Annotated in this window: 61 protein-coding genes and 2 pseudogenes (2 of these 63 cut by a window edge); 37 read left to right on the forward strand and 26 right to left on the reverse strand. The window is 72.3% G+C overall.

Annotated features, from left to right (window positions below):
• The 8 genes from lepB to ACFPFQ_RS18090 all read left to right on the forward strand — a co-directional run.
• On the forward strand, positions 1–256 hold the 3' end of the coding sequence (gene lepB / locus ACFPFQ_RS18055) for a signal peptidase I (RefSeq protein WP_379620731.1). The gene continues 734 nt to the left of window position 1, outside the view; only the last 256 of its 990 coding nucleotides appear in the window; its start codon lies off the left edge, out of view; it ends in the stop codon at positions 254–256.
• Between the two features lie 76 nt (positions 257–332).
• Complete coding sequence (locus ACFPFQ_RS18060; protein ID WP_379620733.1) at positions 333–1,067, forward strand: ribonuclease HII; 735 nt, start codon at positions 333–335, stop codon at positions 1,065–1,067.
• Positions 1,064–1,387 (forward strand): DUF2469 domain-containing protein, encoded by a 324-nt coding sequence (locus tag ACFPFQ_RS18065; protein ID WP_379620231.1) that lies wholly within the window; start codon positions 1,064–1,066, stop codon positions 1,385–1,387. Before ACFPFQ_RS18060 ends, ACFPFQ_RS18065 begins: the two co-directional genes overlap by 4 nt.
• Positions 1,388–1,526: 139 nt before the next feature.
• Entirely contained in the window at positions 1,527–1,883 is a 357-nt protein-coding gene (locus ACFPFQ_RS18070; protein WP_379620233.1) for a YraN family protein, read from the forward strand.
• The gene (locus ACFPFQ_RS18075) at positions 1,883–3,391 is read left to right on the forward strand and encodes a YifB family Mg chelatase-like AAA ATPase (RefSeq protein WP_379620235.1); all 1,509 of its coding nucleotides are present in this window, start codon (positions 1,883–1,885) and stop codon (positions 3,389–3,391) included. The genes ACFPFQ_RS18070 and ACFPFQ_RS18075 overlap by 1 nt, the downstream gene beginning before the upstream one ends.
• A complete protein-coding gene (dprA, locus tag ACFPFQ_RS18080) occupies positions 3,391–4,551 on the forward strand; it encodes a DNA-processing protein DprA (protein ID WP_379620237.1) in 1,161 nt (386 codons plus the stop codon). The genes ACFPFQ_RS18075 and dprA overlap by 1 nt, the downstream gene beginning before the upstream one ends.
• Before the next feature lie 254 nt (positions 4,552–4,805).
• Positions 4,806–5,756 carry a tyrosine recombinase XerC gene (locus ACFPFQ_RS18085; RefSeq protein WP_379620239.1) on the forward strand — a complete coding sequence of 317 codons (951 nt, stop codon included), beginning with the start codon at positions 4,806–4,808 and terminating at the stop codon, positions 5,754–5,756.
• Entirely contained in the window at positions 5,731–6,579 is an 849-nt protein-coding gene (locus ACFPFQ_RS18090) for a FliA/WhiG family RNA polymerase sigma factor (protein ID WP_379620241.1), read from the forward strand. Before ACFPFQ_RS18085 ends, ACFPFQ_RS18090 begins: the two co-directional genes overlap by 26 nt.
• 22 nt (positions 6,580–6,601) lie before the next feature.
• Here the strand turns inward: ACFPFQ_RS18090 and ACFPFQ_RS18095 are convergent, their stop codons facing one another.
• Complete coding sequence (locus ACFPFQ_RS18095) at positions 6,602–7,132, reverse strand: CGNR zinc finger domain-containing protein (protein ID WP_379620243.1); 531 nt, start codon at positions 7,130–7,132, stop codon at positions 6,602–6,604.
• A gap of 62 nt (positions 7,133–7,194) precedes the next feature.
• Between ACFPFQ_RS18095 and ACFPFQ_RS18100 the strand changes: the two genes are divergently transcribed.
• Positions 7,195–8,142 (forward strand): EamA family transporter, encoded by a 948-nt coding sequence (locus ACFPFQ_RS18100; protein ID WP_379620245.1) that lies wholly within the window; start codon positions 7,195–7,197, stop codon positions 8,140–8,142.
• Between the two features lie 19 nt (positions 8,143–8,161).
• Here ACFPFQ_RS18100 and ACFPFQ_RS18105 read toward each other — a convergent pair whose 3' ends face one another.
• Entirely contained in the window at positions 8,162–8,740 is a 579-nt protein-coding gene (locus ACFPFQ_RS18105) for a murein hydrolase activator EnvC family protein (protein WP_417715032.1), read from the reverse strand.
• 329 nt (positions 8,741–9,069) lie between these two features.
• Here ACFPFQ_RS18105 and rpsB point away from each other — a divergent pair, with 329 nt between their 5' ends.
• The 6 genes from rpsB to ACFPFQ_RS18135 all read left to right on the forward strand — a co-directional run bounded on the left by rpsB (position 9,070) and on the right by ACFPFQ_RS18135 (position 13,913).
• The gene (gene rpsB, locus ACFPFQ_RS18110; protein ID WP_379620737.1) at positions 9,070–10,002 is read left to right on the forward strand and encodes a 30S ribosomal protein S2; all 933 of its coding nucleotides are present in this window, start codon (positions 9,070–9,072) and stop codon (positions 10,000–10,002) included.
• A gap of 100 nt (positions 10,003–10,102) precedes the next feature.
• On the forward strand, positions 10,103–10,918 hold the full coding sequence (gene tsf, locus ACFPFQ_RS18115) for a translation elongation factor Ts (RefSeq protein WP_379620247.1): 816 nt from the start codon (positions 10,103–10,105) through the stop codon (positions 10,916–10,918).
• Positions 10,919–10,967: 49 nt separating this feature from the next.
• The gene (gene pyrH / locus ACFPFQ_RS18120; RefSeq protein WP_379620249.1) at positions 10,968–11,738 is read left to right on the forward strand and encodes a UMP kinase; all 771 of its coding nucleotides are present in this window, start codon (positions 10,968–10,970) and stop codon (positions 11,736–11,738) included.
• A complete protein-coding gene (frr, locus tag ACFPFQ_RS18125) occupies positions 11,735–12,292 on the forward strand; it encodes a ribosome recycling factor (protein WP_379620251.1) in 558 nt (185 codons plus the stop codon). Before pyrH ends, frr begins: the two co-directional genes overlap by 4 nt.
• Positions 12,293–12,322: 30 nt before the next feature.
• Entirely contained in the window at positions 12,323–13,171 is an 849-nt protein-coding gene (locus ACFPFQ_RS18130; protein ID WP_379620252.1) for a phosphatidate cytidylyltransferase, read from the forward strand.
• A 43-nt stretch (positions 13,172–13,214) separates the two neighbouring features.
• Positions 13,215–13,913: a class I SAM-dependent methyltransferase gene (locus ACFPFQ_RS18135; RefSeq protein WP_379620739.1), complete on the forward strand. Its 699-nt coding sequence runs from the start codon at positions 13,215–13,217 to the stop codon at positions 13,911–13,913.
• On the opposite strand, the gene ACFPFQ_RS18140 is transcribed toward ACFPFQ_RS18135, so the two are convergent.
• Entirely contained in the window at positions 13,906–14,325 is a 420-nt protein-coding gene (locus ACFPFQ_RS18140; protein ID WP_379620253.1) for a ubiquinol-cytochrome c reductase iron-sulfur subunit, read from the reverse strand. The two genes, ACFPFQ_RS18135 and ACFPFQ_RS18140, sit on opposite strands and share 8 nt — an antisense overlap.
• Before the next feature lie 121 nt (positions 14,326–14,446).
• On the opposite strand from ACFPFQ_RS18140, the gene ACFPFQ_RS18145 reads away from it, so the two are divergent.
• The 4 genes from ACFPFQ_RS18145 (at position 14,447) to ACFPFQ_RS18160 (ending at position 17,917) form a co-directional block, all read left to right on the forward strand.
• Complete coding sequence (locus ACFPFQ_RS18145) at positions 14,447–14,980, forward strand: hypothetical protein (protein ID WP_379620254.1); 534 nt, start codon at positions 14,447–14,449, stop codon at positions 14,978–14,980.
• A gap of 87 nt (positions 14,981–15,067) precedes the next feature.
• Complete coding sequence (locus ACFPFQ_RS18150) at positions 15,068–16,189, forward strand: hypothetical protein (protein WP_379620256.1); 1,122 nt, start codon at positions 15,068–15,070, stop codon at positions 16,187–16,189.
• Positions 16,190–16,192: 3 nt separating this feature from the next.
• Positions 16,193–17,299 carry a 23S rRNA (adenine(2503)-C(2))-methyltransferase RlmN gene (gene rlmN / locus ACFPFQ_RS18155; RefSeq protein ID WP_379620258.1) on the forward strand — a complete coding sequence of 369 codons (1,107 nt, stop codon included), beginning with the start codon at positions 16,193–16,195 and terminating at the stop codon, positions 17,297–17,299.
• 102 nt (positions 17,300–17,401) lie between these two features.
• Positions 17,402–17,917: a hypothetical protein gene (locus tag ACFPFQ_RS18160; protein WP_379620260.1), complete on the forward strand. Its 516-nt coding sequence runs from the start codon at positions 17,402–17,404 to the stop codon at positions 17,915–17,917.
• 39 nt (positions 17,918–17,956) lie between these two features.
• On the opposite strand, the gene ACFPFQ_RS18165 is transcribed toward ACFPFQ_RS18160, so the two are convergent.
• Genes ACFPFQ_RS18165 through ACFPFQ_RS18185 form a run of 5 tightly spaced genes read right to left on the reverse strand, consistent with a single transcriptional unit; the run spans position 17,957 to position 22,488 of the window.
• Positions 17,957–19,024: an ATP-dependent DNA ligase gene (locus ACFPFQ_RS18165; protein WP_379620261.1), complete on the reverse strand. Its 1,068-nt coding sequence runs from the start codon at positions 19,022–19,024 to the stop codon at positions 17,957–17,959.
• A gap of 49 nt (positions 19,025–19,073) precedes the next feature.
• Entirely contained in the window at positions 19,074–19,673 is a 600-nt protein-coding gene (locus tag ACFPFQ_RS18170) for a carboxymuconolactone decarboxylase family protein (protein WP_379620262.1), read from the reverse strand.
• A complete protein-coding gene (locus ACFPFQ_RS18175; RefSeq protein WP_379620264.1) occupies positions 19,670–20,461 on the reverse strand; it encodes a methyltransferase domain-containing protein in 792 nt (263 codons plus the stop codon). The genes ACFPFQ_RS18170 and ACFPFQ_RS18175 overlap by 4 nt, the downstream gene beginning before the upstream one ends.
• On the reverse strand, positions 20,458–22,275 hold the full coding sequence (locus ACFPFQ_RS18180) for a BTAD domain-containing putative transcriptional regulator (RefSeq protein ID WP_379620266.1): 1,818 nt from the start codon (positions 22,273–22,275) through the stop codon (positions 20,458–20,460). Before ACFPFQ_RS18180 ends, ACFPFQ_RS18175 begins: the two co-directional genes overlap by 4 nt.
• Positions 22,276–22,326: 51 nt before the next feature.
• On the reverse strand, positions 22,327–22,488 hold the full coding sequence (locus ACFPFQ_RS18185) for a tautomerase family protein (RefSeq protein ID WP_379620267.1): 162 nt from the start codon (positions 22,486–22,488) through the stop codon (positions 22,327–22,329).
• 160 nt (positions 22,489–22,648) lie between these two features.
• Here ACFPFQ_RS18185 and ACFPFQ_RS18190 point away from each other — a divergent pair, with 160 nt between their 5' ends.
• From ACFPFQ_RS18190 to mug, 3 genes are read left to right on the forward strand one after another with little or no spacing between them, the layout of a single operon-like run.
• Positions 22,649–23,032 carry a PPOX class F420-dependent oxidoreductase gene (locus ACFPFQ_RS18190; protein ID WP_379620269.1) on the forward strand — a complete coding sequence of 128 codons (384 nt, stop codon included), beginning with the start codon at positions 22,649–22,651 and terminating at the stop codon, positions 23,030–23,032.
• Between the two features lie 42 nt (positions 23,033–23,074).
• The gene (locus tag ACFPFQ_RS18195; protein ID WP_379620271.1) at positions 23,075–24,283 is read left to right on the forward strand and encodes an MFS transporter; all 1,209 of its coding nucleotides are present in this window, start codon (positions 23,075–23,077) and stop codon (positions 24,281–24,283) included.
• A gap of 53 nt (positions 24,284–24,336) precedes the next feature.
• Positions 24,337–24,903, forward strand: coding sequence for a G/U mismatch-specific DNA glycosylase (gene mug / locus ACFPFQ_RS18200; protein ID WP_379620273.1), 567 nt, complete (start codon positions 24,337–24,339; stop codon positions 24,901–24,903).
• Positions 24,904–24,984: 81 nt separating this feature from the next.
• On the opposite strand, the gene ligD is transcribed toward mug, so the two are convergent.
• Both ligD and ACFPFQ_RS18210 read right to left on the reverse strand, forming a co-directional pair.
• A complete protein-coding gene (ligD, locus tag ACFPFQ_RS18205; RefSeq protein ID WP_379620275.1) occupies positions 24,985–25,968 on the reverse strand; it encodes a non-homologous end-joining DNA ligase in 984 nt (327 codons plus the stop codon).
• A gap of 7 nt (positions 25,969–25,975) precedes the next feature.
• Positions 25,976–26,236: a DUF2631 domain-containing protein gene (locus ACFPFQ_RS18210; protein WP_379620277.1), complete on the reverse strand. Its 261-nt coding sequence runs from the start codon at positions 26,234–26,236 to the stop codon at positions 25,976–25,978.
• 74 nt (positions 26,237–26,310) lie between these two features.
• Here ACFPFQ_RS18210 and dxr point away from each other — a divergent pair, with 74 nt between their 5' ends.
• From dxr to ACFPFQ_RS18235, 5 genes are all read left to right on the forward strand, one after another.
• The gene (gene dxr, locus ACFPFQ_RS18215) at positions 26,311–27,483 is read left to right on the forward strand and encodes a 1-deoxy-D-xylulose-5-phosphate reductoisomerase (protein WP_379620279.1); all 1,173 of its coding nucleotides are present in this window, start codon (positions 26,311–26,313) and stop codon (positions 27,481–27,483) included.
• Between the two features lie 689 nt (positions 27,484–28,172).
• Positions 28,173–29,459, forward strand: a complete 1,287-nt coding sequence (locus ACFPFQ_RS18220) for a M50 family metallopeptidase (RefSeq protein ID WP_379620281.1) — start codon at positions 28,173–28,175, stop codon at positions 29,457–29,459.
• Positions 29,460–29,485: 26 nt separating this feature from the next.
• Complete coding sequence (locus ACFPFQ_RS18225) at positions 29,486–29,983, forward strand: hypothetical protein (protein ID WP_379620283.1); 498 nt, start codon at positions 29,486–29,488, stop codon at positions 29,981–29,983.
• A gap of 155 nt (positions 29,984–30,138) precedes the next feature.
• A complete protein-coding gene (gene ispG / locus ACFPFQ_RS18230) occupies positions 30,139–31,263 on the forward strand; it encodes a flavodoxin-dependent (E)-4-hydroxy-3-methylbut-2-enyl-diphosphate synthase (protein ID WP_379620741.1) in 1,125 nt (374 codons plus the stop codon).
• A 7-nt stretch (positions 31,264–31,270) separates the two neighbouring features.
• Positions 31,271–31,759: a GNAT family N-acetyltransferase gene (locus ACFPFQ_RS18235; RefSeq protein WP_379620285.1), complete on the forward strand. Its 489-nt coding sequence runs from the start codon at positions 31,271–31,273 to the stop codon at positions 31,757–31,759.
• Between the two features lie 3 nt (positions 31,760–31,762).
• Here ACFPFQ_RS18235 and ACFPFQ_RS18240 read toward each other — a convergent pair whose 3' ends face one another.
• The gene (locus tag ACFPFQ_RS18240; RefSeq protein ID WP_379620287.1) at positions 31,763–32,104 is read right to left on the reverse strand and encodes a hypothetical protein; all 342 of its coding nucleotides are present in this window, start codon (positions 32,102–32,104) and stop codon (positions 31,763–31,765) included.
• A 207-nt stretch (positions 32,105–32,311) separates the two neighbouring features.
• Here ACFPFQ_RS18240 and ACFPFQ_RS18245 point away from each other — a divergent pair, with 207 nt between their 5' ends.
• Entirely contained in the window at positions 32,312–33,145 is an 834-nt protein-coding gene (locus ACFPFQ_RS18245) for a GNAT family N-acetyltransferase (protein WP_379620289.1), read from the forward strand.
• A gap of 43 nt (positions 33,146–33,188) precedes the next feature.
• Here the strand turns inward: ACFPFQ_RS18245 and ACFPFQ_RS18250 are convergent, their stop codons facing one another.
• Complete coding sequence (locus ACFPFQ_RS18250) at positions 33,189–33,596, reverse strand: MerR family transcriptional regulator (protein WP_379620291.1); 408 nt, start codon at positions 33,594–33,596, stop codon at positions 33,189–33,191.
• 31 nt (positions 33,597–33,627) lie between these two features.
• On the opposite strand from ACFPFQ_RS18250, the gene ACFPFQ_RS18255 reads away from it, so the two are divergent.
• The 5 genes from ACFPFQ_RS18255 (at position 33,628) to ACFPFQ_RS18275 (ending at position 38,307) form a co-directional block, all read left to right on the forward strand.
• On the forward strand, positions 33,628–34,167 hold the full coding sequence (locus ACFPFQ_RS18255; protein ID WP_379620293.1) for a class I SAM-dependent methyltransferase: 540 nt from the start codon (positions 33,628–33,630) through the stop codon (positions 34,165–34,167).
• Positions 34,146–35,954 carry a penicillin-binding transpeptidase domain-containing protein gene (locus ACFPFQ_RS18260; protein WP_379620295.1) on the forward strand — a complete coding sequence of 603 codons (1,809 nt, stop codon included), beginning with the start codon at positions 34,146–34,148 and terminating at the stop codon, positions 35,952–35,954. Before ACFPFQ_RS18255 ends, ACFPFQ_RS18260 begins: the two co-directional genes overlap by 22 nt.
• A 145-nt stretch (positions 35,955–36,099) precedes the next feature.
• On the forward strand, positions 36,100–36,501 hold the full coding sequence (locus ACFPFQ_RS18265) for a DUF3054 domain-containing protein (protein ID WP_379620297.1): 402 nt from the start codon (positions 36,100–36,102) through the stop codon (positions 36,499–36,501).
• A 34-nt stretch (positions 36,502–36,535) separates the two neighbouring features.
• Complete coding sequence (gene map / locus ACFPFQ_RS18270) at positions 36,536–37,393, forward strand: type I methionyl aminopeptidase (RefSeq protein WP_379620299.1); 858 nt, start codon at positions 36,536–36,538, stop codon at positions 37,391–37,393.
• Positions 37,394–37,395: 2 nt separating this feature from the next.
• Positions 37,396–38,307, forward strand: a complete 912-nt coding sequence (locus ACFPFQ_RS18275; RefSeq protein ID WP_379620301.1) for a S66 peptidase family protein — start codon at positions 37,396–37,398, stop codon at positions 38,305–38,307.
• Between the two features lie 19 nt (positions 38,308–38,326).
• Here ACFPFQ_RS18275 and ACFPFQ_RS18280 read toward each other — a convergent pair.
• From ACFPFQ_RS18280 to ACFPFQ_RS18310, 7 genes and pseudogenes are all read right to left on the reverse strand, one after another.
• Positions 38,327–39,221: pseudogene (locus tag ACFPFQ_RS18280) on the reverse strand (ABC transporter ATP-binding protein); the annotation flags it as partial.
• Positions 39,222–39,528: 307 nt separating this feature from the next.
• Entirely contained in the window at positions 39,529–40,041 is a 513-nt protein-coding gene (locus ACFPFQ_RS18285; protein WP_379620303.1) for an aldehyde dehydrogenase family protein, read from the reverse strand.
• Complete coding sequence (locus tag ACFPFQ_RS18290) at positions 39,984–40,274, reverse strand: aldehyde dehydrogenase family protein (RefSeq protein ID WP_379620305.1); 291 nt, start codon at positions 40,272–40,274, stop codon at positions 39,984–39,986. Before ACFPFQ_RS18290 ends, ACFPFQ_RS18285 begins: the two co-directional genes overlap by 58 nt.
• Entirely contained in the window at positions 40,274–41,158 is an 885-nt protein-coding gene (locus ACFPFQ_RS18295; protein ID WP_379620306.1) for an NAD(P)-dependent oxidoreductase, read from the reverse strand. The genes ACFPFQ_RS18290 and ACFPFQ_RS18295 overlap by 1 nt, the downstream gene beginning before the upstream one ends.
• Positions 41,155–42,501, reverse strand: coding sequence for a M24 family metallopeptidase (locus ACFPFQ_RS18300; protein WP_379620307.1), 1,347 nt, complete (start codon positions 42,499–42,501; stop codon positions 41,155–41,157). Before ACFPFQ_RS18300 ends, ACFPFQ_RS18295 begins: the two co-directional genes overlap by 4 nt.
• A gap of 23 nt (positions 42,502–42,524) precedes the next feature.
• Positions 42,525–43,529, reverse strand: coding sequence for a transketolase family protein (locus ACFPFQ_RS18305; protein ID WP_379620309.1), 1,005 nt, complete (start codon positions 43,527–43,529; stop codon positions 42,525–42,527).
• Positions 43,522–44,367, reverse strand: a complete 846-nt coding sequence (locus ACFPFQ_RS18310) for a 1-deoxy-D-xylulose-5-phosphate synthase N-terminal domain-containing protein (RefSeq protein WP_379620311.1) — start codon at positions 44,365–44,367, stop codon at positions 43,522–43,524. The genes ACFPFQ_RS18305 and ACFPFQ_RS18310 overlap by 8 nt, the downstream gene beginning before the upstream one ends.
• A 97-nt stretch (positions 44,368–44,464) precedes the next feature.
• Between ACFPFQ_RS18310 and ACFPFQ_RS18315 the strand changes: the two genes are divergently transcribed.
• Complete coding sequence (locus ACFPFQ_RS18315) at positions 44,465–45,259, forward strand: FadR/GntR family transcriptional regulator (protein WP_379620313.1); 795 nt, start codon at positions 44,465–44,467, stop codon at positions 45,257–45,259.
• Here ACFPFQ_RS18315 and ACFPFQ_RS18320 read toward each other — a convergent pair.
• The 5 genes from ACFPFQ_RS18320 to ACFPFQ_RS18340 form a co-directional block, all read right to left on the reverse strand.
• The gene (locus ACFPFQ_RS18320) at positions 45,243–45,935 is read right to left on the reverse strand and encodes an enoyl-CoA hydratase/isomerase family protein (RefSeq protein ID WP_379620315.1); all 693 of its coding nucleotides are present in this window, start codon (positions 45,933–45,935) and stop codon (positions 45,243–45,245) included. The genes ACFPFQ_RS18315 and ACFPFQ_RS18320 overlap by 17 nt on opposite strands.
• Entirely contained in the window at positions 45,932–46,237 is a 306-nt protein-coding gene (locus ACFPFQ_RS18325; protein ID WP_379620317.1) for a Dabb family protein, read from the reverse strand. Before ACFPFQ_RS18325 ends, ACFPFQ_RS18320 begins: the two co-directional genes overlap by 4 nt.
• 23 nt (positions 46,238–46,260) lie before the next feature.
• Positions 46,261–46,746, reverse strand: coding sequence for a flavin reductase family protein (locus ACFPFQ_RS18330; protein WP_379620319.1), 486 nt, complete (start codon positions 46,744–46,746; stop codon positions 46,261–46,263).
• The gene (locus ACFPFQ_RS18335) at positions 46,734–48,047 is read right to left on the reverse strand and encodes a PucR family transcriptional regulator (RefSeq protein WP_379620321.1); all 1,314 of its coding nucleotides are present in this window, start codon (positions 48,045–48,047) and stop codon (positions 46,734–46,736) included. Before ACFPFQ_RS18335 ends, ACFPFQ_RS18330 begins: the two co-directional genes overlap by 13 nt.
• Positions 48,048–48,129: 82 nt before the next feature.
• Positions 48,130–49,368: an acyl-CoA dehydrogenase family protein gene (locus ACFPFQ_RS18340; protein ID WP_379620323.1), complete on the reverse strand. Its 1,239-nt coding sequence runs from the start codon at positions 49,366–49,368 to the stop codon at positions 48,130–48,132.
• 264 nt (positions 49,369–49,632) lie between these two features.
• Here ACFPFQ_RS18340 and ACFPFQ_RS18345 point away from each other — a divergent pair, with 264 nt between their 5' ends.
• The 3 genes from ACFPFQ_RS18345 (at position 49,633) to ACFPFQ_RS18355 (ending at position 52,822) form a co-directional block, all read left to right on the forward strand.
• Complete coding sequence (locus ACFPFQ_RS18345; protein WP_379620325.1) at positions 49,633–50,580, forward strand: AraC family transcriptional regulator; 948 nt, start codon at positions 49,633–49,635, stop codon at positions 50,578–50,580.
• Positions 50,581–50,678: 98 nt separating this feature from the next.
• A complete protein-coding gene (locus ACFPFQ_RS18350; protein WP_379620327.1) occupies positions 50,679–51,905 on the forward strand; it encodes a cytochrome P450 in 1,227 nt (408 codons plus the stop codon).
• The gene (locus ACFPFQ_RS18355; RefSeq protein WP_379620329.1) at positions 51,902–52,822 is read left to right on the forward strand and encodes a PDR/VanB family oxidoreductase; all 921 of its coding nucleotides are present in this window, start codon (positions 51,902–51,904) and stop codon (positions 52,820–52,822) included. The genes ACFPFQ_RS18350 and ACFPFQ_RS18355 overlap by 4 nt, the downstream gene beginning before the upstream one ends.
• Before the next feature lie 355 nt (positions 52,823–53,177).
• Here ACFPFQ_RS18355 and ACFPFQ_RS18360 read toward each other — a convergent pair.
• Positions 53,178–53,414, reverse strand: a pseudogene (locus tag ACFPFQ_RS18360) (transposase); the annotation flags it as partial.
• A 42-nt stretch (positions 53,415–53,456) separates the two neighbouring features.
• Positions 53,457–53,582, reverse strand: partial view of a recombinase family protein gene (locus ACFPFQ_RS18365; RefSeq protein WP_379620331.1) — the 3' end only. 468 nt of this gene lie beyond the right edge of the window; 126 of the gene's 594 nt are visible here — the last part of the coding sequence; the start codon falls outside the window, past its right edge; its stop codon occupies positions 53,457–53,459.

The raw sequence follows: 53,582 nt of genomic DNA on the forward strand, positions 1-53,582 counted from the left end.
CGTGATCGGCAAGGCCCGGCTCATCGTGCTGCCGTTCGCCCGGTTCGGCTGGATCTCCGCGGTCGACCCGCACTCCACGGCCGTCGGGATGGCGCCCGCGGGGGCCGGCCTGCCCGGTGGTTCCAGCGCGCCGCTCGCGCTGGGCCTGCTCGGCACGCTGCCGTTCGCGTTCGGCAGGCGGCGGCTGCAGAAGCGCGATGCGGAGCTCTCGGAGTTCCTGCCGCTGCCCACCAGTTCCCTCCGCAAGAACCGCTGACCGCTCGCCGATGCCCTCACGTCCCACACCTGCGCGTCGCCGCCGCAAGCGGCCACGTGTCCTGCTGCCGCCGGAGATGCGCCCGGAGCGGGCCATCGTGCGCCGATCCGGGGGCAACTGGACGCTGCAGGCCACGCTCCTGCGCTACGGCCTGGGCCCGGTGGCCGGCGTGGACGAGGCCGGGCGCGGTGCGTGCGCCGGACCGCTCGTCGTCGCGTCCTGCGTGCTGCGACCGGGTGACGCCAAGCGGCTCGACGGCCTCACCGACTCGAAGCTGCTCTCACCCGCCGCCCGCGAGGAGTTCTACGCGCTGATCATGCGGCGGGCGCTGGATCATGCGGTGATCGTCATCCCGCCGCACGAGGTGGACCGCCGCGGCGTGCACATCGCCAACATCGAAGGCATGCGCCGGGCCGTCGCCCGGCTCGCGGAACCACCCGGCTACGTCCTCACCGACGGGTTCCCGGTGCGCGGCTTCGGCCTGCCGGCGCTCGCGGTGCCCAAGGGTGACATGGTCGCGGCCTGCGTGGCCGCGGCGTCGGTGCTGGCGAAGGTGACCAGGGACCGGATCATGGTCGAGCTCGATGCGGAGTTCCCGCAGTACGGGTTCGCCGAGCACAAGGGCTACTGCACGCCCGTGCACGACGCGGCCATGACGGAGCACGGGCCGAGCCCCGTTCACCGTTACTCTTTCGTGAACGTGCGGGCCGCCGTGCGATCCGCTGTCGAGCTCCCGGCCGGTCTGGTCCACAATGGGTTGCTTCCGGTCGGGTCGGCCGACGCGGAAGTCGGAGGAGGATCGTCACAGTGAGCGCCGAGGATCTCGAGAAGTACGAGACCGAGATGGAGCTCACGCTCTACAAGGAGTACCGGGACATCGTGTCCCAGTTCTCCTACGTCGTGGAGACCGAGCGCCGCTTCTACCTCGCCAACTCCGTGGACGTTGCCGCGCGCAACTCCGACGGGGAGATCTATTTCGAGGTCCGGATGTCCGACGCCTGGGTGTGGGACATGTACCGCCCGGCGCGGTTCGTCAAGAACGTGCGCGTGCTCACGTTCAAGGACGTCAACGTCGAGGAGCTCGACAAGCCCGACCTGCGGCTGCCGGAGGGCAACCAGTTCGGCTCGTAGCTTCCACCCGGGCGAGGCCCTACACCGGCCCGCCGACATCCCGGCCCCGGCAGCGCCGGGTTGTCCCCATCGCGCTCGGCCATCCACAGTTTCGCGATTCGCCCACGGCGACCACCCGCAACACGCGATCGTGGACGGCATGGCAGCGAAGGACGAGCTCGGTCGGCAGGGCGAGGAGCTCGCCGTGCGCTACCTCGAGCAGCGCGGGCTGGTGATCCTGTCGCGCAACTGGCGATGTCGGGAGGGCGAGCTCGACGTCGTCGCCACGGATGCCCACCGGCTGGTGGTCTGTGAGGTCAAGACGCGCTCCAGCACCCGTTACGGGGTGCCGGCCGAGGCCGTCGACGGGCGCAAGGCCGCGCGGATCCGGCGGATCACGCAGGTCTGGCTGGCCACCTACCGGGTGCGCTGGTGCGAGGTCCGGTTCGATGTGCTGGCCGTGGTCGTGCAGCCCGATCGGTCGGTCGCGGTCCGCCACTACGAGGCGGCGTTCTGATGGGGCTGGCGTGCACCTGGTCGGTGGCCCTGCAGGGCGTCAGCGGCCACATGGTCGAGATCGAGGCCGACATCGGTGGCGGCCTTCCCGGGTTCCACCTCGTGGGCCTGCCCGATGCGGCGCTGCACGAGTCCAAGGACCGCGTGCGGGCCGCCGTCGTCAACTCGGGTCGCGTGTGGCCCAACGAGCGCATCGTGCTCGCCCTCTCACCGGCCACCCTGCGCAAGACCGGCAGCGCCTTCGACGTGGCGCTGGCCTGCGCGGTGCTCGGTGCGGGCGATGCGCTGGAGCGGGCGGAGCTGGCCGGCACGGTGCTGCTCGGCGAGCTGGCACTCGACGGCAGGCTGCGGGCGGTCCCGGGCATCCTGCCCAGGCTGCTCGCCGCCCGGGAGGCGGGCATGCGCCGCGCCGTCGTCCCGGAGTCGGCGCTGCCGGAGGCGGCGCTGATCGACGGGCTGGAGGTCCACGGCGCGGCCACCCTCGGTGAGGTGCTCGACTGGATGCGCGGTGAGTGCGTCCTGCGCAGGCCGGGCCCGGTCAGCGAGGCCGTGCCGCTCGAACCGCCCGACATGGCCGATGTCGTGGGTCAGCCCGCGGCCCGGCAGGCCTGCGAGATCGCGGCCGCCGGCGGTCACCACCTGCTGATGGTCGGCCCGCCCGGCACCGGCAAGACGATGCTCGCGCAGCGGTTCGTCGGGCTGCTGCCGCCGTTGCGCAGCGACGATGCGCTCGCGCTGGCCGCGGTGCGGTCGGTGGCCGGCCGGTTGCCGGCCACCGGGGCGCTGTCCACCGTCCCGCCGCTCGTGGCGCCGCACCACTCCAGCTCGATGGCGGCCCTGATCGGTGGGGGCAGTGGCATCGCGCGTCCGGGGGCGGTCTCGCTCGCCCACCGCGGGGTCCTGTTCCTCGACGAGGCGCCGGAGTTCCGCCCGCAGCTGCTCGATTCGTTGCGCACGCCGCTGGAGGAGGGTGAGGTGCGGTTGGCTCGCACCGAGGGCACGGTCTGCTACCCGGCACGGTTCCAGCTGATACTGGCGGCCAACCCGTGCCCGTGCGCACCGGCCCACGATCGCGACTGCAGCTGCTCCTCGGTGGCGCGGCGCCGGTACTTCGGGAGGCTGTCGGGCCCATTGCTCGACCGCGTCGACCTGCGCGCGCAGATGTTCCCCGTCACCGCCCTCGCCATGGCCGCGGGCAACGAGGAGAGCACGGCCACGGTGCGGGCCCGGGTGCAGGCGGCCCGCGCGGCGGCCGCCGAGCGCTGGGCCGGCCAGCCGTGGCGCACCAACGGGGAGGTGCCCGGCCCGGTCCTGCGTTCCCGCTTCGCGCTGCCACCGCAGGCCGTGCGGCCGCTCGACGCGCGCCTGCGCACCGGTGACCTGACCGCGCGCGGTGCCGATCGGGCCCTGCGCGTCGCCTGGACGCTCGCCGATCTCGTCGGGAGGGAGCGCCCGGATCGGGAGCTCGTGGAGGCGGCGCTCGACTTCCGCGACCGGAGGGCGGCCTGATGGCCGACACCGCGGCCACCGTCGCCCACGAGGTACTGCTGGCCAGGGCCTACCTGTCGCGCGTGGCGGAGCCGCCCGCTCCCGCGCTCGCCCGGTTCGTCGAGGCCACGGGTGCGGTCGAGGCGGCCGAGCGGATCCGGGTGGGCGCGGTCAGCGAGGCGGTGTCCCGGGAGACGGCGTCGCGGCGCACCGTCGACCGGGCGGCCGCCGATCTGGCGGCGGGTGCGGCGGCCGGTGCCCGCCTGCTCACTCCCGAGCACCCGGAATGGCCGCACTGGGCACTGCTTGCGTGCACCACGTCCGGGGTTGCGGCGCTCGCGCCGCCGGTGGCGCTGTGGGTCCGGGGGCCCGGCCGGCTGGAGCAGCTCTGCGACCAGGCACTCGGGGTGGTAGGGGCGCGCGCCGCCACCGACTACGGCGCCCACGTCGCGGGCGACATCTCGGCCGGGGTGGCGCAGGCGGGCTTCACGGTGATCTCCGGTGCGGCCATCGGCATCGACGGTGCGGCACACCGCGGGGCGCTGGTCGTCGGCGGCGCCACCGTGGCCGTGCTCGCGTGCGGCGTGGATCGGGCGTACCCGGTCGCCCACGAGGTCCTGCTGGGCCGGATCGCGGCCACCGGGCTCGTCATCAGCGAGTACCCACCCGGCTGCGTTCCCGGTCGCCACCGCTTCCTCGTGCGCAACCGCTTGATCGCTGCACTCTCCGGGGCGGTGCTGGTGGTGGAGGCCGCGCTGCGCAGCGGGGCGCAACGTACCGCGGCCGATGCTCGCGCGCTGGGCCGCCCGGTGCTCGCGGTGCCGGGCCCGGTCACATCCGGGATGTCGGCGGGCTGCCACCGGCTGATCCAGGAGGGCGCGCTGCTGGTCACCCGCACCGAGGAGGTGCTGGAGGCCGGCGGTCGCATCGGGGAGCACCTGGCGCCGGAGCCAGAACTCACGGATGTCCGCCCCACCGACGGCCTCGACGACGTCGCCACGCTCGTCCACGACGCCCTCCCCAGCCGGGCGCCGCGCGAGGTCCGCTGGCTCGCGCTGGAGGCGGGCGTCCCGATCGGCGCCGCCCGCACCGCACTCGTCCAGCTGGAGCGCCGCGGGCTGGTCGAGCACTGCGCGGGGCAATGGCGCCGCCCCGACCCGGACCCCGACACCCCACGATGACGCCACCCGGCTCCACCGCGCCAACGAATTGGCCACCGCGCCGATGTCGGGACGTTGGCGCGGTGGCCAGGAGGTTGGCGCGGTGGGAGGTGAGCGCCCTGCCCGCCAGCCAGGCAGGGCCGACCGCGCCAACCGGTTGGCCACCGCGCCGATGTCGGGGCGTTGGCGCGGTGGCTACTGCGTTGGCGCGGTGGGGCGGGAGGGTAGGCGCTGGGTCGGCCGGCGCTCTGCCGTCCTCGCGGCGGCGTGGCGGGTTGACCCGTCCCGGCCGGGCCCGGACCGTCGACGGCGTGCACCCGCCTGCCGAGATCGCCCCTGCTGTCGCCGCGGCACTCGACGGCTTCGTCCGCCACCTCGAGCTGGAGCGCGGGCGGTCGCCTCACACCGTGCGCGCCTACCGGGGTGACCTGGCCGGCCTGCTGGCCGGCGTGCCCGACCTGGCCACGCTCGACCTTCCCGTCCTGCGCCGCTGGCTTGCCGCGGGACACGCGGCGGGTGTGGGTCGGGCGACGCTCGCCCGCCGCGCCGCTGCCGCCCGCACGTTCACGGCATGGGCCCGGCGCACCGGGCTGCTCGCCACCGATCCCGGTGCCCGCCTCGCGTCACCCCGGCCGCGGCCGGCATTGCCGGCGGTGCTCGCCGTCGACCAGGCCGCTGCCGTGCTCGACGCGGCCGGGTCGGGCGCCGCGCAGGAGGATCCGCAGGCGCTGCGCGATCTGCTGATCCTCGAGATGCTCTACGCCACCGGGGTGCGGGTGGCCGAGCTGTGCGGGCTCGACCTCGACGACATCGACGCGGGCAGGCTGTCGCTGCGGGTCGTCGGCAAGGGGGATCGGGAGCGCACGGTCGTCTTCGGCACGCCTGCGGCCGCCGCGCTGCAGCGCTGGCTCGAGACCGGGCGACCGGCGTTCGTCCGCGCCGGGTCGCCGCCTGCCCTGTTCCTGGGCGCTCGCGGGGGGCGGCTCGACCCCCGCATCGCGCGCACCGTGGTGCACGATGCCGTCGCCGCGGTGCCCGGCGCGCCCGACACGGGACCGCACGGGCTCCGCCACGCCGCAGCAACGCACATGTTGGAGGGCGGCGCAGACCTCCGTTACGTACAGGAGTTGCTCGGTCACGCTAAGCTAGCAACCACTCAGCTCTACACACATGTAACGGTCGAGCGGCTGAAGGTGGTTCATGAGCAGGCGCACCCCAGGGCGTGACTCCGTCCTCGTCGAGGCTGCGCAGCTCAGAGCGTTCACGGGAGCGGTCGTCTCAGCCGCCGTCGCCCTCGCCCCGGCCGCACCGTCGCCCGCCGACGCGCTGTGGGAGAGCTACTTCGAGGAGCGAGGTCGCGCCGCCCGCGACCACCTCGTCATCCACTACACGCCGCTCGTACACGCCGTGGCGGGGCGACTCGCCGCGAGCCTGCCGTCCTACGTCGACCAGTCCGACCTCGCCCAGTCGGGCATCTTCGGGCTGCTCGACGCCGTCGAGCGCTTCGATCCGCTGCGCTGCCCGCGCTTCGAGACCTACGCCGCCCAGCGGATCCGCGGCGCCATCCTCGACGAGCTGCGAGCGCAGGACTGGGTACCCAGGACCGTACGAGGCCGGATGCGCGAGCTGGAACGCGCGCAGGAACGACTCGAGGGCAGCCTGCACCGCGCCGCCACCGACCGCGAGCTGGCCGCCGAGATGGGTCTGCCGATGCGTGACCTGCGCGGACTCGCCCAGCAGGCGCAGCACCCGGTCAGCGTCGAAGCGCTCGACGAGGCCAGCGGCGGGGTGTCGGAACTGCTCGCCGACGGCGGCGCACCCGACCCGATGACCGTGGTCCAGGCCAGGGAGACCATGCGGCAGCTCAACCTGGCCGTGGGTCAGCTGGGAGAGCGCGACCGCACGGTGATCCACCTCTACTACGTGGAGAACCGGACGCTCGCCGAGATCGGCAGGCTGCTCGGTGTCACCGAGTCGCGGGTCTGCCAGCTGCACTCGCGGCTCGTCGGCAGGCTGCGGGGCCGGCTCGAGGAGCTCGCGGCAGGCTGACGGGGCTGTTCGATCTGCACAGTCATCCCTTGCGCGCGCGGTAGGCGGCCGCGGCCACCCGGTTGCCACAGGCCGTGCTGCAGAAGCGCCGGGAGCGGTTGCGCGACAGGTCCACGACGATCCCGTTGCACGTGTCGTCGGCGCAGACCGCGAGGCGGCTCAGCTCGTCGGCGCGGATGACGTCGATCATCGCCATGGCCGTCTCCACCGCGATCCGGTCGGCGAACGGCGTCTCGGGGCCGGTGGCGTGCAGGTGGTAGTCCCACCCGTCGTGGCTCACGAGCTGGGGGAGCGCGTTGCGCTCGGCGAGTGTCCGGTTGACGATGCGGACGGCCTCGTCGCGATCGCTGCGCAACAGCTCGCGCAGCGGCTCGCGCAGTGCCCGGACCGCGTCCAGCTCGGCGGCGTCGTGGCTGCGCGATCCCGTGTACTCGTACTCGACGAAGAACGCGTCCAGCTCGGCGAGCGACGTCAGCGTGTCCGGCTCCGCCGCCGAGTTGACGAGCGCAGCCGCGGCCATCAGTGCGGCGTTGGTGTCATGGGTGAAGACCACGTTGACACCTTACGCGGCGCCGCATAGCGTCATGACCCATGGCCACTGTTGCTCATGACGCAATGACGTCGAGTACAGGGCGATCGGCCGGTGCGAACGGTCGTCTCACGGCGGGGCTCGGCTTCGCGGTGGCGTCGGCGGCGTCGTTCGGCCTCTCCGGTCCGCTCGCCAAGGGGCTGATGGACGCCGGCTGGTCATCGGCGGCCGCCGTGGCGGCCCGGATCCTGCTCGCCGCCGTGGTGCTCGCACCGGTGGCGGTGCTGCAGCTGCGCGGCCGCTGGTCGTTGCTGCGCCGCAATGCGGGGCTGATCACGGTGTACGGCCTCATCGCCGTGGCCGGATGCCAGTTCTCGTACTTCAACGCCGTGGCGCACATGCAGGTGGGCGTGGCGCTGCTGATCGAGTACACGGCGCCGATCGCCGTGGTGCTGTGGCTCTGGCTGCGCCACGGCCAGCGTCCCGGCTGGTTGACGCTGGCCGGCGGGGTGCTCGCTGCGGGAGGCCTCGTGCTCGTGCTCGACCTGCTCTCCGGCGCGGACGTCAGCGTGGTGGGCATCCTCTGGGCGCTGGCGGCGATGGCGGGCGTGGCGTTCTACTTCGTGCTGTCCTCCCGGGAGGACAACGGGCTGCCGGCCACGGTGCTCGCTGCGGGCGGCCTGCTGCTCGGTGGCGTCGCTCTGCTGGTGCTCGGGCTGTTCGGCGTCGTCGCGTTCTCCGTGTCCACGGCCCCGGTGGAGTTCGGGGGTGCCGCCGTGGCGTGGTGGCTGCCGGTGGTCGCGCTCGGTGTGGTGACCGCGGCACTGGCCTACGTGACGGGCATCGCGGCCACCCGCAGGCTCGGCTCCCGGCTGGCGTCGTTCGTGGCGCTGCTGGAGGTGCTCGCTGCGCTGGTCTTCGCCTGGTTGCTGCTGGGGGAGGCCCCGCGGGCCGTGCAGATCGTGGGCGGCCTCCTGATACTGGCGGGTGTTGTGGTGGTGAAGCTCGGGGAGGGCCGGGGCGCCCGGAGTTGATGCGGACGTCCAGCGCAGCTCAGGGATCACCGTCGGGCCACGGGTCGGGCACCGGTAGCAGCCGGATCAGGGGCGGGCGCAGCAGCACCAGCGGATCCAGGTACTCCGTGCGGTCGCGGCGCACGCCCCAGTGCAGGCAGGCGGGCGCGGGACATCCGGGGTGGCCTGCTGCCAGCGTGCCGAGCACCGTGCCGACCTCGACGACGGTCCCGGCCATGACGGCCGCGGTGACCGGTTCGTAGGTGGTGCGCAACCCGTCGTCGTGCTGCACGGACACGACGCCGCGGCCGGCGAGCTCGCCGGCGAAGACCACCGTGCCGCCGCGGGCGGCGAGCACCGCGGCACCGGGTGGCGCGGCCAGGTCGACGCCGCGGTGCCCCGGCCCGTAGGGCTGTTCCGGCGGGAGGAACGGCGTGACCACCGTCGGGGGAGGGTGCAGCGGCCACGCGTAGCGGGCGCCGGGCGCGGGCACGCCGGCTCCGGGCACGGCCGGCGGCTCGGCGGTGACCGCGGCGGCAACCGGAACCGGCACCGCAACGGTGCCGAGCACCAGCAGCGCCACCGCGAGCGAGCCGGGGATGCGGGTGACAATGGGCACGCCACCCAGCGTGGCCCGTCCGCCACTGCCACGGGGGACGGATGCCCGACCTGTGGATGGCCGGTCGGCGATGTGGACAACTCGGGACGCGGCGTGAGGTCGGCAGGGAGCCCGGCGTACACTCGACACGCACCCTGACACCTGTCGGGGTGACTTCGCGCGCTCGCGTATCCCACTTCCGTGGGGACGGCGTCCGGGCGGTCCCGCAGTCCTCATCGCGGGTCCGGATGCCGCTGCGACGCCAGGGTGGTGCCGCCGACCGGCGCACCGCGACAACCGCGCGCGTGACCGCCAGCCGGTCGCGCCCGAACGAGAGGTGGATGCCGGCTATGGCCGTCGTCACCATGAAGCAGCTGCTGGACTCTGGTGTGCACTTCGGGCACCAGACCCGCCGCTGGAACCCGAAGATGAAGCGCTACATCCTCACCGAGCGCAACGGCATCTACATCATCGACCTGCAGCAGACGCTGTCGTACATCGACCGTGCCTACGAGTTCGTGCGCGAGACCGTCGCGCACGGCGGCACGATCATGTTCGTCGGCACCAAGAAGCAGGCGCAGGAGGCCATTGCCGACGAGGCGAGCCGCGTCAACATGCCGTACGTCAACCAGCGCTGGCTGGGCGGCATGCTCACCAACTTCCAGACCGTGCACAAGCGCCTCCAGCGCATGAAGGAACTGGAGTCGATGGAGCAGACGGGGGGCTTCGAGGGTCGCACCAAGAAGGAGATCCTCATGCTCACGCGCGAGAAGACGAAGCTCGAGAAGACCCTCGGCGGCATCCGCGACATGGCGAAGATCCCGAGCGCCGTGTGGATCGTCGACACCAAGAAGGAGCACATCGCCGTCGGCGAGGCTCGCAAGCTGGGCATCCCGGTCGTGTCGATCCTCGACACCAACTGCGACCCCGACGAGGTCGACTTCCCGATCCCGGGCAACGACGACGCGATCCGCTCCGCCGCGCTGCTCACCAAGGTGATCGCGCGTGCCGCCGCCGACGGTCTCATGGCCCGCTCGGAGCGCAACGGTGGCGCCAAGTCGGGCGACGCACAGCCCGAGACCGGTGCCGACGAGCCGCTGGCCGAGTGGGAGCGCGAGCTGCTCCCGACCGGTGCCGGTTCCGACGGCGCGAGCCTGCCCGACGCAGCGGCTGTCACCGCCGCACCGGCAGCAGCCGACGCCCCGGTCGCCGACGCTGCGGCAGTGGAGACCCCCGCGGTCCCCGCCACCACGAGCAACGGCACCGCTTCCACCGCGAGCTGATCTGCTGCCGTGCGGGGCCGGGGAGACCCGGCCCCGCACGGCGCTCGCTCGCACCCACACCAACGCGCCCGCACACGGACAAGGACGAAGAGGCAGCACCATGGCGAACTACACCGCCGCCGACGTCAAGAAGATCCGGGACCTGACCGGTTCCGGGATGATGGACTGCAAGAAGGCGCTCGAGGAGTCCGAGGGCGACCTCGACAAGGCCGTCGAGCTGCTGCGCATCAAGGGCGCCAAGGACGTCGGCAAGCGCGCCGGCCGCGACGCCGCCAACGGGCTCGTCGTCGCCGAGGGCGGCACGATGGTCCAGATCAACTGCGAGACCGACTTCGTCGCCAAGAGCGCCGACTTCCAGGCTCTGGCCGAGAGGGTCCTGCAGGTCGCCGTGGCCGAGATGCCCGCCGACCTCGAGGCGCTCAAGGCCACCAAGCTCGACGACGGCACCGTCGAGGACGCCGTGCTGGCGCTCTCGGCCCGCATCGGCGAGAAGCTCGAGCTCAAGCGCTACATCCACGTCGACGGCCCGGTTGCGCTCTACCTGCACCGCCGCGCGTCCGACCTGCCGCCCGCCATCGGCGCGCTCGTCGCGTACGAGGGCTCCGACGGTGACACGGCCAAGGGCGTGGCGATGCACATCGCCGCCGCGCGGCCGCAGTACACCTCGCGCGCCGACGTCCCCGGCGACCTGCTCGAGAACGAGCGCCGCATCGCCGAGGCCACCGCCCGCGAGGAGGGCAAGCCCGAGCAGGCGCTGCCGCGCATCATCGAGGGTCGCATCAACGGCTTCTACAAGGACGTCGTCCTGCTCGACCAGAGCTCGGTGCACGACTCCAAGAAGACGGTCAAGGCCCTGCTCGACGAGGCCGGCGTCACCGTCAAGGAGTTCGCGCGCTTCGAGGTCGGCCAGTCCTGATCGGACTGCTCGACCGCACTCCACCCGTACCAACCTCTGACGGGACGTGATGACGGACCCACGGATCGGCCTCGACGGCACCCGCCCAGGCTTTCGCCGCGTGTTGCTCAAACTCGGCGGCGAGATGTTCGGCGGCGGTGCCGTCGGGGTCGACCCCGGGGTCGTCGAAACCGTTGCCCGCCAGATCGCCGAGGTCGTCTCCACCGGGGCCCAGGTCGCGGTGGTGATCGGCGGCGGCAACTTCTTCCGCGGCTCGGAGCTGCAGCAGCGCGGCATGGACCGCGCCCGTGCCGACTACATCGGCATGCTGGGCACGGTGATGAACTGCCTGGCGCTGCAGGACTTCCTGGAGCGCGAGCACCACATCGACACCCGCGTGCAGACCGCCATCACCATGGGCCAGGTCGCGGAGGCCTACATCCCGCGGCGCGCCATCCGGCACTTGGAGAAGGGCCGCGTCGTGATCTTCGGCGCCGGGGTGGGCATGCCCTACTTCTCCACCGACACCGCCGGTGCCCAGCGGGCGCTGGAGATCGGCGCCGAGGCCCTGTTGCTGGCGAAGAGCGTGGACGGCGTGTTCACCGCCGACCCGAAGCTCGACCCCGACGCGAAGCTGTACGACGAGATCACCCACCGCGAGGTCCTGGAACAGGGGCTGAAGGTGGCCGATGCCACCGCGTTCAGCCTCTGCATGGACAACAAGATGCCGATCATCGTGTTCAACCTGCTGATCGAGGGCAACATCGCCCGCGCGGTGCGGGGTGAGAGGATCGGCACGCTGGTCAGCACACCCGGGCAGGAAAGCAGGGACGAGTCGTGATCGACGAGACGCTCTTCGACGCCGAGGAGAAGATGGAGAAGGCCGTCTCGGTGGCCAAGGACGATCTCGCGAGCGTCCGCACCGGCCGGGCCACTCCCAACATGTTCGCCCGCGTCATGGTGGAGTACTACGGCGCCTTCACGCCGATCAACCAGCTCGCCTCCATCACCATCCCCGAGGCGCGCATGGTCGTCATCAAGCCCTACGACGCCGGGTCGATGCGGGCGCTGGAGAAGGCGATCCGCGAGTCGGACCTCGGGCTCAACCCGAGCAACGACGGCCAGATCATCCGGTGCATCATCCCGCAGCTCTCCGAGGAGCGCCGCCGGGAGATGGTCAAGGTCGCCCGCGCCAAGGGAGAGGACGCGCGGGTCACGATCCGCAGCGTCCGCCGCAAGGCCATGGACGAGCTGCACCGCATCGTGAAGGACGGCGACGCGGGTGAGGACGAGGTCGGGCGCGCGGAGAAGGAACTGCAGGCCGCCACCGACCGGTACGTCCACCAGATCGACGATCTGGTGAAGCACAAGGAAACCGAGCTCCTCGAAGTCTGACCGGTGACAGCGTCCGAGATTCCCGCAGGCATGGCCGAGCCCCCGTCGGGAGCGCCTGCTCCCCGCGCGTCGCGTGCCGGCCGCGACCTGGTCGCGGCCATCTCCGTCGGCCTCGGGCTCGGCGTGGTCATACTGGCGTCGCTGCTGTTCGAACGGCACGCGTTCATCGGCGTGCTCTCGCTCTCCACCGCGTTCGGCACCTGGGAGCTGGCCGGCGCGTTGCGCCGCGGCGCCGGCATCGCGGTGCCGCTGCCGGTACTGCTGGTCGGCGGCCAGGCCATGGTGTGGCTCGCGTGGCCGTTCGGCCTGGCCGGGCTCGCCGTCTCGTTCGCGGCCACGGCGCTCGCCGTGCTCCTGTGGCGAATGCGGTCCGGCGCCGACCACTTCGTCCGTGACGTCACCGCCGGCATGTTCACGGCCACGTACGTGCCGCTGTTCTGCTCGTTCGCCACGTTGCTGGTCGCGGCGCCCGACGGCATGGGGCGCGTGCTCACGTTCATGATCTGCGTCGTCGCGTCCGACGTCGGCGGTTACACCGCGGGCGTCATCGCCGGGCGACACCCGATGGCGCCCACGATCAGCCCCAAGAAGTCCTGGGAGGGCTTCGGCGGCTCGCTGGTGGCCGGCATGGTGGCGGGGGCGCTCTGCGTCACGTTCCTGCTGCACGGACAGTGGTGGGCCGGCATCCTCACCGGAGCGCTGCTCGTGATCTGTGCAACGCTCGGTGACCTCGTCGAGTCCATGATCAAGCGCGACATCGGGATCAAGGACATGGGCACGCTGCTGCCGGGGCACGGCGGCCTGATGGACCGGATGGACTCGCTGCTGCCCACGGCCGTCATCGCCTGGGCCGTGCTCATCCTCGTCGTCCCTGCCTGATCCGGCCGTGCGCCACACCGTCGGCCGGATCCTGCGCGCCGCCATGGGCGCCCCGCGGCCCATCCCGAGCCCCAACATCTGGAACTGGCCCGAGGTCTACGAGCGCGAGAACGCGGCGCAGGACGCCGACGGTGCCATCTGGGCCGCGCTGCGCGCCGCGGTGCCGTGGGCCGGACACGACGTGCTCGACGTCGGCTGCGGCGACGGCTTCCACCTGCCGGTCTTCGCGGCGGAGGCGACCTCGGTCACCGGGGTCGAGCCGCACCCGCCGCTGGTCCGCCGCGCCCGGGAGCGCCTCGGTGACGCGCTGCCGGTGCTGGAGGCGGGCGCCGAGGCGTTGCCGCTGCCCGACGCCAGCGTCGACCTGGTGCATGCGCGCACCGGGTACTTCTTCGGGCCCGGCTGCGAGCCGGGGCTGGCCGAGGCGCAGCGCGTGCTGCGGCCGGGTGGCGCGATCGCGATCGTCGACCTGGACGCCACCGTGGCGCCCTACGGCGCCTGGATGCGCGCCGACATGCCGAGCTACGACCCGATGGCCGTCGAGCGGTTCTTCGCCGACCAGGGCTTCTCGATGCTCCGCGTGCCCACCGTGTGGCGGTTCCCGGACGCCGCCACCCGTGACGCGGTGCTGCGCATCGAGTTCTCCAGCGCCGTCGGCGACCGCGCCGTCGCCCAGACCCCGCAGCTGCACCTTCCCGTCGGCTACCGCGTGCACGTGCGTCGCAAGACGCTGCTCACGTGAGCGTGATCTGCCCGCCGGTCACCGTCACGCCCATCGCCGTCAGCCCGGTCGGTGCCGGTCCCTGCACCACGCTGCCGTCGAGGGCGAACGTGCTGCCGTGGCACGGGCAGACGATCCTTCCCGCGGTGACCTTGCTCACCGAGCAGCCCTGGTGCGGGCAGACGGTGGAGAACCCGGCATAGGTGCCTGCAGCGGCCTGGGTGACCACCACGCCCTGGTCGTCGAAGATCTTCGCGCTGCCCACGGGAACGTCAGTGGCCGGGCCCAGCGCCGTGCCGGGCCCGGCGGCGACGCGGGCCGGCTGCGCCGAGCACCCCGCCGCCAGCACACCGGCGCCGAGCACGGCCGCCCCGCCGGCGACGACGACGGCGCGCCTGGTCAGTGCGACGGGAACGGTGTCGGGGTGGTTCATGGGGATGTCTCCTGGTGATGGGGGAGCGCCGGGTCGGCGCCGGGATCATCGCAAGGCAGGCGTGGGGGTTCCGTAGGGCATCCCAGCGTGCTCACAGGGAGAAATCGCTACCGTGGTCGGCATGCGTCGACCGGAGGTGCCCCTGCTCGAAGCGATCCTCGGCGGGTTGTGGTGGATCGTCGGAGCGCTCGCGCTCGACAGCGGATCGGGCACCGTCGTGCTGGCCGCCGGGCTCGCGGCCACCGGCTGGTTCGTGCTGACGCTGCGCCGTCGCCACGGCTCGGGCACCCCGCTGCCGCCCGGGGGCCGGGCGCGCCTCGTGCGCACGATCGTCGTCACGCTGGTCGTGATCGTCGGTGCGGGCGTCGGGCTCGGCTACCTCACCTGGGGTGAACTGACGGTACCGGTGGCCTGCGTCGCGGTCGGGCTGGCGCTGTTCGCGGTGTCGGCCCAGCTGGACGAGCGGGTGCTGCTGGCCGCGGGCGGCGCGCTGCTGGTGCTCGGTGCCACCGGCGCGCTGTTCGCGCTGGACGCGTCCGGCAGTGGCCTCTACCAGGGCTTTGTCGGGCTCGCGGCGGCTGTCGTGGTCTGGGCCGCGGGAGCGGTGCGGGCCGGGTTGGTGGCCGAGGCCCGGCAGCGCGTCGGGCGCCGGTAGCGGTCACCACCGGCTCCCCCGGCCGGGGGAGCCGCGTCCCTCGGCGCCGGGAGTCGGTGGCACCCGGATCGGCGGATCGTCATCGCCATGGTGATCACCGCTCGTAGGACGTCCCCGGTGCTGCCCGTCCTGGCCGGGGCCTGGTCGATCGTGACGGCCGCGCTCGGTGGCTGGTGGTGGTGGCGGCCGGACCGGGTCCCGTTCGGCCGCGACCCGCAGGCCGTGTCGGGACCGTTGGACTGGCTCCCGGCCGGCTCGGTCGGGCCGGGGCTCGTCGCGGCAGGCGCATTCGGGTTGCTGCTGGCGGTGCTCGCGCGGACCGGTCGCAGACCGGCACCGACAGCGGCGTCCGGGGCCGTGTTCGCGCTGGTCTTCGGGGTTGTGCTGCCCGGGATGCAGCCGGTGATGTTCGCCGGGTACCTCGTCGCGATGCTGGGCCCGGTCGTGGTGTTCCTCACCGTCCTCGCGGGGGCGTGGCGCTGGCGCGGCGGCCCGGCCGTCGTCGCGGCGTTCGTCCTGATCGCCGTGCTGGCGTGGACGACGGGCTTCGCCGACGCCGCGGTCTTCCGCCGCTACGGGGAGGTGCTGGTGGGCGCCGCTGCCAAGCTGGAGCAGCCCGCGTACCTGACGTTCCTGCTCGCGTGTGGCGTCCTGTTCGCCGTCATCGGGGCGCGGGCGTGGCTGGCGGCGCGCGGCGGACGGCCCGCGCCGGCGTGGACCCGGCCGGAGGCGGCGGCCCGCTGGGGGCGCGCCGCCACCGTCGTCGCCATGCTGTGCGCGCTGCCCTACGGCCTGGTCCGGATGACGTGGCTGACGCCGTGGCCGGTCGGGCCCGACGCCGCGACGCTCGCGGCGACACCGGAGATCCGGCTGCACGGGCTGTTGCTGGGCCTGGCGGCGCTGGGTGGAGCCGTGCTGACGGCCGGCCTGGTCGCGCGCTGGGGTGAGGTCTGGCCGCGGTGGATCCCGGTGCTGCGCGGGCGGCCGGTCCCCGTGGCGGCGGCGGTCGTGCCGGGCGCGCTGGTGGCCACGCTGTTCGCCTGCGCGTCGCTGCCGTTCGGTGCGCAGGTCGTCGCGACCGATGAGGCGTGGATGCTGCTGCTGTTCCCGTTCCCGCTCTGGGCGCTCTCGCTGGGCGGCGCGGTGCTGGCCTACGCCCTGCGCAGGCGGCGCCCGCAGGCACCGTCGACGACGTGGGACAATGGCTGAACCATGTCTGTTCTCCCGTTGGTCTTCGACGCCCCGCGCAAGGGCCTGCCGCCGCGTCACCTCGCCGATCTCACCGCCGCCGAGCGCGTCGCGGCCGTCACCGAGCTCGGCGAGAAGCCGTTTCGCGCCAAGCAGCTGTCGAACCACTACTTCTCGCGGCTCACCGTCGATCCCGCGGACATGACCGACATCCCGGCGGCGTCGCGGGAGCGGCTCGTCGCCGATCTGATGCCGCCGTTGCTCACCGAGGTCAAGGCGCTGGCCTGCGACGACGGCAGCACCCGCAAGACGCTCTGGCGCGCCCACGACGGCACGCTGCTGGAGAGCGTGCTCATGCGCTACCCGGATCGCGCCACGCTGTGCATCTCCAGCCAGGCCGGCTGCGGGATGGCGTGCCCGTTCTGCGCCACGGGCCAGGGCGGTCTCGACCGCAACCTGTCCACTGCGGAGATCGTCGACCAGGTGCGCTCGGCAGCCGCCGTCATGCGTGACGGGCAGATGGCAGGCGGACCGGGCCGGCTGTCCAACATCGTGTTCATGGGCATGGGCGAGCCGCTGGCCAACTACAAGCGCGTGGTGGCGGCCGTGCGGCGCATCACCGACCCCGCCCCCGACGGCCTGGGCATCTCGCAGCGTTCGGTCACGGTGTCCACCGTCGGGCTGGCGCCTGCCATCCGCAAGCTCGCCGACGAGGGCATGCAGGTGCGGCTCGCCGTCTCCCTGCACACGCCCGACGACGAGCTGCGCGACACGCTCGTGCCCGTCAACAACCGCTGGACGGTCGACGAGGTGCTCTCGGCCGCCCGTTACTACGCCGACGTCAGCGGCCGCCGGGTGTCGATCGAGTACGCGCTGATCCGCGACATCAACGACCAGCCGTGGCGGGCCCAGCTGCTGGCCAAGGTGCTGCGCAAGCACCTCAAGCAGCTCGTGCACGTCAACGTCATCCCGCTGAACCCGACTCCGGGGAGCCAGTGGGACGCGAGTCCGAAGCCGGTGGAGCGCGAGTTCGTGCGCCTGGTCAATGACGGCGGCGTGGCCTGCACCGTGCGTGACACCCGTGGCCAGGAGATCGCGGCGGCCTGCGGGCAGCTGGCCGCTGAGGGCTAGCACAGCTGCCCGGGATCACGATTCCGGAACAACCGGGCGTATCGCCTGGCCTCCCTTCACCTGATCGGGTGTTGTCGTTGCATCGCGACAATGGGGGGAACCATGGCGGGACGATCGATCATGCGCAGGCTCGCGCTGCTTGCGGGCGCCGCATTGGCAGTGACCGGGTTGCAGATCGGGGTGGCGGCCCCGGCGCAGGCAGCAGGCGAGCTGGCCTGCACGTTGTGGAAGGACGTGCCGTTCAAGGACGTCAACGACGGCTTCTCCAACGACCGGCACATGCGTGTGCAGGGCCAGACCCAGAAGTGCAGCCGCAACGGCGGACCGTGGGTGGCCTACGCCCGGGCCCACCTGAGGCACATCTCCGCGGACACGTGGTCGCCGCAGTACGGGTTCCGGGACCTCGACCTGCGGCTCTACCACGACAACGGATGCGTCGGCTGCGAGGAGCTCTGGAACTCGGGGCCGCAGCCGGAGCCCGGGATCGGCAAGGACTACTACACCGCGAGCGTCCCGATGAAGGCCGGCCAGACCTACGGCGTGCTCGTCAGCATCAACTACCGCAATCCGCCGGCGCCGAGCTTCTACCAGGCGGCGCACCAGGCGTGGAAGGCCTGAACCACGCAAGGGGGCCGGCCCGACGTGTCGGGCCGGCCCTCAGCCCAGGCCCAGCACCTCGGCCAGGTCGAACGTGACGGGCTGCTCCAGCTGCTCGTAGGTGCACGAGTCGGGGGTGCGGTCCGGGCGCCAGCGGACGAACTGCGCGGTGTGCCGGAACCGTGATCCCTCCATGTAGTCGTAGCGCACCTCGACGACCCGCGCGGGCCGCAGTGGTGTGAACGAGAGGTCCTTGCCGTTGTTCCACCGGCTCCCCTCGTTCTTGCGCGGGGTGCGCTCGCCGCCGATGTGGGCCGCCCAGTTCCACGGGTGTCCCTCGAACTCCGTGACCAGCGGCTGCAGCTCGGCGAACAGCTCCTTGCGCACGGCCATCGGGAACGCGCCGATCACACCGACGGACGCCAGCACGCCCCGATCGTCGTGCAGGCCCAGCAGTAACGAGCCGATCGCGTCCGCACCGGACTTGTGGACGCGGTACCCGGCCACGACGCAGTCACAGGTGCGCTCGTGCTTGATCTTGGTCATGACGCGCTTGTCGGGCTGGTAGGCCTGCTCGGGCTTCTTCGCGATCAGCCCGTCCAGCCCGGCGCCCTCGAACTGCTCGAACCACGTGGTGGCGAGCGCGTGATCATCGGTGATCGGCGTCAGGTGCACCGGGGGAGCGGCGTTCGCCAGCGCCTCCTCGAGCAGCGCGCGGCGCTCGCGGAAGGGGCGCTCGGTGAGGTCCTCGTCGCCCAGCGCCAGCAGGTCGAACGCGACGAAGCTCGCCGGCGTCTCGACCGACAGGAGGTTCACCCGGCTCGCGGCCGGGTGGATCCGCTGCTGCAGCACCTCGAACTCGAGCGAGTTGCGCTCCTTGTCGATCACCACGATCTCGCCGTCGATCACCGCCCGCTCCGGGAAGTTCGCCAGCACCGCCTCGACGACCTCGGGGAAGTAGCGCGTCAGCGGCCGCTCGTTGCGGCTGCCGATCTCGACCTCGGCACCGTCACGGAAGATGATCGAGCGGAAGCCGTCCCACTTGGGCTCGTAGAGCTGCCCCTCGGGAATGGCGGGCTGCGGCTTGGCCAGCATCGGCTTCACCGGAGGCATCACAGGCAGGTCCACCCGGCCATCCTGCCCCGCCGCGCAAGCACCGTCGATCCACGCGTGCTCGTCACGCCTCCGCGACGGGACGGCCGAACGTCACCGCGTCGACGACGGCGGCGGGCAGGGCGGTGCGTAGCTGGGCGTCGGGTCGGGCCCCGAGCGCGTCGTTGACGGTGGAGAACGCCACCCGCAGTGCGACGAACACCGTGATGCCGAAGATCCGGGCGTCGTCGAAGCCCGCGTCGCGCAGTTCCTGGACGTCGGCGGCGACGGTGCCGTTGGGGTCGCGCGCGACCTTGCGCGCCCAGCGGGCCAGTACGCGCTCGCTGTCGGTGAGCAGGCTGTCGTCCCCGACCAGCACGGCCGCGGCGATGTCCGGATCGGCGGCTCGCGCCAACCGGCCGCCCCACATCAGCGCGCAGTACGCGTCGCCGAGTGCCGACGCGCACGCGGCCACGAGGATGCCGCGCTCCCGCAGGTCCAGACCGTGGGCGGCGGCGGTGTCCATGATCAGGCCGAAGAGCCCGGTCACGATATGGGGCTCGTGGGCCCACAGCCGCGACGCGTTCATGACGTAGCCGAGCTCGGCGATGTCGTCGTCGAACAGGGCCTGAGCTGCGGGGGAGTGCTCGGCCGCGCGGAGGAACCCGCCCGCACCGTCGATCATGGCGTGGCCTTCCGTGCGAGGTAGCCCACGGCCGCGATCCGCGCCCGCAGCGGCAGCCCGTCGCGGACGTGCTCGGCGGCCAGCCGCGTGGCTTCGTCGAGGAAGGCCCGCTCCCCGACGTTCTGGATGGCCTCGTAGGCGGGTCCGGTGCTGGCCAGCGCCCGTGCGAAGACGTCCGGATCAGCGAACTCCCACGCGAACGGCACCTCGATCCGCCGGACGTCCACGAAACCGCACCGCGCCAGCAGGTCCTCGCCCGCGCCCGGGCGGCCCAGCGAGACCATCGCGGCCTGGTTGCCGATCTTCGCCGCGGCGGCCATCCGGAACGGTGCGAGCGCCCAGGCCCCGGGGGAGACCTTGATATGACCCCACACGGTGATCCCGACGCGACCACCGGGAACGAGCACGCGGTGGATCTCCCGCACCGCGTCCGGCGTGGTGCCCCAGATGCCGCGGAAGCTCGTGACCACGTCGAACGCGGCGTCGGCCCAGTGCAGCGCATGCATGTCGCCGACCTGGATGTCGGCATCGGGGTTGCGGTCGCGCGCGATCGCGACGAGCCGCGGCGACGCGTCGATGCCGGCACCCAGCGCGCCCCTGGCTGCGGCGAGCTCGATGGCCAGCCCGGAGCCGCAGGCGACGTCGAGGAGCCGGTCGCCGTCGCCGACGTCGAGCCGGTGGTGCACCGCGACGTACTCCCGGCAGTTGGCGGGCTCGCTCAGCGTGGCGAAGTCGGCTGCACGGCGGCCCCAGCCCTCGTCGACGAGCGTCCAGTCCAGGTCCGTCATGAGGTCCGCCTCGCGGGGGTGTCGGGTTGGGTGAGCATCCCGGCCAGCTCCGGGTTGTCGATGCCGGCGCCGAGCATGCGGGCGGCCGCGAGCGCCGTGCGATCACCCAGCCTGCTGCGGTGCAGGTGGGCGCGCACCACGAGCTCCTGCATGTCGCAGCGCGCCGCGAGGGCCCCGAGCCGGGTGACCAGCGGCGCCGCGGTCTGGTGGTCGGCCCGGTCGAGCGCCGTGGTGATCGCGGTGTCGAGCACGTGGGCGTGCACCCACTGGTAACGGTCCGACGACCGGTTGCACCGGGCGGCCGCCTCGACGAGCCACCCGGTGGCCGCGGTGTGGTCGCCGCGCACGGTGTGGAGCAGGCCGAGCCCGCGCGCCGCCATGCCCTCCCAGCAGGGATCGCCGAGCTGGCAGGCCAGCACCCAGGCCCGTTCGAGGCCGTCGGCGGCGCCGTCGAGGTCGCCGGCACGCAGGTCCAGCTCGGCCCGCAGTGCCTGCGGCCACGGCAGGAACGCCATCCAGCGCTGCTCGGTGACCAGCTCCATCGAGCGGGTGAGCGCGCCGGTGGCCTGGCTGCGCTCGCCCCGCAGCAGGTGTGCCCGCCCCATGATCGACAGCGACCAGGCCTGCTGACGGTGGTCGCCGCAGCTCGCGGCCCGCTCCACGGACTCTCCCAGTAAGCCGAACGCCGCCGGGTAGTCGCCGCGGTCAGAGGCGTTCATCCCGCGCACCGCCAGCACCGCCGCGAGCTCGGCGTCGCTGCCCGCGAGTGCCTGTGCCGAGGCCAGCGCGGTGTCGGCGGTCGCGCGGCGGCCCGCCTGCACCTCGACGAACCCGAGCTCCCGGTGCGCCGTCGTCGCCGTCGCGCGGTCACCGGCCCGGGTGGCGAGGTGGATCGCCTCGTGCAGGATCAGCGCGCCCTCCTCGTCGCGCCCGCGCACCGCGTGCACCAGCGCGCCGCCGAGTGCGGCCAGCGCGCGGCCGTGCAGCGCGTCGTCGTGGCAGCGCGCTGCCTCCAGGACGGCCCGCCGCAGGCACTGGATGCCGGCGTCGGCGGCACCGGCGATGATCGCGGCCCGACCCGCGTCGAGCTGGCTGACGGCGGCGGCCCGGCCACCCGCCGGCAGCGTCATCGACGAGCCGATCGGCACCGTCGCGGCATCGCGCAGCGCGGGTGAGATCCCGATGCCGAGCTCGCCGCGCAGGAGGTCCTCGCAGACAGCGATCTGTCGCTGCGCCGCCTCCCGGTCACCCGCCGTCGCGAGGCTGCGCACGAGCAGCTCGTGGTTGCCCTCGTCGAGCGGGTTGTGTCCGACGGCCCGTGCCGCGAACGGGACGGCCTCGTCGGCGCGGCCTGCGGCGAGCAGCGCCACCGCTGCCTGGTGCAGCCGGGCCTCGATCGCGGCCGAGAGGCGGTGGCGCTCCACCAGCAACCAGGACTCGAACGCCGGGCTCGACGCCACACCCAGGCCGTCGAGCAGCTCGCCGTCGAGGGCCAGCAGCGCGGCGTCGTCGGAGCGCTCGAGGTGCTGGACGTCGATGACGACCTCCGGGCCGAAGACCGCGTCGACGGGGTCGCCGGTGAACGCGTCGGGCAGCCCGAGGCTGCGGCGCAGCTCGGCGAGCGTCCAGCGCACCGCTCCCAGCGGGTCGGCGGCCTCGTCGAAGAGCAGTTCGGCCAGCTGCCGGCGGCTCGGCGGCCGCGTGGCCAGCACGACGTAGGCGAGCAGCGCCCACGCCTTGCGCCCCCGGGGCGAGCGGGCGGGCTCGCCGTCGCGCTCGAGGGCAGGCGAGCCCAGCAACCGGATCCGCACCATGCGCCCACCTCCCAGCACGATCCTCGTCCACCCACCGCCGGTGCAACAGCCTCAGGCGGCGCCAGCGGCCAGCGCCTGAACGGCCTCGGTGGTGAGCTGGTTGCCGCCCACGCCCCAGTCGCCGCTCTTGACCTCGTCGATGACGACCCAGGTGACGCCGCGCAGGTTCTCGCCCTCGATGGCGACCATGGCCTCGGTGAGCGACTTCACCATCTCGCCTTCTGCCCGTCGGTGAACACGCCTTCGATGACCCTGACGTTGATGAGCGGCATGGCCGTCTCCTCCCTTGATGGTGAACCGGCCGCTGCGGCCGGCCAGGTGCACCATCCGGGTCCGGCGTGTGACCGACCGTGTGACGCACTAGCGTTTCCCCATGCAACTATCCGACGACCTGCTCGGGCTGCTGACCAGGCCCAGCCCGTGCACGTTCACCACGCTCATGCCCGACGGGTCGCCGCACGCCACGCTGACGTGGGTCGACACCGACGGGAGGAACATCGTGATCAACAGCGTGCGAGGACATCGCAAGGTGCGCAACGTCGAGCGCGATCCGCGGGTCGCCCTGACCGTCCTGGATCCCGAGCAGCTGGGGCGGTACGTCGGTGTGCGCGGCCGGGTCGTCGACATCACCACCGAAGGCGCCGTCGAGCACATCGACCGGCTGGCCCAGCGCTACCTGGGCCGCGACTATCCGTGGTTCGGCGGCCGTGACCAGGTCCGCCTGATCCTCACGGTCGAGGCGGACGTGATCACCTGACCCGCCCCCGGGCGGCCCGCCCGGTTCCTGCAGGATTGCCCGGTGACCAGCACCGGCACCACTCGGCCCGGCGCCGCGACGGCGGTCACCACGGTGGCGCTCGGCGTCGACATGTTCCTCTACGGCAGCCTGGTCCCGCTGCTGCCCGGCCTGCCGGCGGTCGCCGGATCGCCTGCTGCGGCCGGGCTGCTGTTCGCCGGCTACGCCGTGGCGATGGTGGTGGCCACGCCGCTGGTCGGGCGCTGGGTCGACCGATCCGGGGCCCGGTCGCCGATGCTCGCGGGCCTCGTCGGGCTCGCGGTGGCCACCGTCCTGTTCGCCGCGGCCGCCGACGTCCCTGGGACGGCGGGGCTCGTGGTGCTGGTGCTCGCCCGCGCCGCGCAGGGGGTGGCCGCGGCTACGTCCTGGACGGCGGGGCTGGCGCTGATCGCGGCCACGCACACGCCCGAGCGCCGCGGCACGGTGATGGGACTGGCACTGTCGGCCACCGGCGCCGGGGTGTTGCTGGGGCCAGCAGTGTCGGGCTTCCTGGCCGAGGCGATGGGCCCGCGCGCGCCGTTCCTGCTGGTGGCGGCGCTGGCCGCGATCGATGCGGTGGCCCGCGTGATCTGGATCCGCCGGACCGCACCCGCCGACGCACCGACGTCGCTGCGCGTGATGGCGCGCGGCCCGCAGGCCGGCCTGCTGATCGGGCTGACCGCGCTCGGGGCTGCGTCGATCGCGTTCATCGAGCCGATCCTGCCGTTGCAGCTCGCGACGCTGGGACTCGGCTCGGGCGCGATCGGGGTCGTGTTTGGTGCGGCGGTGCTGCTCGGGGCCGTCGCCGCGCCACTCGCGGGGATGCTCACCGCCCGGCTCGGTGCCGCGCGCCTCGCGGCGCTCGGCACGCTCGTCGCCGCGCTGGGCCTCGCGCTCGCGGGCCGGTCGGTTGTGCCGCTCGCGATCGCCGGTGTCGTGCTCGTCGGGGTCGGCGCGCAGCTCGTGCTCGCCCCGACGCTGGTGCTGATCGGCACGCTCGCCGAGCACATCCAGCCGCCTGCCTACGGCACGGCGTACGCGCTCTACAACCTGGCCTTCACCGGCGGGTTGGCGCTCGCCCCGCTCGCGGCGGCGGGGGCGGCCAGCGCGGCCGGGGTGCCGGCAGCGACGGTCGGGGCGGCGGTGCTGGCCGCCGTCGTCGGCGTGGTGCTGGTGGTGCGGGGGCGGGGTGGCCGTCCCGGACGTCAGCAAGGTGGCCCTCCTGACGTCTGACGTCAGCAGGGCCACCCTGCTGACGTCCGGCGGCCGTGCGGCAGGATCGCACCGTGGCGCCGCGATTCTCCGAAGCCGAGCTCGCTGCCGCCCGCTCCCGCACCATCGACGACGTCCTGCCCGGCCCGGCCGACCCGCCGCTGCGGGTCCTGTTCTGCGGCATCAACCCCGGCCTCGTCTCGGCGATCACCGGTCTGCACTTCGCGCGTCCCGGCAACCGGTTCTGGCCCGCACTGCACCTGTCGGGCCTCACCCCGCGCCTGCTGGACCCGTCTGAGCAGGACGAGCTGCGCGGGCTCGGGCTGGGGATCACCAACATGGTCGCCAGGGCGAGCGCGCGGGCCGATGAGCTGAGCGGCGCCGAGATCGTGGCGGGCGGGGAGCGCCTGCGCGCGCTCGTGGCCGCGGAGCAGCCGGCGTGGCTGGCCGTCGTCGGGATCACGGTGTTCCGCACGGCCTTCGCGCAACCGAAGGCCACCATCGGCCCGCAGGAGCAGAGCTTCGGCACCACCCGTGTCTGGGCGCTGCCCAACCCCAGCGGGCTCAACGCCCACTGGCAGCTGCCGGAGCTGGCGGCGGAGTTCGGGCGGCTCCGGACGGCGGCCGGCTACCCACTGTAGCCAACCATCCCGTCGAGAACGACGTTGTGATGATCAACAGGGCCATTTGATCATCGTAAGTTCGTTCTCGACGGGCGACCGTCACGCTCCGTCGAGGTCCTGAATCTCCTCGGCGGGGGGTGGTTCCGCGCCCTCCTGGGCGTCGCGGTCGGCCCACTCCAGGAGCTCGTCGAGAACGAAGACGGCGTCGTCGATGCCCGCGTGCAGATCGCCCAGCTCGGCGAAGCGGGCGGGGACGGTGGCGATCGTGAAGTCGCCGGGCTCGGCGTCGTCGATCTCGTCCCACCGGATCGGCGTGGAGACCACCGCCTCGGCGACCCCGCGCACCGAGTAGGCGGCGGCGATGGTGTGGTCGCGGGCGTTCTGGTTGTAGTCCACGAAGATCGACGCCGGGTTGCGGTCCTTGCGCCACCACGTCAGGTCGACGAGCCCGTCGGAGCGCCTGCCCACTTCGCGCGCGAAGGCGTGAGCCGCCCGGCGGACGTCGGCGAAGCCCCAGCGCGGCTCGATCCGCACGTAGATGTGCATGCCCTTGCCGCCGGACGTCTTCGGGAAGCCGGTGGCACCGAGCTCGTCGAGCACCTCGTGCGCGACGTGGGCGACGCGCCGGACGTCGGCGTAGCTCGCGTCGGGCATCGGGTCGAGGTCGATGCGCCACTCGTCGGGGAACTCCACGTGTGCGGCGCGCGAGTTCCACGGGTGGAACTCCACCGTGGACATCTGCACGGCCCACACGACGTCGGCCGGATGCTGGACGCACAGCTCGTCGGCGGTGCGGTTCCAGCGCGGGAAGTGCACGCGGACGGTCTGCACCCAGTCGGGTGCGCCGCTGGGCAACCGCTTCTGGTGCACCTTCTTGCCGGTGACGCCCTTGGGGAAGCGGTGCAGCATGCACGGCCGGTCGCGCAGCGCGCGCACGATGCCGTCGGAGACGGCGATGTAGTACTGCGCCAGGTCGAGCTTGGTCTCGCCGCGGGCCGGGAAGTAGACGCGGTCCGGGCTGCTCAGCCGGACCGTGCGGTCGCCGACCTGCAGCTCGACGGCCGAGCCAGCGGATCCGGCCACGGCGAGCTCAGTGTCGCCAGGAGTTCCGCTTGCGGACCACCTGGATGATGATGCCGATGGCGATCACCACGGCGAACCCGATCAGCCAGAGGTCCTGCGTGCGGCTCTGGTAGTTGCCGATCATGAAGACCAGCAGGATGAAGATCGAGATGACACCGGCGACGACGCGGCCCTTGGGGAATTCGCCGTGCCAGCCCCACTCGGCCGACGGCTCGTCCTCAGGGTCCACCGCGGGAGCCTTCGCCAGCTCCTTGGAGTTCCTCGCCACGCCGTCCTCCTGATCAACACTTCGGGTACGGGGCACATCGTCGCACAACGCGCGAGCGGGGATGATGGGACGTGATGAGTACCCATCGATCGGTTCTCGTGCTGGGGTCCACCGGATCCGTCGGCACGCAGGCGCTGGAGCTGCTGGCCGAGCACCCGCAGCGCTTCACCGTGGCCGGGCTGGCGGCCGGCGGCGGCGACGTCACGCTGCTGGCCAGGCAGATCCGCACCCACCACGTGCGCCGCGTCGCGGTGGCCGACCCGGACGCGGCGATGACGCTGCGCCGCGCGCTGCCCGGCATGGGGGTGCGTGGCGTCGAGGTCCTGTCCGGTCCGGACGCGGCCACCGAGCTGGTGCGGGGCACCGACGCCGACATCGTGCTCAACGGCATCACCGGCTCGGTCGGGCTCGGCCCGACGCTCGCGGCGCTCGAGTCGGGTGCGGTGCTGGCGCTGGCCAACAAGGAGTCGCTGGTGGCGGGCGGGGCGCTGGTGCTCGGGGCGGCCGCGCCCGGCCAGCTGGTGCCGGTCGACTCCGAGCACTCCGCGCTGGCCCAGTGCCTGCGCGGCGGCAGCGCGGGCGAGGTGGCGAAGCTGGTGCTCACGGCGTCGGGCGGCCCGTTCCGCGGTCGCAAGCGCGCCGACCTCGCCGACGTCACGGTCGCCCAGGCGATGGCGCACCCCACCTGGGACATGGGCCCGGTCATCACCATCAACTCGGCCACGCTGATCAACAAGGGCCTGGAGCTGATCGAGGCCCGCCTGCTGTTCGACGTGCCCTACGACCGCATCGACGTGGTGGTGCACCCGCAGTCGATCGTGCACTCGATGGTCACCTTCGTCGACGGCTCCACCATCGCGCAGGCCTCCCCGCCGGATATGAAGCTGCCGATCGCGCTCGCGCTGGGGTGGCCGGACCGGCTGCCCGGCGCGGCCGCCGCGTGCGACTTCACGGCCGCGCAGAGCTGGACGTTCGAACCGCTCGACGAGGACGCGCTGCCCGGCGTGCGGCTGGCGCGGGCGGCGGGCACCACCGGCGGCTGCCTGCCCGCCGTGCTGAACGCGGCCAACGAGGAGGCCGTGGCGGCGTTCGTCGGGGGCGGCCTGACGTTCCTGGGCATCACCGACCTGCTGGCCAGGGTGCTCGACGACGCCGGCGGCTGGACGGGGGATCCGGCGACGGTGGCCGACGTGCTGGCGGCGGAGGAGTGGGCGCGCGCTCATGCGCGCGAGCTGGTGGCGGGGTAGCAGCCGGCCGGCCGTTGCAGGAAGGTCGTTCATGGCCTGCAGCCGCCATGAACGATGAGAATCGGCGCTGTCGGGTGCGGTTGGACCGCGTGCCCCGGCTTTACGGCGCCCTCGCCGGGCCGGCAGATCAACAGGAGGGCGCAACAACCACCCGGCGTGCGCGAGCTGCACACCACGGCCATCGCAATGGCGCTGCGGTGCGGCTCACGCGGATCAAGCTCAGCGCGCTGCGCTGCGGGGCCCGGCGAGGTGTTGCGAGGTGCGATTCGGTGATCAACGCCTACTGGTTCGGTGTTGACCATGAGCCAGTGGGCGTTGATCACCGCGCCCGCGGGCGAGCGCGCACTGGCTCATGATCCAACCAGAACCTGTGGGCGTTGATCGCTCGACCGGCGCCAGGCTCTCGGATTGCAGGAAGGCCACCTTGCCGCAAGATTCTTGCGGGAAGGCCACCTTCCTGCAACGGGGCCAGCGCGGGGGGCGTCGGATGCGCTTCCCGGTAGGTCCCGCTGGTAGGCCGCCTTCGGACGGGGATGCTCCGGAAAGCCACTTTCCCGCAACGTCGTTGCGGGAAAGTGGCTTTCCTGCAACCGGGAGCCGCTCGCCGGCGCACTCCACGTCACCCACACACGCACTCCCGCTAACGTGGAGGGGGTGCGAGTGGCCGAGAACCGTGGGGGAGTCGCCCGATGATGACCGTGATCGGGATCGTGATCTTCTTCGTCGGGGTGCTCTTCTCCGTCGCCTGGCACGAGCTGGGCCACCTCACCACGGCGAAGTGGTTCGGCATCAAGGTGCCGGAGTTCATGGTCGGGTTCGGGCGCACCATCTGGTCGCGCAAGGTCGGTGAGACCGAGTACGGCCTCAAGCTCATCCCGCTCGGCGGCTACATCCGCATGATCGGGATGATCCCCCCGGCGAAGGGCGAGACGCTCGGTCGCAGCCGTCGCACCGGCCCGTTCCAGGGCCTCATCGACGACGCCCGCCAGCAGTCGGCGATGGACGTGCTGCCCGAGGACGCCGACCGGCAGTTCTACCTGCGGGCGCCGTGGAAGCGCGTGATCGTGATGTTCGCGGGCCCGTTCATGAACCTGATCCTCGCCGTGGTGCTGTTCGGGATCCAGCTGATGGGCATCGGCGTCCCCACCACCAACACCACCGTCAGCGCGGTGAGCGCCTGCGTGGTGCCGGCGTCCGCGGCCACGCAGGACTGCCCGATCGGCGCGCCGCCCACCCCCGCCGCCGCCGCGGACTTCCGGGCGGGCGACCGGATCGTCGCCTTCCAGGGCCGGACGTTCGGCCCCACCGACTGGACGCAGCTGCAGGAGGCGATCCGGGCCGCGTCCGGCACCGTCACGGTCACCGTGGAGCGCGACGGGCAGCAGCTCGACCTGCACCCGACGCTGATCAGCACCGAGCTGCGCGCACTCGACGGCAGCGACAAGGTCGTGCAGGGCAGCTTCCTCGGGTTGAGCCCGAACACGTCCTACGTGCAGCAGAGCCTCGGCGCGGTCGGCCAGCAGATCGGCGACGTCGTCGGCCGCACCGGCCAGGCCATCATCGGTCTCCCGCAGCGCGTGCCCGCCCTGTTCGGCGCCACCTTCCTCGGCGAGAAGCGCGATGTCGACGGCCCCGTCGGGATCGTCGGGGTCTCGCGGATCGGCGGTCAGATCCTCGCGGCCGATGCGCCGCCGATCGTCGAGCTGTCGATCTTCCTGCAGCTGTTGGCCGCGGTGAACATCTCGCTGTTCCTGTTCAACCTGCTGCCGATCCCGCCGCTGGACGGTGGGCAGATCTTCCCGGCCATCTGGGAGGCGATCCGGAGCCGCTTCGCGAAGCTGCGCGGGCGGCCGGACCCCGGTCCCGTCGACATCGCTCGCTTGATGCCGGTGGCCTACGTCGTGGCGATCGTGTTCATCGCCTGGAGCGGGATGCTGTTCATCGCGGACATCATCAACCCCGTCACGATCAACTGAACCACCCTCAACCGATTGGTCCTGACTTGGCACTGCCGCTACCCGATGACCGCCCGATCGCGGTCTTCGACATCGACGGCGTGCTCGCCGACGTCTCCCACCGGCTGCATCACATCCAGGGCCGGTCGCACGACTGGGGACGGTTCTTCCGCACCGCGGATCGCGACCCGCTGCTGGCCGAGGGCGCCGAGCGGCTGCGGGCGGCGCTGATCGACCACGACGTCATCTACCTGACCGGACGCCCGGAGTGGACCAGGCGGCTCACCGAGCGCTGGCTCGCCCGCCACGGCCTGCCCACCGGCCCGTTGATCATGCGCGACGACTACGACCGCGCCCCGGCCCCGCTGCTCAAGCGCGGGGAGCTGCGCCGCCTCGCCCGCAGCCGCACCATCGCCTCGGTGCTCGACGACGACCCGTCGGTGGTCGACGTCCTGGAGGCCGACGGCTGGCCCGTTGAGCTGGCCACCTGGCTACCGCACTCGTCCACGTTGAAGAAGGCGCAGGACGACCTCGGCCGCACCTGACGCCCACCGCGCCGCCCCGTTGGCCACAGCGCCTCCGAGGGGTCACCGACCGGATGGCAGCGCCGGCACCCACCACATGGGTGGGCCTCACCACCGCGAGCGGCGGTCGCGGCACCGGCGGGGGGATACTGGGGGTCGTGAGCGTCTCCCTGGGCATGCCCGTTCCTCCCGCGCCGACGCTGTCTGCGCGTCGCGCCACCCGGCAACTGCAGGTGGGGTCGGTCGGGGTCGGTTCGGAGCACCCGATCTCGGTCCAGTCGATGACCACCACCCTCACCTCCGACGTCAACGCCACGCTGCAGCAGATCGCGCAGCTCACCGCGGCGGGTTGTGACATCGTCCGCGTCGCCTGCCCGAGCCAGGACGACGCCGACGCGCTGCCGGCGATCGCGCGCAAGTCGCAGATCCCGGTGATCGCCGACATCCACTTCCAGCCGAAGTACGTGTTCGCCGCCATCGAGGCCGGCTGCGCCGCGGTGCGGGTGAACCCGGGCAACATCCGCAAGTTCGACGACCAGGTCAAGGAGATCGCGGCCGCCGCGAAGGACCACGGCACCCCGATCCGGATCGGCGTCAACGCGGGCTCGCTCGACAAGCGGCTCATGGAGAAGTACGGCAAGGCCACGCCGGAGGCGCTGGCGGAGTCGGCGATGTGGGAGGCGGGCCTGTTCGCCGAGCACGACTTCCACGACATCAAGATCTCGGTCAAGCACAACGACCCGGTCGTGATGATCCGCGCCTACGAGCTGCTGGCCGAGCAGTGCGACTACCCGCTGCACCTGGGTGTCACCGAGGCCGGCCCGGCGTTCCAGGGCACGATCAAGTCGGCCGTCGCGTTCGGGGCGCTGCTGCGCCAGGGCATCGGCGACACCATCCGCGTCTCGCTGTCGGCGCCTCCCGTCGAGGAGGTCAAGGTCGGCATCCAGATCCTGCAGTCGCTCAACCTCAAGCAGCGCAAGCTGGAGATCGTGTCCTGCCCGTCGTGCGGGCGGGCTCAGGTCGACGTCTACACGCTCGCCGAGCAGGTCACGGCCGGTCTCACGGGCATGGACGTGCCGCTGCGGGTGGCCGTCATGGGCTGCGTCGTCAACGGGCCGGGGGAGGCCCGCGAGGCCGACCTGGGTGTGGCGTCGGGCAATGGCAAGGGCCAGATCTTCGTCAAGGGTGAGGTCATCAAGACCGTGCCCGAGCACGCCATCGTCGAGACGCTCATCGAGGAAGCGATGAAGATCGCCGCGACGATGGAGGCCACCGGGGATCCGCAGGTCAGCGTCGGCTGAGCAGCCGGTGACGCCGAACCTGGCAGGCGATCGGGTGGAGCTGGTGCCGCTGGTGCCGGGTGCTGCCGCCGAGATGGCGCCACTGCTCGACGACGCCGCACTGCACAGGTTCATCGGCGGCAGGCCGCTCACGGAGCCCGAGCTCCTCGCCCACTACACGCGGCTGGTCGCAGGTGCGCCCGGGGCCAGCGGCCAGACGTGGTTCAACTGGGTCATCCGGCGCACCGACACCGGTGCCGCCGTCGGCACCACGCAGATCACGCTCAGCACCGAGGACGCGGCGATCGCCTGGGTCGTGGCCACGTCCGCGCAGGGCCACGGCTTCGGGACGGCCGCCGCCTGCGCCATGGTCGCGTGGCTCGCCGTGACGGTGGACGTGCCCGTCGTCGCGTACATCCACCCGGACAACATCGCCTCCGAGCGGGTGGCCCACAAGGCCGGGCTCCGGCCGACGGACGGGTGGGAGGACGGCGAGCGCATCTGGCGGCTGCTGTAGCGGTCAGGAGCAGGCGCTCGACAGCTTGTCGCCCGTGCCCACCACCTGCGCTCCGCTGATCACCGCGGCCGCCCCGGCGATGGCGGCGGCGAGGGTGGCGGCGTCGGCCTTCGCGGCGACGGCGGCGAGCCTCGCACCGACGCTGGTGAAGGCGGCGTTCATCGGGCCGAAGTCACCGGCGGCTGCGGCCGAGGTGGCTCCGGTGATCGCGGTGGTGCCGTCGTTGAGCACGCCGATCGCCTCGGTGCACACCGCGGTCCGGTTCGACCCACAGGCGCTGAGGGCGAGGGCGAGTGCCAGCGCTGTGGCGCCGGAGGCGGCGACGTGGAAGGTGGGGCGGATCATGGTGGGAGCCCTTCCTGCTGCGATGCGGGCGGCCAGCATGTCCTGCCCGATTCGCCCGGAGATCGGGTCGTGATCCCCGTATTCGGTAGCGCGTTCCCCATCTTCTGCGGTTGCGGCGCGTCAGCCATGGGGCCGCGTTCGGCGCACCCGTGTGGGATCTGCCGGTCCCCGTTTCGGCGGCGGGGGCGGATGTGGCACCGTAGGAAGGTGCTTCGAGTCGCCGGAGCGCGGCTCCTCGACGACCGGGACCGCGCGGGTGTACGTGCGGTCCTGGACGACGATCCAGTGGCTGCTTGCATGGTCGCGGCCCGGATCGAGGTGGCCGGGCTCGATCCGTGGCGACTCGGTGGCGAGCTGTGGGCCGTCGGGTCCCGGCTGGACGGCCTGTGCTTCTCCGGCGCCAACCTCGTGCCGCTGCGGGGCGACCGCGCGTCGCTGCGCGCTTTCGCCGACCGCGCCCGCCGTCACGGTCGGGGCTGCTCGTCGGTGGTGGGCCGGGCCGAGCTCGTGCTCCCGCTGTGGGACGAGCTCGCCGGGCACTGGGCGCCCGCCCGCGAGGTGCGCGCCGACCAGCCGCTGATGGTGCTGTCGGGGCCGGCCGCCGTGGCACCCGATCCGCTGGTGCGCGCCGTGTGCCCGGCCGAGCTGGACAGCTACCTGCCGGCCGCGGTCGCGATGTTCACCGAAGAGGTCGGCGTCGACCCGCGGGCGGGTGACGGCGGTGCCGGGTACCGGTCGCGCGTGGCCGAACTGGTGGCCGCCGGCCGGGCCTTCGCCCGGTTCGAGGGGGGCCAGGTCGTGTTCAAGGCCGAGATCGGCGCGTTGTCGTCGCGGGTCGGGCAGATCCAGGGTGTCTGGGTGCACCCGGAGTGCCGCGGGCGCGGGCTGGGAACGGCAGGCACGGCCGCGGTCGCCGAGCGGCTCTCGGCGATGGGGCGGGTGTCGAGCCTGTACGTCAACGGCTTCAACCGCACTGCCCGCGCGGTCTACCAGCGGATCGGCTTCACGCAGGTGGCGAGCTTCGCCACCATCCTGTTCTGAGGGGTCGCGCGACGGGGCGCTGTCGTGCTCGTGGCGCGCCCGGTCACGAGGGTGCGCCCACCCGCTCGTCCAGCGCGCCGCGCAGGTACTCGCAGTCGCGCACGGGCTGTGGGGTCGGGCAGTCGCGGCTCGCCAGCAGCAGTGCCCTGGTGTGCTCGGCCTCGGCGATCCGCGCATCGAGGAGCGTGACCTGCTCGTCGACGATCCGCGGCCAGTCGCCGGGCTCCGGGTGCAGTGCCGCCCTGATCGCGGCCAGTCCCAGCCCGAGGCTGCGGCCGACCGCGACGAACGCCAGCCTGCGCAGCTCCTCCGAGCCGTAGCGGCGCCGCCCGCCGTCGCGGGGCAATTCGGCGAGCAGGCCCTCGCTCTCGTAGAAGCGGATCGCGGACGGGGCGAGCCCGACCCGGCGGGCGGCCTCGCCGATGCCGACCGTCGCGCGCGCATTTGACATCAAGGGCACTTGAGCATCCACCGTCGTGGGCATGGCAGCTTCGATTCCACGGATGTGGACGACCGGCACGGTTCCCAACCGGATCGCGGCGCTGCCGTCCGGGCGGCTGGGACGGCTCGGCGGGCGCCTGATGCGGGTGCTCAACGGCTCCCAGCAGCGCGAGGTGCTGGCCCTGCTCGGCGATGTGCGGTGGCTCGCGGTGCGCGGACTCGCGCGCGAGATCGCAGGCGGCCGCGTGCGGGTGGACCCCGGTGACGCGGCGGACACCGGTCGGCCCGACGCGTCGCTGGATCTCGTCGTCTCGGTCAACACCGTCGCGATCTGGCCCGAACTCGACACCGGCGTCGCGGAGCTGCGCCGTGTGCTGCGCCCCGGCGGCAGGCGCGTGCTCGCCTGGGACGGCGCCGTCGCGGGCGCAGCGCCGGCTGGTGCCCCCGCCGGAGCGGCTCGCGCAGATCGACACCGCGTTGCGCGCTCACTTCGAGGACGTTGCCCTGCACCCGGCTCGTCGCTGCACCGTCTTCGAGGCGCACCCGTAATCTGGCCTTCGTGCTCCTCTCCCGCCGGCTGATCGCGTTGGCGGGCGCACTCGCCCTGACCGCCGTCTGCGCGGGGTGCGGCCTGTTCGGCGGTGACGGCCCGGACAAGACCGTGCAGGGGTTCCTCACCGCATGGGCAGCGGGGGACGACAAGGGCGCAGCCGCGCTCACCGACGACCCGACGGCCGCCGAGGCGGTGCTCGGCAGCGTCCGCATGTCGTTGAAGCCGGTCCGGGTGAGCGGTGACATCGCGCAGGTCCGCACGGCGAGTGACCGGTCGACGGCGTCGGTCAACATCACCTGGGACCTCGGCGAGAACCGGATGTGGAGCTACCTCGACGAGCTGTCGCTGACCAAGGGGCAGGGCGGCGAGAGCAAGTGGCTGATCCACTTCACCCCGATGATGGTGCACCCGCAGCTCGCGGCGGGACAGCAGCTCACGCTGCGCACGACGGTGCCGCAGCCCGCGCCCGTCGTCGATCGCGGCGGGGTGCCGCTGCTGCAGCCCACCCAGGTGATCACGGTGCTGCTGGACCGCCTCGCCGCCGGTGACCTGCCGGCCGTGACGAAAGCGCTGGCTGCGGCGCTGTCGCCGATCGACCACGACATCACCCAGCAGTCGATCACCGACGGCGCCGCGAAGACCCCGGACGGGCAGGGTTACACCGTCGCGGCGCTGCGCAACACCGACTACCAGACGGTGAAACCCGCCATCCACGAGCTGCCCGGCGTCACGTTCAGCAGCTCGGAGCTGCTGCTGGGCCCCGACGCGACGTTCGCGCAGCAGGTGCTGCCCGAGGTTCGCACTGCCACGCTGGCGCAGCTCTCGGGCGTCGCAGGCTGGTCGGTGCAGGTGATCGACGGTTCCGGGGCGAAGGTCCGCACGCTGACCGAGCAGGCGCCGAAGCCGGGCACCACCGTCACGATCGGGATGGACCGGGCGTTGCAGGCCGCCGCGGAGGACGTGGTCGAGCGCATCCCGCAGCAGGCCGCGCTCGTGGCGATCGCGCCGTCCACCGGTGACCTGCTCGCCGTCGCCCAGAACGAGCCCGCCGACGCGGCCGGCGCGATCTCGCTGACGGGGCGCTTCCCACCCGGCTCGACGTTCAAGATCGCGACCGCCGCGGCAGCCGTCGGCGCCAGCGGGCTCAACGCCCTCTCACCCGTCGCCTGCCCCGGCGTCACGGTGATCGGGGGCCGGGCCGTGCCGAACGAGGGCAAGTTCGACCTCGGTACCGTGCCGCTGCGCACGGCGTTCGCCCGATCGTGCAACACCACCTTCGCGCAGCTGGGCTCGCAGCTCGGACCCGACGCGCTGCCGGCCGCCGCGCTGAGCCTCGGGCTCGGCGCAGACTTCGCCGTGCCGGCCCTCACCACCGTGACCGGCTCGGTGCCGGCGAGCCCCGAGCAGGTGCAGCGCGCCGAGAACGGCTTCGGGCAGGGCGAGGTGCTGGCCAGCCCGCTGGGGATGGCGCTGATGGCCGCCACCGTGGCACACGGCTCGCCGGTGGTGCCGCAGCTGATCCGCGGGCAGCCCACGAAGGTGCTCAAACCGGCCACCGCGCCCGATCCGGCGGTGCTGGCCCAGGTGCGCACGATGATGCGCGCCGTGGTCACCGAGGGCACCGCCAAGGCGCTGGCCGGATCCGGCGAGGTCTACGGCAAGACGGGCACCGCCGAGTTCGGCGGCGACGGCCACGCGCACGGCTGGTTCGTCGGGTACCGGGGCGACGTCGCGTTCGCCATCCTCATCGTGGACGGCGCCAGCTCGGCACCCGCGGTGGTGGCGGCCCAGCAGTTCCTGGCGGCCACGGGCTGACGGTCCGGTGGTGGCAGGGGCCGGCGCCCGCGCCCCGTTGCAGGAAAGCCACTTTCCTGCAACGACGTTGCGGCAAAGTGGCTTTCCTGTCATCGCCGCAGGGCCGGACCACCCCGGTACTCGACACGGCGCCTACCCTGACTCCATGCCGCCCGAGCAGTCCGACGCCCTGCCGCACAGCCGCATCGTCGCGCTCGCGCTCGCGGCCGACGTCGTCGCGGTCATCGTGTTCGCGGCCATCGGCCGCGCCAGCCACGACGAGGCCGGTGATCTGCTCGGGTTGCTCGGCACCATCGCGCCGTTCGCGGTCGGGCTCGCCGCGGCATGGGCCACCCCGATGGTGCGGGCCAACCCGAGCGGGCTGCGGGCGGGCGCCGTCGTGCTCGGGGCCACCGCGGTGATCGGGCTGCTGCTGCGCCTGGCGTTCCTCGGCCGGTTGCCGCTGGCGTTCGTGCTGGTCGCGGTCATCTCGCTCGGCGTGCTGCTGCTGGGCTGGCGCGGGCTCGCGATGCTGGTGGCCCGGCGGGTCGCGCACCGCGTCCGCTGAACCTCCGGGCCGCGCAGCTCCTACACTGGGAGCCATGCCTGCCCGCACGCTGCTCACCCCCGGCACCGTCTCTCCGGTGCGTCCGGTCCCCGCGTCGATCCCGCGCCCGGAGTACGTCGGCAAGGAGCGGCCCAGTCGCAGCACCGACGCCTGGGTGCAGGACCCCGAGGTCATCGAGGGCATGCGGGTGGCCAGCCGGATCGCAGCGCGTGCGCTCGCCGCGGGCGGAGCGGCGGTGGCGCCCGGCGTCACCACCGACGAGGTCGACCGCGTGGTGCACGAGTACCTGATCGACCACAACGCCTACCCGTCCACGCTGGGCTACAAGGGCTTCCCGAAGTCGTGCTGCACCAGCCTCAACGAGGTGATCTGCCACGGCATCCCCGATTCCACCGTGATCGAGGACGGCGACATCGTCAACATCGACGTCACCGCGTTCATCGGCGGGGTCCACGGCGACACCAACGGCACGTTCCTCGCGGGCGAGGTGAGCGAGGAGGACCGGCTGCTCGTCGAGCGCACCCGGGAGGCCACGGCCCGCTCCATCAAGGCGGTGAAGCCGGGCCGCGAGCTCAACGTCGTCGGTCGGGTGATCGAGTCATACGCCAAGCGCTTCGGCTACGGCGTGGTCCGCGACTTCACCGGTCACGGCATCGGCCGCAGCTTCCACAGCGGCCTGGTGGTGCTGCACTACGACGAGCCGAGCGTGCAGACCGTCCTCGAGGTGGGCATGACGTTCACGATCGAGCCGATGATCACGCTGGGCACCATCGACTACGACATCTGGGACGACGGCTGGACGGTCGTGACCAAGGACCGCGCGCGCACGGCGCAGTTCGAGCACACCATCCTCGTCACGCCCGACGGCGCCGAGATCCTGACCCTGCCCTGACGGTGCCGGGGAATCGGGTCTGGCCGGCGCCGCTGCGCGCCGGTGATCGCGTGGCGCTGGTCGCACCGGCCGGGCCGGCGCCGGTGGTCGAGCTGGAGGCCGGGACGGCCGTGCTCGAGGGCTGGGGCCTGCGGGTCGAGCCGGCGTTCCCGCCGGGTGAGGTGCACCCGCGGCTGCGCTACCTGGCCGCCGACGATGCGGCCAGGGCGAAGCAGCTGCAGCAGGCGTGGTGCGATCCCGACATCGCCGCGGTGATCTGTGCCCGCGGCGGCTACGGGGCGCTGCGCATGCTCGATCTCGTCGACTGGGACGCGATGGCGGCGGCCCCGTCGAAGATCTTCGCGGGCTCCAGCGACATCACGGCGCTGCATGCCGTGCTCGGCCGCAGCTGCGACGTCGTCACGCTGTTCGCCCCGCTCACGGCAACTGGCGCGATGCTCGACCCGGACACGCAGGAGCACCTGCGCCGCGCCCTGTTCGACCCGCCCGACGTGCTGCACGGCGCCGCGCAGGCGGAGACGATCATCGGCGGCCGGGCGACGGGACGGCTCGTCGGCGGCACGCTCAGCCTCGTGGTCTCGACGCTGGGCGTCCCCGACGTGGAGCTGCCGCCCGACGGTGCGATCGTGCTGTTGGAGGACATCACCGAGCGGCCCTACCGGATCGACCAGTTCCTCACCCACCTGCTGCGGGCGGGCTGGTTCGACCGGGTTTCGGGCATCGTCCTGGGCTCGTGGCACAAGTGCGGCGAGCCGGCGGAGGTGCACGACGTGATCGTCGACCGGCTCGGGCCGCTCGGGGTGCCGCTGGTCGAGGAGTTCGGCTTCGGACACTGCCCCGATGCCCGGACGATGCCGCTGGGCGCGGTGGCCGAGCTGGACGCAACCGCCCGCACGCTGACCATCCGCCGCTGACCCACCCGCGGCAGCCCGTTCAGTCCGGCACCGATCCCGCGGGCAGCACCGAGAGCAGCAGCTTCGTGTAGTCGTGCTCCGGTGCGAGCAGCACCTGCTCGGCGCTGCCCGACTCCACGATCCGACCCTGGTACATCACGACGACCCGGTCGGCGATCGTCCATGCCAGCCCGAGGTCGTGGGTGATCACCAGCGCGCCCAGCCCCAGCGTCGAGCGCAGCCGCAGCAGCAGCGCGAGGATCTCGCCGCGCATCGAGGCATCGAGTGAGGCCACCGGCTCGTCGGCCACGAGGAACCTTCGCGCGAGCGCCAGCGCTCCCGCGATCACCGCCCGCTGGCGCTGCCCGCCGGAGAGCTCAGCGGGCAGCGCGGGCAGGAACCGCGACGCCGGTCGCAGCTCGGCCTGCTCCAGCGCCGCCTCGACGAGCGCGCGCTCGTCGCCGGGCAGCTTGTGCACCCGCGGGCCCTCCGCCACGGCCTCGTAGACGCTGTGGCGGGGGTTGAGCGCGCCCGTCGGGTCCTGCAGGACGAGCTGCACCTGCCGCCGGTACTCGCGCAGGCCCTTGGCCGAGCGGGGGAGCGGCCTGCCGTCGAAGCAGACCGCTCCCGACGTCGGGCGCTGCAGGCCCAGCAGGCAGCGCGCGAGCGTCGTCTTGCCGGAGCCGGACTGCCCGACCAGCGCGACGATCTCGGACCGCACCTCGAGCGACACGTCGTCGACGGCACGCAGAACGCCACCCCCCGCGCACCGGGAACTCGACGGTGAGCCGGTCGGCCGCCAGCGCCGGTCCGGCCCCCGATGTCACCGGCTGCACCAGCCGCGACGCCGGATCCCCCACGACGGGGAAGGCCGCCGCGAGCGCCCGGGCGTGCGGGTGCGTGGGGTGGCGCAGCACCTGCGCCGCCGGGAGTTCTACACCTCGCTGACCGCACGAGCTGATGCGCTGTCCGAGCTGACCGAGGCGGTGCTGTGCGCCGACGGGCCGGTCACATCGCTGGTCGAGCTGACCCTGGTCGCCGAGCACCGGCGCGGGCGCGGCGCGATGTATGACGCGCTGGGCCAGGGCCTTGCGCCTGCCCGTCCCACCGCGGGTGCCCGGCACCAACGGTCGCCCACCCCGGCACGGCCCGGAGATTGCCCTGGGCACACCCGCCACCTGGCCCGCCCCGCAGCACACCTTGTCGTGGTCTACCGGAACGTCATCACAGTGACCTCCAGCCCTACCAGTCGACGGCGATGTACTTGGTCTCGGAGAACTCCAGCAGGCCTTCTTTGGAGCCCTCGCGGCCGAGGCCGGACTGCTTGACTCCGCCGAACGGCGCGGCCGGGTCGGAGATGAGGCCGCGGTTGACACCGACCATGCCCGCCTGGAGCCCCTCGGCGACGCGCATCGTCCGACGCAGGTCACCGCCGTAGACGTAGGCGGCGAGGCCGTACTGGGTGTCGTTGGCCAGGGCGATTGCGTCGGCGTCGTCGTCGAACGGGATGAGCGACGCGACGGGGCCGAAGATCTCCTCGGACACGATGGGCGAGTCCCGGGGAACGTCGGTCAGCACGGTCGGCGGGTAGTAGTAGCCCACGCCGTCGGGCCGGTCGCCGACGGTCGCGAGGGTGGCGCCGCGCTCGACGGCGTCGTCGACGAGCGCGGTCACCTTGGCCACGGCCTGAGGGCTGATCAGCGGTCCGAGCTCGGTCTGCGCGTCGCGCGCCGCACCGACCCGCAGGGCGCCCATGCGCTTGCCGAGGGCAGCACGTCCGCGTGGTCCCGGGGCGGGCGCGCCGACCAGTCCGGGAGTGCTTCGGCCGCCGCATCGACGGCGCGCTGCGCGTCGTCGGGAGTCGCGCTGGCCACGCTCGCGACGTCCTCCTCCGTCGCCGGGTCGAGGACGTCGAACCGGCCACCGTCGGCCGCGTTGCGCAGCTCGCCGCCGATAAGCAGCGAGGTCGGGCCGATCCCCGTTGTCATCACCGCAGACCTGCAGCAGCGGCCTGCAGCTCGTAGAGCGCGAGGAGATCCTTGTCCGCGAGGCCGCCGCTCACCGCGGACCGCACGATCTGCTGGACGGTCGCGCCGACGGGCATCGGCACACCCATCTCGCGGGCGGCAGACAACCCCAGGTCGAGATCCTTGGCCAGTCCGGAGACCGGGAACGTCGGGGTCCAGTCGTGCTCCGCAAGGGCGGTGGCGCGCAGCCGCACCCAGTCCGAGCCCAGCCCGGTGCCGCCGAGGAACTCGAGAAAGACCGCAGCGTCGGTGCCGGACTTCTCGGCCACCGTGGTCACCTCGACCAGCGCCTGCACCATCATCCCCAGATAGAGGTTGTGGCAGAGCTTGATCACCCGTGCCTGCTCCGCGTCGCCGACGTGCACGACGTTCGCCGCGAGTTCCCGCAGGAGCGGTTCGGCGGTGCGGAACGCGGCGTCGGGACCGGAGACGACGAGGCTCGCGTTCCCCGCCGAGACGACGGCCGGGTTGCCGCTGACCGGCGCGGCGAGGTACCCGACCCCCCGCTCGCGCAGGACCTCGCGGATCCGCGCCGAGGTCGCGCCGGACACCGTCGAGCAGTCGACGAGGAGCCGAGGCGCAGGGCCCTTCCGCTCGTGAAGCAGGCCGTCCTCGTCGAGCAGTACCTCAATCAGGTCGGTGTCCGAGGAGACACACGTGAACACGACGTCCCGGTCGGCGAGGTCGACGACCCGTCCGACGGCCTTCGCCCCCTGCTCGGTCAGTCGAGTGGTCCGGGCCGCAGTGCGGTTCCACACCCGCAGGTCGTGATCGGCGATGAGTCGGCCGGCGAGGGCAGTGCCCATCCGGCCGGTCCCGATCCAGCCGAGCGTCGGCGCTGTCACGACGGACCGTGCCCGTTGGAGCGGGACCGCGGCAGCTCGACGCCGGTGTAGTACTGCGTCCCGGCCACGTACAGCTGGTCGGCGGGGAAGCGGGTCAGCTGGCGGTACCCGTCGACCGTGACGACCAGCTCCTCCTCGATCCGGGCCGCGGCCGACCCGTCAGGAGTGGGCCAGTAGGTCTCGATCGCGAAGGTCATGCCCTCGACCAGCTCGATCGGGTGGTCGAACGAGTGGTACCGGCTCATCAGCGGCCGCTCCCACAGTCCCAGGCCGATGCCGTGGCAGTACTGCAGGCCGAATGCCTCCTCCTCGGTGGCGAAGCCGAACTCCTGCGCCGCGGGGAAATGCCGGACGATGTCGGCCGAGCTGGCGCCGGGACGGACCTCGGCGATCGCGTCGTCCATGTACTCGCGGGCGCGGGCGTACGCCGAGCGCTGCGCCGAGGTGGCGCTGCCGACGTTCATCGTGCGGTAGTAGCAGGTCCGGTAGCCGCAGTAGCTGTGGATGATGTCGAAGTAGGCGGTGTCGCCGGGGCGGATGAGCCGGTCGGAGAAGACATGCGGGTGCGGGCTGCAGCGCTCGCCGGAGATCGCGTTGACCGCCTCGACCTCCTCGGAGCCGTTCTCGTAGAGGTAGCGGCTGACGAGGGCGACGCAGTCGTTCTCGCGGATACCGGCGCGCAGGTTCCGGTAGAGCTCGTCGTAGCAGCCGTCGACCAGTGCGGCGGCGTGGTCGAGCAGGGCGATCTCATCCGCGGACTTGATAGCGCGGGCGTCGAGCATGATCGCTTGGCCGTCCTCGATCCGCAGGCCCTCACGCTCCAGCGCCCGCAGCACCGGCAGCTCGACGACGTCCACCCCGACCGGCTCGTCCGCCAGCCCGTACTCGCGCAGCAGGTCGGCGAGCCGCTTCGCGTTGCCCGCCTCGATACCGACGTCGGTCGGGACGGCGCCGCGCCAGGTGGAGACGCCGGCTCGCCAGCTGTCGGCGGACAGCCAGGGGGCGAACGTCTGATGCGTCTTGGCCGCGGACCCGATGTCCCAGAGGATCGGGTCCTGCCCGCGCATCAGCAGCACGCAGCGGAAATACTTGTCCCGCGCCCAGTTGCCGATGTGTGTCCCGGTGACGTACCGGACGTTGTTCATGTCGAAGAGGATCAAGGCGCCCAACGATGAACGTTCCAGCTCGGCGCGGGCACGGGCGAGCCGGGTGGCCCGCAGGCGCTGTGGGTCGACGCGCTGCTCCCAGTCCACGGTGGACGTAGCGCCGGGTGAGGCGATCGGCACTGCGGAGTCGCTGGCCTGATAGAAGACCGTCGAGCCGACGGTGGTGGGGGTGGCCATGATGTTCCTCTCGAGGGATCGGGTCAGACCGGGGAGTACTCGCCGGTCTCGGCGGGGGTGACCGGGGCGACGGGCGGCGGGCCCGATCGGCCCAGCAGGGTCCAGGCCTCGTCGATCAGGTGCTGGGTCGACAACCCGTACTTCTCGAACAGGTAGGGCGCGTTCAGAGAGCCCTCGGCGAAGGTGTCGCGGATCCCGACCCGGCGTAGTGGGCGGCCGAGGCCGCCCTCGGCGATCGCCTCGGCGACCGCCGAACCCAGGCCCCCGATCACGGAGTGGTTCTCCGCGGTGAGCACGACCTTCACCTCGGCGGCGACGCCCTGGATCGTCGCGGTGTCCAGCGGCTTGATCACCGGAACGTTGACCACGCACACCGAGACGCCTGCGGTGGACAGTGACCGGGCCGCGCCGAGGGCGGGCGCGAGCATCATGCCGCTCGCGATCAGCGCGAGGTCGGTACCTGCGCGCAGCACGTTCGCGCCGCCGACGTCGAGGACGTGGTCGTCGTCGAAGATCACCGGGATCTCGCCGCGCTTGAGCCGCACATACACCGGCCCCGGGTGGTCGACGACCGCGTCGACGACCTGCCGGACCTCGACGGCGTCGGCCACGTCGATGACGGTCATATTGGGCAGCGCCCGCATGAGCGCGACGTCGTCGATGGCCTGGTGGCTCGGCCCGCCAGGGGTGGAGACCCCGGGCATGAACCCGATGATCCGCACGGGCAGGTTCGGGTAGGCGATCGCATTGGCGATCTGGTCGTAGGGCCGGCGCGTGGCGAAGACACCGAAGGTGTGGACAAACGGGATGTGCCCCTCGCGGGCGAGCGCACCCGCCATGCCCATCATGTTCGCCTCGGCCATCCCGGCATGCACGAACCGCTCCGGCAGCTCGGCTTGGAACAGGTCGATCTCGCACTGGCGGGTCAGGTCGCCGCTGACGCAGAGGACCTCCTCGCGGCGACGCGCCAGCTCGAGCAGAGCACGCCCGTAGGGCTTGAGCTCGACGGGGTAGGGCGGCTCATGCACGGCGGGCCTCCAACATCGCGGTGAGCGCAGTGGTGAGTTCGGCGACCGCGGCCTCGGCCAGCGGCGGGGGGAGTTTGATGAAATGACCATCGGCGTCCGGGGGCAGGCAGGCCAGCCCGTGCACGGTCGAGGTCCGGCACACGACGATGCTCGGCCGGTCGTCGGCGGCGGCCGCGACGAGGGCGGCCTGGACCGCAGCGATGTCGTGGCCGTCGACGTCGCTGACGTGCCAGCCGAAGGCCGCCCACTTGTCGGCGATCGGTTCGATCGTGGTGATGGTGTCGATCGGGCCGTCCACCTGGGAATTGTTGGCGTCGAGCAGCACCGTGAGGGCACCGAGACGATGGTGGGCGGCGAAGATCGCGGCCTCCCAGACCTGCCCCTCCTCCAGCTCCCCGTCGCTGATCAAGGCGTAGGTCCGGCGGTCGGTCCCACGGATGCGGTCAGACAGCGCGAACCCCGTCGCGGCGGACAGGCCCTGTCCCAGCGACCCGCAGGTGTAGTCCAGGACCGGGGAGCGCTCGGTGCCGATCGCCTCGGCCACGGACCCGTTCTGGCCGTACGTGTCCGCCACCTCCTCGGCGAGCAGCCCGAGCTCGGTCGCGGCGGCGAAGGGGGCGATCACGTAGTGGCCCGGCGAGCACACCAGTCGGTCACGGCCGGGTCGTGCCGCGGCGAACATCGCCGCGACCTGCTCGGCGGCGGAGAGCGCCTGGCCGAGGTAGCCGAAGCCCTGCGGGGCCACCATCCGGACCGCCCGCAGCCTGATCCGAAGGGCAAGCTCGGCCGGGTCGTCGACGGTCCACGTCGAGTCGTGGCGGGAGAGCGAGGCGGTCATGGCAGCATCCTCATTCAAGTGGCAAAGTGGCTAATCCAGATATTGATGGGGCGGAGCGGTAGTGTCAAACCGAACCCAAGACGGACGAAGGAGTGCAGTGAGCGAGCCGACCACGCGCCGAGGCGGCAGGCGCCGGGCCGCGTCGGTGCCGCTGACCGGGATCACACCGGTGAGCAGCACCCGGATCGCGGACGACGTCGCGGCTCAGATCCGAGCATTGATCATCAAGGACGACGTGGCAGAGGGGGCCCGGCTGCCGTCCGAACGTGACCTGGCCGACCGGTTCGGTGCCAGCAGGCCGACGGTCAGCCAGGCCCTGCGCAGCCTGTCGCTCATGGGTCTGGTGGAGATCCGCCGGGGCTCGGGCGCCTACGTCCTCCGCAAGCCGGAGTCCATGGTGACCGCCTCGGTGAACCTGATGCTCGACCTCGACGAGCGCTCGGTCGGCGATCTCATGCAGCTTCGGCTGTGGCTGGAGAGCCTGGGCGCCGCGGAGGCGGCCAGTCGCCCCGAGCCGGAGGACATCGAACGTAGTGAGATCCTCGGCGCGCTCGACCGGCTGGCCGCGGCGGCCGGGTCCATGTCGGAGTGGATCGCCGCCGACACGGTCTTCCACGCCACGATCGTCCGTGTCTGCGGCAACCCGTACCTGGCGGCGATGTATGAAAGCGTCCACACCGCCGTGCTGTCCTACGAGTTCCGCCAGTGGGTCGACTCCGACTCGACGCCCGCCTGGTTGCGCAAGGCGAGCCCCGAGCAGCAGCGTGCGCTGCACCAGCCGATCGCGGACGCCGTGCTGGCGCGGTCTCCGGAGGCCGCCCGGGCGGCCGTTGCCGCACACCACCGGCGGATGCTCGAGCATCTCGAGGAGACCGTCAGCCGAACATCGTGACGAAGGCGTCGGCGCCCTCGCGAAGGGCCTGGTCGAGCGGCTGGGTAGTGCTCCGGTGAAGCAGCGGCCTGCCCACTGCGCCCGCGGCCCCCGACGCCATCGCCAGTTGCGCGTACTCCTCGATCCGGCCGCGGAGCCGGTCGGCGGGGACCACCTCGTCGATGATGCCGAGCTCGAGCGCGCGCGGTGCGTCGAAGGGTTGGCCGGTCAGCGCGTTGGTGATCGCTGCCTTGGGCGGAACGCGTCTCGCGGCCGCGACCTGGGCGATCACCGGCCAGGTCCCCAGAGTCGCCTCGATCGTGCCGAGCCGGGCCCCGTCAACTGCGACCACGATGTCCGCGCTGCAGACCAGCCCGAACCCGCCGGCAAGGGCGTCCCCGTTGACCGCGGCGAGGATCGGCGTGCCAGACCGCGCGCACTGGCCGAACAGATCGACCGCGGCGTCGGCGAACTCCTTGGCGGTGCCGGTCGCGCGCAGGCCCGGGCCGTCCGCACCACCGCAGAAGAACTCCCCCTCGCCGGTCAGCACGATCGCACCGACGTCGTCGGCGTCGTCGAGCTCGACGAGGGTGCGATGCAGGGAGGCGGTCATCTCGGCGTCGAGCAGGTTGCGCGGTGGACGGTCGAGAGTCACCCAGGCGATGCGGTCGGTGCGGTCGACACGGACGGTGCTCATCGTGCTCCTCCGGCGGGGGTGTAGTCGAGGGCGAAGCGGGACTCGCAGAGCTCGTCGAGAACCCCCAGCAGTCGGGCGTGAGCGGGATGGACCCAGTAGCCGTCAAGGCCGCCGTCGGTCAGCCGGGCCAGACAGGCGTGGGTGTAGCCGAGCTTGAGCCCGGACGGGTTGGTGTTCTCGCCCCAGGTCAGCTCGATGAGCTCCGGCAGTCCGGCGATCCCTTCGCCGAAGGCCCGCAGCTCCTCGGCGAGGTCGGCCTCACGGCCGGGTCGGGGCTGGAAGACGACGTAGTGTTCGAGCACGGATGTCTCCTCGGATCGGAAGGTCAGGAGGCGAGCGCGCCGAACCCGCCCCGGTAGAACAGCAGCGGACCGGAGCGGCCCTCAGCGGCCAGTCCCACGACACGTCCCAGCACCAGCAGGTGATCACCGGCCTCGTGTACGGCGTGGATCCGACAGTCGACGTGGGCCAGCACGTCGTCGAGCACGGGCGCGCCGGTGTCCGAGCTGTGCCAGGAGACGCCGGCGAACTTGTCGCCGCCGGACCGGGCGAACTGCAGCCCGAGCTCGTGCTGTCCGGCGCCGAGCACGTTGGCGCAGAACACTCCGCCGCGCGCGATCCGCGGCCAGGAGATCGACGTGCGCTGCGGGCAGACCAGGACCAGCGGCGGCTCGAGCGAGGCGCTGACCAGCGACTGCACGGTCATGCCGACCGGTTCGCCGTGGTCGATCCCGGTGAGGACCGCGACTCCGGTGCAGAAGTGACCGAGGACCGACCGCATGTCGGTCGGGTCCGGTGTCAAGGTGTCCACATGCCCTCCTCGGCTCCGTGGTCGAGCACCACTCCTCCGAGCGCGCCCGCGACGTGCAGCGCCACCCGCAGATCCAGCGAGGCGAGCTCGCCGATCGCGTGGCCGAGGAGGGCCTCGATCTTCTTGATGCGGTAGACAACGGTGTTGCGGTGCGCGTGCAGCCGGCGAGCGGCCTGCGCCACGCTGCGCTGCACCTCCAGGTAGACCTGCAGGGTCTCGCGCAGCTCACCGGCCCGCGGGTTGTCCTCGGCCAGCGGGCCCAGGATCCGCTGCACGTAGGCGCGGGCGCGGTCGAGGTCCGCCGCGACCAGCGCGACCAGCTCGACCGTCTCGTAGTCGACGAGCCATCCCCGTTCGCTCCCGACGAGCCGGCCGATCTCCGCGGCGCGCAAGGCGCGGGCGTGGGTGTCACGGAACCCGGCGACCCCGTCCGACCTCCCGCCCAGGCCCAGCCGTGCCCGGCGCGACGGAAGCGGCGACTCGGCGCAGCGACGAACGTTCCCCAACACGACGCCGTCGGGGTCGTGGTGCCATTGGTGCACGGTGGACGGTCCGGTCCACCGGCGCAGCACGGCCTTCGCACCGAGCCGGCGGTCCCACCGCTCCAACGCGACCGTCAGCTCGTCCTGGGCCCCGAGCTGGGCGAACGGTGCATCCAGCCAGACCACACTGCCGACGTGCGGCCCGTCGAGGTCGTAGTCCAGCGCGGCCGAGATCTGCGCCGCGTCGATCGAGCCGCCCGCCAGCACGGTGACGACCAGCTCGCTGCGCAGGGCCGCGGTCGAGCGGGACCACCGCTCGGCCTCCAACGAGTACCGCGCCGCAATGTTCGCCGCGAACTGGTCAAAGCAGCGGAACAACAGCTCGCTCGCGGCCTGCGCGTCCGCGACGGGGCGACCCATCCGGTCGATCTCATGCAGCAACTGGTGGATCAGCCGCTCCTGACACAGATGGATGCCACGGAGCACGGCGTCCATCGGGATCCCCCGCCGGACGTAGGAGTCGGTGGCGTCGGCGGGCTCGGCTCCGGGCCACAGTGCGTCGAGGTCGTGGCCGACAAGCGCGCGCAGCGTGGCCAGGGTCGTCGACTCGACCGCTCGACGGATGAGCTGCTCGGCCGCGGCGTCCCCACCGAACACCGGAAGTATCTCCAGGATGTAGTCAGCGGCCGAGCGGGCGATGACCACCGCCCACTCGACCGGCCCGGCCCCCAGCTCGGACGCGGCCAGCCGGCGCGTCGGGGAGTCACTGAGCGGCTCCGGCGTCTCGTCCGCCGGGGCGCGCAGCGCAAGGACCCACATGGCGCGTCCATCCGCGCCGCCTGTCGCATCCACGTTGATGTCTCCTGACAGTCGGTGACCCCGACCAGTCTTCTCGTCGCGATCAGACCGAAATCGTGAGCGGGTCGTCGGCCCCGAGCAACAGCCGCCCGTAGACCTCCTTGCCGATCTCCGGGGTGGCGAAGGCGTGCCGGCCGCCGGTGTTCGCGTCCCGCCAGATCCGACCCAGCGTCCCGTCCTGGGCGAAGGCGCCCGCGCCGTTGGCGGTCATCAGGATGTCGATGGCCTCCTTGCAGAGGGTCACGGCGTGCCCGGTGTCCATCCGGATCCGGCCGCGGGCCGCGTCGTTCGGGTAGCCGCCGGCTGCGGCGAAGGCGTCGATGTCGTCGGCGGCACGACCCAGCAGCAGGTGTGCAGCATCGATGTTGCTCGCGGCCTGCGCCACGGCCAGCTGGTGGGTCGGCGAGTTGCGAGCCTCCGTGTAGACGGTGTAGCCGACCGAGCGCGAGGGCAGCTTCTGCAAGGAGTAGTCCAACGCCGCTCTGGCCAGACCGACGGCGGGCCCCGCCAGGATGATCGTGCCCACCGGGAGGAACGAGGCCCGCGAGAGAGGCTCGCTGTCCCGGTAAGGAGTGGCGTAGTTGCCGATCGCAAGGTTCTCGAAGGTCTGGATGCGATGGTCGGGGACGAACGCGTTGTCCACGACCAACGTGTTGCTGCCGGTGCCTCGCATGCCGAGGGTGTACCAGGTGTCCTCGACCGTCCAGTCCGACCTGGGCACCACGCCCATCGCCATGGTCGGCTGTCCGTCCGGACCGTCCACAAGCATGCCCAGGGTCGCCCAGTCCGACACCGCGTTGCCCGATGCATACGGGTAGCGGCCCGAGAGGACGTAGCCGCCCTCCACCTTGTCTCCCGAGCCGAGCTCGTGGCGACGGGTCATGCCCGGGAAGAAGATGCCGCAGGCCTTCGCATCGGGCTTGTTTCCCCACATATCCTGCTGCGCCTGCTCGCCATAGGTCACGCAGAACCAGGTGCAGGCGTTGACCAGGGCTGCACTCCAGCCGGCCGAACCGTCGCCGCGGCCGAGCTCGATCAGAACCTCCAACATCGTCCGCGCGCTCGCACCGGGGCCACCGAGACGCGTGGGCACCATCAGGTTGAACAGGCCGGCGCCGTCGATCGCCTTGATCGCCGCGGGAGTGATCTGGCGATCGATCTGCCCCTGGGGCGCCTGCTCCTGCAACAGGCCGCGAAGGGCGATCGCACGCTGCACGACCTCAGGGTCGGGCAGGCCGTGTGCGCCCGCGCCGACCGGCCGCGCAGAGAGGGTCTCGGTCATGATGTCCTCCGGACGTCATCGTCAGAGTGGTGGCTGCGCCCGAACTGGCAAAGTGGCTTAGCCAATCGGTTCGTTGTGACCACGCTAACGCTCGGCCCCGTTGACGCGCCAGGGTCGGCCGTGCCAGTTCTCGGACGCCGGTTTGTGCTGGGCTGTTCCGTGCTGCCGGACCCGGCCCGGACTTGTGGCCAGCACTTGACCGGCGGCCCCGCAGCTTCCGACGATCCGACCCACACGATGCGACGGTGCACGTGAGGAGTGGACGTGACGACCGCAACGACCGACCTGGCCGAGGCCCGCCTCCTGGGTGAGCAGGCGTACTACCCCCATCGGCTGTCCCTTGCGGGATCCGAGGACGGCATGCGGATGCGGATGCGGGCGCACGACCTGACCCCGGACGTCACGATCGGCGAGCTCGGCTACCGCGCCCCGGTGCGCCTGGACTGCGGCGACCTGGGCGGCTACCAGGTCAACGTGCCCCAGCGCGGGACGGCGCGCTCGCACTGCGGCGACCAGCAGGCTGTCGCGGACCCCCGGCAGGGTGCCGTCTTCACCCCGGGACACGACAGCGCGATCGAGCTGTGGAACGCCGACTGCGTGCAGTACGGGGTGCGGATGACCGCCCCGATCATGACGGAGATCCTGCACCAGAACGCCCCGACCGGAAGGTCGTCGGCCCGATTCAGGCACGAGTACCCGCTGGATACCGCCTCGCGGCGGTCGTGGGTAAAGCTGGTGGCCACCACCCTGGACCTGATCTCCGCGCTGCCCGAGCACGGCCGTAGCCAGGCCGGACCACACCTGGCACGCTCGCTCGTCGTCGCGTTCCTGCACAGTGCCGAGCACGACCTGCGCGAGGATCTCGACCGCCCCGGCCGGGCGGACCAGCCCAAACTGCTGCGCCGGGCGGTCCGCTACATCGAGGCCGACCCCGCGGCGCCCCTGGATGTAGCGGCCCTCGCGGTCCACTGCAGGGTCAGCGTCCGGACCCTGCAGTACGAGTTCGCCCGCCGCCTCGGGACCTCGCCGAGCGCCTACCGGCGCAGCGTCGCACTGGAGCACGCGCACGCCGACCTCCGGCGCGCCGATCCCGCCTGCACGACCGTCGCCGACGTGGCGTGCCGGTGGGGCTTCTTCCATCTCGGACGGTTCGCCCGTGACCACCACGAGCGCTACGGGACCCGGCCCGCCGAGGTGCTGCGCGGCGACTAGCTGCGCGCGACGGACGTCCCTTGCGTTCGATGGATAGAGCCACTCCCCCTGTGCGCCCTAGCTTTCGGCGGTCCCACCACCGAGGAAGGGCGCGCCCGATGACCAGCACCGCAGACCTGCACGAGTTCAACCCCATGGTGTCGCCGCACCGCGAGGACCCGCACCTCTTCTACAAGTGGTCCCGCGCCGAGAGCCCGCTCACGTTCGCGCCGGCCCTCAACGCCTACATGGTCACCCGCTACGACGACATCAAGACCATTGTCGACGACCCCGACACCTACTCGTCGGCCAACGCCATCCCGGTCATGTGGACCAACCCACCCGAGGTCCTCGAGGTCCTCGGCGGGCTGGTCCCCGAGGCGTCGACCGTGGTCAACGCGGACGAGCCCGCGCACGCGCCTCTGCGCCACGTGCTCGACCACGCCTTCTCCGGCCGCCGGGTCCGCCGCCTGGTACCCGCCATGACGACCAAGGCGAACGAGCTGGTCGACGCGTTCCTCGTCGGGGACACCGCCGATCTCGTCGGGCAGTACGCGGACCCCTACGTCCAGCTCGTGGTGAGTCTGGTGTTCGGGATCCCGCCGCAGGACGTCGACACCGTCCAGGCCTGGACGAACGACTACATGCTGCTGATGAACCCGCTGGCCCCCGTGGACGGCAAGCTCGAGGCAGCCCGCCGGCTGCACGACTACCAGGCCTACATCGACGCCATGGCCGCCGACCGCCGAGCCGCCCCGCAGGAGGACTTCATGTCCGACCTGGTGCACGGCGGCGACGGGTTCCCGCCGGTGTCACACGGCGACCTGCACTACATGTTCCGCGGCCTGCGGTTCGCCGGGCACGACACCACCCGCGACCTCATGACCAGCACCCTGCTGCTCCTGCTCGACCATGACCGGACACTGTGGACCGAGGTGCAGGCCGACCGGCGTCGGCTGCCCCGGGTCATCGAGGAGGCACTGCGCCGGGACGCCCCCCACCGCGGCCTGATGCGCGTCACCACACGCGAGGTAGCGCTCAACGGCACCACGCTGCCCGCCGGGACGTCGCTGCTGTTGCTGTTCGGGTCGGCCAACCGGGACGAGACGCGGTTTCCCGACCCGGACGCCGCCGATCCCGACCGCCCCAACGTGCGCGAGCACCTCGCCTTCGGCAGCGGGATCCACCAATGCCCCGGCGCCCAGCTCGCCCGCACCGAGGTGCGCATCGCGATCGAGACACTGCTGGACCGGCTCCCGGACCTGCATCTCGCCCCCGGCTACATCCCGAGCCACATCGCGAGCTACTTCTTCCGGGGCCTCGAGCGGCTCGCCGTGGCCTGGTGAGCGAGTTCTCCCTCCGGGTGGCACGCCGGGTCGACGAGGCGGACGACGTGGTGTCGTTCACCCTCGTCGACCCGATGGGCGGAGACCTTCCCGCCTGGTCGCCGGGCGCGCACATCGACGTCGTGGTGCCCTGCATCGGGTCCCGGCAGTACTCACTCTGCGGGGATCCGCGAAATCGGCAGCAGTACCGGATTGCCGTACTCCGCGAGCTCGCCGGCCGAGGCGGCTCGAACCACCTGCACGACAAGGTGCAGACAGGCGACCTGCTCGAGATCCATGGCCCCCGCAACCACTTCGTGCTCGACGAGGCGCCGCACTACGTGTTCCTGGCGGGCGGCATCGGCGTGACCCCGATCCTGACCATGGCGGCGGACGCCGAGCGCCGCGGCGTCTCCTGGTCCATGGTCTACGGGGGCCGAACCCGGTCCACGATGGCGTTCGTCGACGAGTTGCCGGCCGGTGTCCGGCTGGTACCCGAGGACGAGGTGGGGCGGATCGACGTGGCCGCTGCGCTGCGCGACCTGCCTCCGGGAGCCCTGGTGTACTGCTGCGGGCCCGCGCCGCTCATCACGGCCGTCCGGGAACACGGGGCGGAGGCGGTCAGATTCGAGCTCTTCGCCGCCCCCGAGACCGAGGACGCCCCGGCGGAGCGTGCGTTCGCGGTGACGCTCGCCCGCACTGGCGTGACGCTCACCGTGGCACCGGGCGAGACAATCCTGGACAAGGCGATCGAGGCGGGTGCGGACCTGGGGTTCAACTGCCAGGACGGGATCTGCGGCAGCTGCGAGACCTCGATCCTGGAGGGCCGAGCCGAGCACCGCGACCACGTCCTCACCGACCAGGAGAAGGCTGAGCACACCTGCTTGATGGTCTGTGTGTCCCGAGCAGAAGGGGCCCGCCTCGTGCTGGACCTTTGACGACTCCGCGCCGCGTGATCCCGTCCTGTCGGCTCGGGCTGGAGTGCCAGGCGTCTCCCACCACCGCCCAGCCGGCGTCGCTCCTGATCGCGACGGCTCCCAGCCGCCCGCCGACGGTGCCCAGACTGGCCGAAGGCCACCCGACGGACAGCGGCCTGGATACCGATGCGGACAGCAGGACGCTTCCAGCGACCGGAGCGACCCTTGACCGAGAGGCCTGCAATGCGAATCCAACGGCAGACCGACCCCGCCGGCCAAGGCGTCACCACCCGCGGACGACCACACATCCAGGATGTCGGGCCGTCTGTCGAGGGCTACCACCGGTCAGATTTCGGCTTCCATTGATGCAGCCGAACCAGGACTTCTCCGGGACGTAGAGCTCTCGATCCACGAGGACCCGGTCACCGGCGGTGTTGACGAACGCGAGGAGGGTCCCGATCTGGCAGTTGTCGATCCGGCCCAGGGTGCCGGAGTACTGCCGTTGGACCCCGGCGGACTTCGTGCCCTTCTTCGCGAACCCGGTCGGGTCCGCGATCAGGATGCCATCCGGGTCGCCCAGGTTCTCGATCACATAATCGAGGTTCAGATCACGGCCCGGAACTCCCGAAGCTGACCCCAAGTGCAAGGTAGGACGTCAGGACTCGGATGGAGCTGTTGTGCGTGCGCGTTCGATCGCCCGGTAGACGGTGGAGCGGGCGACGGAGAACAGCTCGGCGAGCTCGGCGCTGGTGTGCGCGCCGGCGTGGTGCAGATCGACGAG

This window comes from Pseudonocardia sp. GCM10023141 (assembly GCF_042653605.1).

Bases quoted from the DNA above. Each gene is read 5' to 3' on its own strand.
- ACFPFQ_RS18185 (WP_379620267.1), bottom strand. From the start codon at position 22,488: ATGGTGAAGTCGCTCACCGAGGCCATGGTCGCCATCGAGGGCGAGAAC.
- ACFPFQ_RS18150 (WP_379620256.1), top strand. From the start codon at position 15,068: ATGGTGATCACCGCTCGTAGGACGTCCCCGGTGCTGCCCGTCCTGGCC.
- map (WP_379620299.1), top strand. From the start codon at position 36,536: ATGCCTGCCCGCACGCTGCTCACCCCCGGCACCGTCTCTCCGGTGCGT.
- ACFPFQ_RS18180 (WP_379620266.1), bottom strand. From the start codon at position 22,275: ATGGTGCGGATCCGGTTGCTGGGCTCGCCTGCCCTCGAGCGCGACGGC.
- pyrH (WP_379620249.1), top strand. From the start codon at position 10,968: ATGACGGACCCACGGATCGGCCTCGACGGCACCCGCCCAGGCTTTCGC.
- dxr (WP_379620279.1), top strand. From the start codon at position 26,311: ATGAGTACCCATCGATCGGTTCTCGTGCTGGGGTCCACCGGATCCGTC.
- ispG (WP_379620741.1), top strand. From the start codon at position 30,139: ATGCCCGTTCCTCCCGCGCCGACGCTGTCTGCGCGTCGCGCCACCCGG.
- ACFPFQ_RS18140 (WP_379620253.1), bottom strand. From the start codon at position 14,325: ATGAACCACCCCGACACCGTTCCCGTCGCACTGACCAGGCGCGCCGTC.
- ACFPFQ_RS18175 (WP_379620264.1), bottom strand. From the start codon at position 20,461: ATGACGGACCTGGACTGGACGCTCGTCGACGAGGGCTGGGGCCGCCGT.
- ACFPFQ_RS18100 (WP_379620245.1), top strand. From the start codon at position 7,195: ATGACGTCGAGTACAGGGCGATCGGCCGGTGCGAACGGTCGTCTCACG.
- ACFPFQ_RS18075 (WP_379620235.1), top strand. From the start codon at position 1,883: ATGGGGCTGGCGTGCACCTGGTCGGTGGCCCTGCAGGGCGTCAGCGGC.
- rlmN (WP_379620258.1), top strand. From the start codon at position 16,193: ATGTCTGTTCTCCCGTTGGTCTTCGACGCCCCGCGCAAGGGCCTGCCG.
- ACFPFQ_RS18160 (WP_379620260.1), top strand. From the start codon at position 17,402: ATGGCGGGACGATCGATCATGCGCAGGCTCGCGCTGCTTGCGGGCGCC.
- ACFPFQ_RS18090 (WP_379620241.1), top strand. From the start codon at position 5,731: ATGAGCAGGCGCACCCCAGGGCGTGACTCCGTCCTCGTCGAGGCTGCG.
- rpsB (WP_379620737.1), top strand. From the start codon at position 9,070: ATGGCCGTCGTCACCATGAAGCAGCTGCTGGACTCTGGTGTGCACTTC.
- ACFPFQ_RS18350 (WP_379620327.1), top strand. From the start codon at position 50,679: ATGACCAGCACCGCAGACCTGCACGAGTTCAACCCCATGGTGTCGCCG.
- ACFPFQ_RS18190 (WP_379620269.1), top strand. From the start codon at position 22,649: ATGCAACTATCCGACGACCTGCTCGGGCTGCTGACCAGGCCCAGCCCG.
- tsf (WP_379620247.1), top strand. From the start codon at position 10,103: ATGGCGAACTACACCGCCGCCGACGTCAAGAAGATCCGGGACCTGACC.
- ACFPFQ_RS18285 (WP_379620303.1), bottom strand. From the start codon at position 40,041: ATGGGCGCCCTGCGGGTCGGTGCGGCGCGCGACGCGCAGACCGAGCTC.
- ACFPFQ_RS18340 (WP_379620323.1), bottom strand. From the start codon at position 49,368: ATGACCGAGACCCTCTCTGCGCGGCCGGTCGGCGCGGGCGCACACGGC.
- ACFPFQ_RS18310 (WP_379620311.1), bottom strand. From the start codon at position 44,367: ATGACCGCCTCGCTCTCCCGCCACGACTCGACGTGGACCGTCGACGAC.
- ACFPFQ_RS18300 (WP_379620307.1), bottom strand. From the start codon at position 42,501: ATGGCCACCCCCACCACCGTCGGCTCGACGGTCTTCTATCAGGCCAGC.
- ACFPFQ_RS18250 (WP_379620291.1), bottom strand. From the start codon at position 33,596: ATGTCAAATGCGCGCGCGACGGTCGGCATCGGCGAGGCCGCCCGCCGG.
- ACFPFQ_RS18255 (WP_379620293.1), top strand. From the start codon at position 33,628: ATGGCAGCTTCGATTCCACGGATGTGGACGACCGGCACGGTTCCCAAC.
- ACFPFQ_RS18220 (WP_379620281.1), top strand. From the start codon at position 28,173: ATGATGACCGTGATCGGGATCGTGATCTTCTTCGTCGGGGTGCTCTTC.
- ACFPFQ_RS18240 (WP_379620287.1), bottom strand. From the start codon at position 32,104: ATGATCCGCCCCACCTTCCACGTCGCCGCCTCCGGCGCCACAGCGCTG.
- ACFPFQ_RS18335 (WP_379620321.1), bottom strand. From the start codon at position 48,047: ATGTGGGTCCTTGCGCTGCGCGCCCCGGCGGACGAGACGCCGGAGCCG.
- ACFPFQ_RS18320 (WP_379620315.1), bottom strand. From the start codon at position 45,935: ATGAGCACCGTCCGTGTCGACCGCACCGACCGCATCGCCTGGGTGACT.
- ACFPFQ_RS18135 (WP_379620739.1), top strand. From the start codon at position 13,215: ATGGGCGCCCCGCGGCCCATCCCGAGCCCCAACATCTGGAACTGGCCC.
- ACFPFQ_RS18265 (WP_379620297.1), top strand. From the start codon at position 36,100: ATGCCGCCCGAGCAGTCCGACGCCCTGCCGCACAGCCGCATCGTCGCG.
- ACFPFQ_RS18070 (WP_379620233.1), top strand. From the start codon at position 1,527: ATGGCAGCGAAGGACGAGCTCGGTCGGCAGGGCGAGGAGCTCGCCGTG.
- ACFPFQ_RS18145 (WP_379620254.1), top strand. From the start codon at position 14,447: ATGCGTCGACCGGAGGTGCCCCTGCTCGAAGCGATCCTCGGCGGGTTG.
- ACFPFQ_RS18290 (WP_379620305.1), bottom strand. From the start codon at position 40,274: ATGACAACGGGGATCGGCCCGACCTCGCTGCTTATCGGCGGCGAGCTG.
- ACFPFQ_RS18130 (WP_379620252.1), top strand. From the start codon at position 12,323: ATGGCCGAGCCCCCGTCGGGAGCGCCTGCTCCCCGCGCGTCGCGTGCC.
- ACFPFQ_RS18060 (WP_379620733.1), top strand. From the start codon at position 333: ATGCGCCCGGAGCGGGCCATCGTGCGCCGATCCGGGGGCAACTGGACG.
- dprA (WP_379620237.1), top strand. From the start codon at position 3,391: ATGGCCGACACCGCGGCCACCGTCGCCCACGAGGTACTGCTGGCCAGG.
- ACFPFQ_RS18170 (WP_379620262.1), bottom strand. From the start codon at position 19,673: ATGATCGACGGTGCGGGCGGGTTCCTCCGCGCGGCCGAGCACTCCCCC.